Annotated in this window: 56 protein-coding genes (1 of these 56 only partly in view); 30 read left to right on the plus strand and 26 right to left on the minus strand. The window is 72.2% G+C overall.

Features of this window, described 5'->3' with window-relative positions; genetic code table 11:
* Positions 1 to 225: 225 nt before the first annotated feature.
* Positions 226 to 564: a CU044_2847 family protein gene (locus QMG73_RS35555; protein WP_281903215.1), complete on the minus strand. Its 339-nt coding sequence runs from the start codon at positions 562 to 564 to the stop codon at positions 226 to 228.
* 14 nt (positions 565 to 578) lie between these two features.
* Between QMG73_RS35555 and QMG73_RS35560 the strand changes: the two genes are divergently transcribed.
* From QMG73_RS35560 to QMG73_RS35575, 4 genes are all read left to right on the plus strand, one after another.
* Positions 579 to 5,108 (plus strand): serine protease, encoded by a 4,530-nt coding sequence (locus QMG73_RS35560; RefSeq protein ID WP_281903217.1) that lies wholly within the window; start codon positions 579 to 581, stop codon positions 5,106 to 5,108.
* Positions 5,109 to 5,134: 26 nt separating this feature from the next.
* Positions 5,135 to 5,887 (plus strand): SIR2 family NAD-dependent protein deacylase, encoded by a 753-nt coding sequence (locus QMG73_RS35565; RefSeq protein ID WP_281903219.1) that lies wholly within the window; start codon positions 5,135 to 5,137, stop codon positions 5,885 to 5,887.
* An 8-nt stretch (positions 5,888 to 5,895) separates the two neighbouring features.
* The gene (locus QMG73_RS35570) at positions 5,896 to 6,567 is read left to right on the plus strand and encodes a SanA/YdcF family protein (RefSeq protein WP_281903222.1); all 672 of its coding nucleotides are present in this window, start codon (positions 5,896 to 5,898) and stop codon (positions 6,565 to 6,567) included.
* Positions 6,568 to 6,634: 67 nt separating this feature from the next.
* Positions 6,635 to 7,471, plus strand: a complete 837-nt coding sequence (locus QMG73_RS35575) for an alpha/beta fold hydrolase (protein ID WP_281903223.1) — start codon at positions 6,635 to 6,637, stop codon at positions 7,469 to 7,471.
* Between the two features lie 8 nt (positions 7,472 to 7,479).
* Here QMG73_RS35575 and QMG73_RS35580 read toward each other — a convergent pair whose 3' ends face one another.
* The 4 genes from QMG73_RS35580 to QMG73_RS35595 all read right to left on the minus strand — a co-directional run bounded on the left by QMG73_RS35580 (position 7,480) and on the right by QMG73_RS35595 (position 11,503).
* Entirely contained in the window at positions 7,480 to 9,264 is a 1,785-nt protein-coding gene (locus QMG73_RS35580) for an AfsR/SARP family transcriptional regulator (RefSeq protein ID WP_281903224.1), read from the minus strand.
* 83 nt (positions 9,265 to 9,347) lie between these two features.
* A complete protein-coding gene (locus QMG73_RS35585; RefSeq protein WP_281903226.1) occupies positions 9,348 to 9,887 on the minus strand; it encodes a hypothetical protein in 540 nt (179 codons plus the stop codon).
* Between the two features lie 48 nt (positions 9,888 to 9,935).
* The gene (locus QMG73_RS35590) at positions 9,936 to 10,463 is read right to left on the minus strand and encodes a hypothetical protein (protein ID WP_281903228.1); all 528 of its coding nucleotides are present in this window, start codon (positions 10,461 to 10,463) and stop codon (positions 9,936 to 9,938) included.
* A complete protein-coding gene (locus QMG73_RS35595; RefSeq protein WP_281903231.1) occupies positions 10,460 to 11,503 on the minus strand; it encodes a helix-turn-helix transcriptional regulator in 1,044 nt (347 codons plus the stop codon). Before QMG73_RS35595 ends, QMG73_RS35590 begins: the two co-directional genes overlap by 4 nt.
* A 264-nt stretch (positions 11,504 to 11,767) precedes the next feature.
* Here QMG73_RS35595 and QMG73_RS35600 point away from each other — a divergent pair, with 264 nt between their 5' ends.
* From QMG73_RS35600 to QMG73_RS35615, 4 genes are all read left to right on the plus strand, one after another.
* Positions 11,768 to 12,703 carry a TIGR04222 domain-containing membrane protein gene (locus QMG73_RS35600; protein ID WP_281903234.1) on the plus strand — a complete coding sequence of 312 codons (936 nt, stop codon included), beginning with the start codon at positions 11,768 to 11,770 and terminating at the stop codon, positions 12,701 to 12,703.
* 183 nt (positions 12,704 to 12,886) lie between these two features.
* On the plus strand, positions 12,887 to 14,776 hold the full coding sequence (locus QMG73_RS35605) for a S41 family peptidase (RefSeq protein WP_281903237.1): 1,890 nt from the start codon (positions 12,887 to 12,889) through the stop codon (positions 14,774 to 14,776).
* Between the two features lie 243 nt (positions 14,777 to 15,019).
* Positions 15,020 to 16,129 carry a maleylpyruvate isomerase N-terminal domain-containing protein gene (locus tag QMG73_RS35610; protein WP_281903240.1) on the plus strand — a complete coding sequence of 370 codons (1,110 nt, stop codon included), beginning with the start codon at positions 15,020 to 15,022 and terminating at the stop codon, positions 16,127 to 16,129.
* A complete protein-coding gene (locus tag QMG73_RS35615) occupies positions 16,122 to 16,715 on the plus strand; it encodes an RNA polymerase sigma factor (protein ID WP_281903242.1) in 594 nt (197 codons plus the stop codon). Before QMG73_RS35610 ends, QMG73_RS35615 begins: the two co-directional genes overlap by 8 nt.
* A gap of 55 nt (positions 16,716 to 16,770) precedes the next feature.
* On the opposite strand, the gene QMG73_RS35620 is transcribed toward QMG73_RS35615, so the two are convergent.
* From QMG73_RS35620 to trpB, 4 genes are read right to left on the minus strand one after another with little or no spacing between them, the layout of a single operon-like run.
* On the minus strand, positions 16,771 to 17,796 hold the full coding sequence (locus QMG73_RS35620) for a TerC family protein (protein ID WP_407676900.1): 1,026 nt from the start codon (positions 17,794 to 17,796) through the stop codon (positions 16,771 to 16,773).
* Positions 17,797 to 17,799: 3 nt separating this feature from the next.
* A complete protein-coding gene (locus tag QMG73_RS35625) occupies positions 17,800 to 18,561 on the minus strand; it encodes a GntR family transcriptional regulator (RefSeq protein ID WP_281903246.1) in 762 nt (253 codons plus the stop codon).
* On the minus strand, positions 18,562 to 19,323 hold the full coding sequence (gene trpA, locus QMG73_RS35630) for a tryptophan synthase subunit alpha (protein WP_281903248.1): 762 nt from the start codon (positions 19,321 to 19,323) through the stop codon (positions 18,562 to 18,564).
* Positions 19,323 to 20,525, minus strand: a complete 1,203-nt coding sequence (gene trpB, locus QMG73_RS35635; protein ID WP_407676901.1) for a tryptophan synthase subunit beta — start codon at positions 20,523 to 20,525, stop codon at positions 19,323 to 19,325. Before trpB ends, trpA begins: the two co-directional genes overlap by 1 nt.
* A gap of 118 nt (positions 20,526 to 20,643) precedes the next feature.
* Here trpB and QMG73_RS35640 point away from each other — a divergent pair, with 118 nt between their 5' ends.
* Together QMG73_RS35640 and QMG73_RS35645 are read left to right on the plus strand one after the other, a co-directional pair.
* Positions 20,644 to 21,099, plus strand: coding sequence for a cellulose binding domain-containing protein (locus QMG73_RS35640; protein ID WP_281903250.1), 456 nt, complete (start codon positions 20,644 to 20,646; stop codon positions 21,097 to 21,099).
* Positions 21,100 to 21,171: 72 nt separating this feature from the next.
* Positions 21,172 to 21,618: a hypothetical protein gene (locus tag QMG73_RS35645; RefSeq protein WP_281903253.1), complete on the plus strand. Its 447-nt coding sequence runs from the start codon at positions 21,172 to 21,174 to the stop codon at positions 21,616 to 21,618.
* Positions 21,619 to 21,630: 12 nt separating this feature from the next.
* On the opposite strand, the gene QMG73_RS35650 is transcribed toward QMG73_RS35645, so the two are convergent.
* Positions 21,631 to 22,410 (minus strand): methyltransferase domain-containing protein, encoded by a 780-nt coding sequence (locus tag QMG73_RS35650; RefSeq protein ID WP_281903331.1) that lies wholly within the window; start codon positions 22,408 to 22,410, stop codon positions 21,631 to 21,633.
* A gap of 92 nt (positions 22,411 to 22,502) precedes the next feature.
* On the opposite strand from QMG73_RS35650, the gene QMG73_RS35655 reads away from it, so the two are divergent.
* From QMG73_RS35655 to QMG73_RS35665, 3 genes are all read left to right on the plus strand, one after another.
* On the plus strand, positions 22,503 to 23,036 hold the full coding sequence (locus tag QMG73_RS35655) for a SigE family RNA polymerase sigma factor (RefSeq protein ID WP_281903254.1): 534 nt from the start codon (positions 22,503 to 22,505) through the stop codon (positions 23,034 to 23,036).
* Positions 23,033 to 24,097 (plus strand): TolB-like translocation protein, encoded by a 1,065-nt coding sequence (locus QMG73_RS35660; RefSeq protein WP_281903256.1) that lies wholly within the window; start codon positions 23,033 to 23,035, stop codon positions 24,095 to 24,097. Before QMG73_RS35655 ends, QMG73_RS35660 begins: the two co-directional genes overlap by 4 nt.
* 97 nt (positions 24,098 to 24,194) lie before the next feature.
* Complete coding sequence (locus QMG73_RS35665; RefSeq protein WP_281903258.1) at positions 24,195 to 24,899, plus strand: ester cyclase; 705 nt, start codon at positions 24,195 to 24,197, stop codon at positions 24,897 to 24,899.
* A gap of 293 nt (positions 24,900 to 25,192) precedes the next feature.
* Here QMG73_RS35665 and QMG73_RS35670 read toward each other — a convergent pair whose 3' ends face one another.
* A complete protein-coding gene (locus QMG73_RS35670; RefSeq protein WP_281903260.1) occupies positions 25,193 to 26,887 on the minus strand; it encodes a tetratricopeptide repeat-containing diguanylate cyclase in 1,695 nt (564 codons plus the stop codon).
* Between the two features lie 133 nt (positions 26,888 to 27,020).
* On the opposite strand from QMG73_RS35670, the gene QMG73_RS35675 reads away from it, so the two are divergent.
* Both QMG73_RS35675 and QMG73_RS35680 read left to right on the plus strand, forming a co-directional pair.
* On the plus strand, positions 27,021 to 27,998 hold the full coding sequence (locus QMG73_RS35675; RefSeq protein ID WP_281903261.1) for a glutamate ABC transporter substrate-binding protein: 978 nt from the start codon (positions 27,021 to 27,023) through the stop codon (positions 27,996 to 27,998).
* 57 nt (positions 27,999 to 28,055) lie between these two features.
* A complete protein-coding gene (locus QMG73_RS35680; RefSeq protein ID WP_281903263.1) occupies positions 28,056 to 28,238 on the plus strand; it encodes a DUF4236 domain-containing protein in 183 nt (60 codons plus the stop codon).
* Positions 28,239 to 28,318: 80 nt separating this feature from the next.
* Here the strand turns inward: QMG73_RS35680 and QMG73_RS35685 are convergent, their stop codons facing one another.
* Together QMG73_RS35685 and QMG73_RS35690 are read right to left on the minus strand one after the other, a co-directional pair.
* Positions 28,319 to 29,920, minus strand: a complete 1,602-nt coding sequence (locus QMG73_RS35685; RefSeq protein ID WP_281903265.1) for a glycoside hydrolase family 13 protein — start codon at positions 29,918 to 29,920, stop codon at positions 28,319 to 28,321.
* 1 nt (position 29,921) lies between these two features.
* Entirely contained in the window at positions 29,922 to 31,571 is a 1,650-nt protein-coding gene (locus QMG73_RS35690; RefSeq protein WP_281903266.1) for a sugar ABC transporter substrate-binding protein, read from the minus strand.
* Between the two features lie 71 nt (positions 31,572 to 31,642).
* Between QMG73_RS35690 and QMG73_RS35695 the strand changes: the two genes are divergently transcribed.
* The 3 genes from QMG73_RS35695 to QMG73_RS35705 all read left to right on the plus strand — a co-directional run bounded on the left by QMG73_RS35695 (position 31,643) and on the right by QMG73_RS35705 (position 34,363).
* Positions 31,643 to 32,290 (plus strand): lysoplasmalogenase family protein, encoded by a 648-nt coding sequence (locus QMG73_RS35695; RefSeq protein ID WP_281903267.1) that lies wholly within the window; start codon positions 31,643 to 31,645, stop codon positions 32,288 to 32,290.
* A gap of 106 nt (positions 32,291 to 32,396) precedes the next feature.
* Complete coding sequence (locus QMG73_RS35700; RefSeq protein WP_281903270.1) at positions 32,397 to 32,867, plus strand: DUF6220 domain-containing protein; 471 nt, start codon at positions 32,397 to 32,399, stop codon at positions 32,865 to 32,867.
* A complete protein-coding gene (locus QMG73_RS35705; protein ID WP_281903272.1) occupies positions 32,867 to 34,363 on the plus strand; it encodes a multicopper oxidase family protein in 1,497 nt (498 codons plus the stop codon). Before QMG73_RS35700 ends, QMG73_RS35705 begins: the two co-directional genes overlap by 1 nt.
* Here QMG73_RS35705 and QMG73_RS35710 read toward each other — a convergent pair whose 3' ends face one another.
* From QMG73_RS35710 to QMG73_RS35725, 4 genes are all read right to left on the minus strand, one after another.
* Complete coding sequence (locus QMG73_RS35710) at positions 34,364 to 36,778, minus strand: FtsX-like permease family protein (RefSeq protein ID WP_281903273.1); 2,415 nt, start codon at positions 36,776 to 36,778, stop codon at positions 34,364 to 34,366.
* Positions 36,778 to 37,455: an ABC transporter ATP-binding protein gene (locus QMG73_RS35715; RefSeq protein WP_281903274.1), complete on the minus strand. Its 678-nt coding sequence runs from the start codon at positions 37,453 to 37,455 to the stop codon at positions 36,778 to 36,780. The genes QMG73_RS35710 and QMG73_RS35715 overlap by 1 nt, the downstream gene beginning before the upstream one ends.
* Positions 37,452 to 37,973: a PadR family transcriptional regulator gene (locus QMG73_RS35720; RefSeq protein ID WP_281903275.1), complete on the minus strand. Its 522-nt coding sequence runs from the start codon at positions 37,971 to 37,973 to the stop codon at positions 37,452 to 37,454. Before QMG73_RS35720 ends, QMG73_RS35715 begins: the two co-directional genes overlap by 4 nt.
* A gap of 69 nt (positions 37,974 to 38,042) precedes the next feature.
* Entirely contained in the window at positions 38,043 to 38,504 is a 462-nt protein-coding gene (locus QMG73_RS35725; protein ID WP_281903277.1) for a DUF5709 domain-containing protein, read from the minus strand.
* 74 nt (positions 38,505 to 38,578) lie between these two features.
* Between QMG73_RS35725 and QMG73_RS35730 the strand changes: the two genes are divergently transcribed.
* The 3 genes from QMG73_RS35730 to QMG73_RS35740 are packed head-to-tail and all read left to right on the plus strand — an operon-like array spanning position 38,579 to position 40,982.
* Positions 38,579 to 39,304: an ABC transporter ATP-binding protein gene (locus tag QMG73_RS35730; protein ID WP_281903279.1), complete on the plus strand. Its 726-nt coding sequence runs from the start codon at positions 38,579 to 38,581 to the stop codon at positions 39,302 to 39,304.
* Positions 39,301 to 39,993 (plus strand): hypothetical protein, encoded by a 693-nt coding sequence (locus QMG73_RS35735; protein WP_281903281.1) that lies wholly within the window; start codon positions 39,301 to 39,303, stop codon positions 39,991 to 39,993. Before QMG73_RS35730 ends, QMG73_RS35735 begins: the two co-directional genes overlap by 4 nt.
* A 56-nt stretch (positions 39,994 to 40,049) precedes the next feature.
* Positions 40,050 to 40,982, plus strand: coding sequence for a GTP cyclohydrolase, FolE2/MptA family (locus QMG73_RS35740; protein ID WP_281903283.1), 933 nt, complete (start codon positions 40,050 to 40,052; stop codon positions 40,980 to 40,982).
* A gap of 3 nt (positions 40,983 to 40,985) precedes the next feature.
* Here the strand turns inward: QMG73_RS35740 and QMG73_RS35745 are convergent, their stop codons facing one another.
* Both QMG73_RS35745 and QMG73_RS35750 read right to left on the minus strand, forming a co-directional pair.
* On the minus strand, positions 40,986 to 41,756 hold the full coding sequence (locus tag QMG73_RS35745) for a sulfite exporter TauE/SafE family protein (RefSeq protein WP_281903285.1): 771 nt from the start codon (positions 41,754 to 41,756) through the stop codon (positions 40,986 to 40,988).
* Complete coding sequence (locus QMG73_RS35750) at positions 41,753 to 42,295, minus strand: TetR/AcrR family transcriptional regulator (protein WP_281903287.1); 543 nt, start codon at positions 42,293 to 42,295, stop codon at positions 41,753 to 41,755. The genes QMG73_RS35745 and QMG73_RS35750 overlap by 4 nt, the downstream gene beginning before the upstream one ends.
* Before the next feature lie 63 nt (positions 42,296 to 42,358).
* Here QMG73_RS35750 and QMG73_RS35755 point away from each other — a divergent pair, with 63 nt between their 5' ends.
* The 3 genes from QMG73_RS35755 (at position 42,359) to QMG73_RS35765 (ending at position 45,223) form a co-directional block, all read left to right on the plus strand.
* A complete protein-coding gene (locus tag QMG73_RS35755) occupies positions 42,359 to 43,555 on the plus strand; it encodes an FAD-dependent monooxygenase (protein WP_281903289.1) in 1,197 nt (398 codons plus the stop codon).
* A gap of 282 nt (positions 43,556 to 43,837) precedes the next feature.
* Complete coding sequence (locus QMG73_RS35760) at positions 43,838 to 44,170, plus strand: hypothetical protein (RefSeq protein ID WP_281903290.1); 333 nt, start codon at positions 43,838 to 43,840, stop codon at positions 44,168 to 44,170.
* A gap of 48 nt (positions 44,171 to 44,218) precedes the next feature.
* A complete protein-coding gene (locus tag QMG73_RS35765; RefSeq protein ID WP_281903291.1) occupies positions 44,219 to 45,223 on the plus strand; it encodes an NAD(P)-dependent alcohol dehydrogenase in 1,005 nt (334 codons plus the stop codon).
* Here the strand turns inward: QMG73_RS35765 and QMG73_RS35770 are convergent.
* From QMG73_RS35770 to QMG73_RS35790, 5 genes are all read right to left on the minus strand, one after another.
* Positions 45,213 to 45,773, minus strand: coding sequence for a GNAT family N-acetyltransferase (locus tag QMG73_RS35770; protein ID WP_281903293.1), 561 nt, complete (start codon positions 45,771 to 45,773; stop codon positions 45,213 to 45,215). The genes QMG73_RS35765 and QMG73_RS35770 overlap by 11 nt on opposite strands.
* A gap of 10 nt (positions 45,774 to 45,783) precedes the next feature.
* Positions 45,784 to 46,329, minus strand: coding sequence for a hypothetical protein (locus QMG73_RS35775; protein WP_281903295.1), 546 nt, complete (start codon positions 46,327 to 46,329; stop codon positions 45,784 to 45,786).
* Between the two features lie 86 nt (positions 46,330 to 46,415).
* Positions 46,416 to 47,684, minus strand: coding sequence for a vanadium-dependent haloperoxidase (locus QMG73_RS35780; protein WP_281903296.1), 1,269 nt, complete (start codon positions 47,682 to 47,684; stop codon positions 46,416 to 46,418).
* Positions 47,685 to 47,788: 104 nt separating this feature from the next.
* Positions 47,789 to 48,571, minus strand: a complete 783-nt coding sequence (locus tag QMG73_RS35785; protein WP_281903298.1) for an alpha/beta fold hydrolase — start codon at positions 48,569 to 48,571, stop codon at positions 47,789 to 47,791.
* Between the two features lie 86 nt (positions 48,572 to 48,657).
* Positions 48,658 to 48,942, minus strand: coding sequence for a hypothetical protein (locus tag QMG73_RS35790; RefSeq protein ID WP_281903300.1), 285 nt, complete (start codon positions 48,940 to 48,942; stop codon positions 48,658 to 48,660).
* Between the two features lie 118 nt (positions 48,943 to 49,060).
* On the opposite strand from QMG73_RS35790, the gene QMG73_RS35795 reads away from it, so the two are divergent.
* Positions 49,061 to 49,738, plus strand: coding sequence for a hypothetical protein (locus QMG73_RS35795; RefSeq protein ID WP_281903301.1), 678 nt, complete (start codon positions 49,061 to 49,063; stop codon positions 49,736 to 49,738).
* Positions 49,739 to 49,826: 88 nt separating this feature from the next.
* On the plus strand, positions 49,827 to 50,705 hold the full coding sequence (locus tag QMG73_RS35800; protein WP_281903302.1) for a PhzF family phenazine biosynthesis protein: 879 nt from the start codon (positions 49,827 to 49,829) through the stop codon (positions 50,703 to 50,705).
* Here the strand turns inward: QMG73_RS35800 and QMG73_RS35805 are convergent.
* A complete protein-coding gene (locus QMG73_RS35805) occupies positions 50,699 to 52,363 on the minus strand; it encodes a pectinesterase family protein (RefSeq protein WP_281903304.1) in 1,665 nt (554 codons plus the stop codon). The two genes, QMG73_RS35800 and QMG73_RS35805, sit on opposite strands and share 7 nt — an antisense overlap.
* Before the next feature lie 65 nt (positions 52,364 to 52,428).
* On the minus strand, positions 52,429 to 52,737 hold the full coding sequence (locus tag QMG73_RS35810) for a DUF1905 domain-containing protein (RefSeq protein ID WP_281903306.1): 309 nt from the start codon (positions 52,735 to 52,737) through the stop codon (positions 52,429 to 52,431).
* 118 nt (positions 52,738 to 52,855) lie between these two features.
* Here QMG73_RS35810 and QMG73_RS35815 point away from each other — a divergent pair, with 118 nt between their 5' ends.
* The 4 genes from QMG73_RS35815 to QMG73_RS35830 all read left to right on the plus strand — a co-directional run.
* On the plus strand, positions 52,856 to 53,353 hold the full coding sequence (locus tag QMG73_RS35815) for a hypothetical protein (protein ID WP_281903307.1): 498 nt from the start codon (positions 52,856 to 52,858) through the stop codon (positions 53,351 to 53,353).
* Positions 53,354 to 53,466: 113 nt separating this feature from the next.
* Positions 53,467 to 53,772 carry a hypothetical protein gene (locus QMG73_RS35820; RefSeq protein ID WP_281903309.1) on the plus strand — a complete coding sequence of 102 codons (306 nt, stop codon included), beginning with the start codon at positions 53,467 to 53,469 and terminating at the stop codon, positions 53,770 to 53,772.
* Positions 53,773 to 53,843: 71 nt separating this feature from the next.
* Positions 53,844 to 55,046, plus strand: coding sequence for a serine hydrolase domain-containing protein (locus tag QMG73_RS35825; protein WP_281903311.1), 1,203 nt, complete (start codon positions 53,844 to 53,846; stop codon positions 55,044 to 55,046).
* A gap of 404 nt (positions 55,047 to 55,450) precedes the next feature.
* Positions 55,451 to 56,013: the 5' portion of a glycerophosphodiester phosphodiesterase gene (locus QMG73_RS35830; RefSeq protein ID WP_281903313.1), read on the plus strand. The gene runs 427 nt beyond the window's last position; only the first 563 of its 990 coding nucleotides appear in the window; its start codon is at positions 55,451 to 55,453; its stop codon lies beyond the right edge, outside the window.

Here is a 56,013-nt window from a genome sequence, read left to right on the forward strand (position 1 = left end):
GCAGCGCGGCGCGTGCAGCGCGGCGCGTGCAGCGCGGCGCGTGCAGCGCGGCGCGTGCAGCGCGGCGCGTGCAGCGCGGCGCGTGCAGCGCGGCGCGTGGGGTGGGTAGACGCGACGCGTGGGGCGCGGGGCGTGGGTGGTGGGCGCGGAGGGTGAGGCTGCGGGAGCGACGGTATGGAGCGCGGCGGGCGTCGCGGTAGCTCAATAGCTCCTGGAACAGATCGGTCAGGGGCGTTCCCACTCGAGCTTGACCACGACGGACGCCTCGCCCGTCGCCTTGGCCAGGATCGTCGTCAGGCCCGTCGTCTCGACGCCCAGCTTGAGCCCGAACTCGACGCCGTAGCGGCGCGGCGGGTCGGGCAGCGCCTCGGCCAGCGACTCGGACAGGAACTGGCTGATCCGCGTGATGTCGCCGCGGATGTCGTCGAAACGCAGGCGCCGCCGGCTCGCGTCGCCGCCGGAGGATGTCGTGGTCACCTCGGCGAGGATCGCGGTGCCGTCGGGTAGTTCAATGGGGACGGTCCTGGTGTGCTGAGGCGAAGTATGCGGCACCTGGTCGGGCATGCCAGGACTATCGCATGTCCGACCTGGACGGAGAAGGGCGGTCGATGGCACTGCAGGCGTCTTCGATGGCCGATGTCGTCCGTGACTCCACCGTGTCGCTGTGGGACGGCGAGGATTTTCTCGGCAGCGGGTTCTTCATCGAGCCGCACCTGATCGTCACCTGCGCGCACGTCGTGTGGGACTGTGCCGACCGGGTCGGTGTGCGGTGGCGCGAGCACCGGTTCGCCGGCGATGTCGTGGTCCGCGAGCCGGCGGCCCGCGGCGACGGGAGGTTCTACCCGCATCCGGACATCGCGTTCGTCCGGGCGCCGGCCGCGCCGGACCATCCGGTCGCGCGGTTGGCCGGTGACCTCACGATCCCTCCCGAACTGTCCGCGTACGGGTTCAGCGCGGAAACGCCGGACGCCGGTGTCGCGCGGGACACGGCCGGCCTGGAAGTCGTCGGGCGCAGCGGCCAGTTCCTGCGGCTCAAGGGCGACGAGATCGTCGACGGCATGAGCGGGGCGCCGGCGCTCGACGTGCGCACCGGCCTCGTGTACGGGGTCATCAAGGGCTCCCGCGACTACGGTGGCCCGCGCGGCGGGTGGATCGTGCAGGCGACCGACGTGGCGCTGGTGCGGGCCAGCCACGCCCGGGTGCTCGGGCCGCGCGTCGAGCCGGTGGCGCCCCGCATCCGGCCCGGACGGGGCAGCCCGCTGCACGACCTGCTCGTCGCGCAGTGCCGCGCGGCCGAACGGCTGCCGTACCGGCTGGTCGACGGCCCGGCTCCCCCGCTGTCCACCGTCTACGTGCGGCAGCGGGCCGCACCCCGGTACGCCGCGCCGGGGCGGGACGCGCCCGTGCGCTCGGTCGCCGACGTGCTGCGCCGCCACCGGCACACGCTGGTCGTCGGCGGCCCGGGCGCGGGCAAGTCGGCGCTGGTGCAGCACATCGTCGCGGAGACCGCCGGCTGGTGGCTCGACCCGCATGGCGAGACGCCCGCGCCGTACGGGCCGGCGCTGGCACTGCGGGTACCGGCGGCCGCGATGCTGGGCCGCCAGCCGTGGCTGGAGTTGCTCGCGGGCGCGGTCGAACGGGACCTGTCCGACTACCTCGACCGCGGCGTCGACCCCGAGACCCTCGACCCGGCCGCGATGCCGGGAGTCGAGTGGCTGCTGCTGGTGGACGGGCTCGACGAGGTGTACGACCGCGACCAGCGGCAGCGGCTGATCGACGTACTGGGAAACCGGGTGGCCGAGTACGGCTCGTCGTGGCGGTTCCTGGTGACGACCCGCCCCCTGTTCGGCCAGGAGCTGGCGGGGCTCGGGGCGCACCTGCCCGACCCGTCGGCGGGGTCGCGGTTCGGCGACTACGAGCTGCGCCTGTTCGACCGGCCGGGGCTGCGGCGCTTCGCGCGGGCGTGGTTCACGGCGCGTACGCCGCGCGGCTGGCAGCGCAACGCGGCCGCTTACCTCGACGAGATCGACGTGCGCCGGCTGGATCCGCTGGTGCGGGTGCCACTGCTCGCGACGATCGCCGCTGTGGTGTTCGAGGACCGTCCACAAGGGCCGCTGCCGATGAGCCGCACCGGCCTGTACGAGCGGTTCGTCACCAACCTCGTCTACGCCCGCCAGCGCCGCGAGAATCTGCGTCGCGTCCTCACCGACCAGCTTTCCGTGTACGGGCCGAGCGCCGGCCGCCTCGTCGACGTGCTGTTCGACGGCACCGAGCGGCTGCTGGAAGACGTGGCCCATCACCGGCTGGAGGCGGACGAGCGGGTCACCACCATCGCCCTCGCCGAGGACTGGCTCCGCCGCCAGGACGCGGCTGTCGCCGGAGTACCGGAGCTGTCCCGGCACCTGCGCACGATGCTGCAGGGCACCGGCCTGCTGACCGTCGCGGGCGACGACCTGCGCTTCATCCACCGGGGCTTCGCGGAGTACCTGGCCGCCGGTTACAGCGTCCGCACCGGCTGGAGCGCACGCGACTGGCTGCGGCGGGTGCGTCGGGACGGCATCACGAACCTCGACATGTTCCGCCTCATCCGGTGGGCCGACGCGGGCAACGACGCGGAACCCGTGCTGCGCCGGCTGCTGCGGGTCCGGCTGGCCCGCCGCCCGCCGTTCGTCCGGCGCCCGAACCTGCTGGAGTTCTGCGCGGTCCTGCGGGACGGCCTGCCGCTGCCCGAGGGGGCGGCGGCGCGGCTGGCCACGGCCGGCTTCGCCGCGGTACGGCGGTTGCGGGTCGTCGACGAGTCGGCGCTGCCCGCCCTGACGTACGCCCTACGGTCGCTGCACGCGCGGTCGACAGGGTCGGAGCACCTCCTCCGGCTGGCCCGCGACGGGCGCGCCGCGCCGGTCAAGCGCATCGCCGCCGCCCGGGCCCTGATCCTCACCGGGATCGAGGGCGATCACCGGGCGGCTGTCGGCGCCCTCGACGCGCTCCTCACCAGCAGCGGTCCCGACGACGCCGGCGGGCTGTGGGCCGCGTACACGATCGCGTCCGTGGGCGACGCCGGCGCGCGCCAGCGGGCCACCGACCACCTCACCTGGGCGGTGGCGGCCGCCCGCGACGCGGAGAGCCGGGTGCGGGCCGCGGTTTTCCTGACCGAGCTCGGCCACGGCAGCACCGTCGACCGTCAACTGCTCATCCAGGCGGTCAACCCGACCCGCACCCCGGCCCAGGGCCTGGAGTCCGTCGAGGCGCTGCGGCTGGTCGGCCCCGCCGGCCGCGGGGCACCGGTCACGGAACGCATCGCGGACGTACGCCAGCATCTGCGCGCCACGGCGCTGTCGCTCGTCGCGGTGCCCGAGAGGGCCACCCCGGAGGCGCTCGTCGTCGACGACCTCACCGGGCTCTCCGAAGGGGCGGCGCGGTTGGCCGCCCACGACCCGACGGCGGCCGGCCGCATCCTCGCCGCTGCCCTCGCCGAGGGCGGCATCACCGCCGGGGACGGCATCTACCTCGCCGAAATCCTCCGCGACGATCACCACGACGCGACCGCCGACATGATCGCTGGCGCCGTCGCGTCGCGGGCGCCGGCAACGTCGGTCCTATCCACGCCGGAACTGGCCGTACGTGCGGCGGACAGCACCGAAATCCCCAACGATCGACTGGTGGCGATCAGTTACCTCCGGGACGAGGAGCCCGACGCGGCGGGCTGGCTGGAGATGGCCTGGCACGCCGACCCGGTGGTGCCGCTGCTCGCGAAGGTCGCGGAGGCGCTCGCGCTCGCCCGCGAGCACGGCCGCTACGACCTTGCCTTCGACCGCCTGCACGGATACGCGCGCGACCAGGGCCTGCGACGCCGCCAGCGCCTCGTCGCGTGGCTCGGCTCGGTCGCCCTCGAACTCGACGAGCTCACCTTCCGGCTCGGCCTGCCCACCGGTCCGGTGTGGAGGGACAACGCCGCGGAGCAGGAGCTGCTGACCGAGCGCTATCGCTGGCTGCGCGCGGGTGGCAGTACCGAGGAGGCGCTCGCGCGGGCCGCGGAGGCCGCGGCGTCGGCGGACGTGGCGGAGGCGATCCGCGGCGCACTGTCCCCTGTGGATGAAACACCGGCGCCGGCGCCGGGCGCCGACCTCGCCGCCGCGCGCGCCGCGATGACCGCCCGCGCCGAGTCGCTTCGCATCGTCGTACCGGCCGGGCAGGCCAATCCAGATTGGACAGACAGCGGCCTGGCTGCCAGCATCGGCGAGGCCGCGGCGGCGAAAGCAGACGCGGTACTCGTCGAGGTGCTGGCCGATGACCGGGTCGCCACCCGGGAGGAGCAGCGACTCGCCCGCGCGAGCGCCACCCGCTCCTGTCCCTGGTTCGCCCGGCTGGTCCGCGAGGTGTACGACCACGAGGGCCCCGAACGCGCCGCCCGGCTGGCCCTCGCCGTCGCACTGCGGGACGTGGCCGACCAGTACCCGAAACGCCGCCGGATCCGGCTCCCGTCCAGCCAGTCCTGGCACGCGATGCGGGTCGCCGTGCGGCGGACGGCGTGGAGCTTCGGGCTGGCCATGCTCGCGCTCTACGCCGCGACCTTCGTCGGCGCCGCCGTCCCGCTGCTCGACGATCCCGGCGTGCTTACCGCGGCGGGCGTCGCCCGGATCGCCGAGGTACAGGCCCAGATCGCGCTGCCGGCCCTGGTCGTGATGGGTTGCCTGATCCTGCTACCGCGCCGCCTCTCCACCACCGCACGCCGTGCCCGGCTTTCCATCTGGGCGGCCGGCGCGCTCGCCGCGTATCTGAGCGATGTGGACGGTGGTGTGCTGCGCCCGCCGCCGTGGCCCGGTGTCGAGGATTTCCTGCGCGGCACCGGTGAGCTGCTGGTGGGGTTCCTGCCCGCCGGGCCCCAGCCGGCGCTGGTGCTCGCGGCGGCCGGCCTCGCCACCGCCATCGCGACCGCGCACCTGCCGTTCCGGCTCCCGGCGGCACGGCGCCGCTCGCCGCTGCGCGCCGCCGTCAAGACGGCGGCGATCGCCGCCACGGCGTGGTGGTCGCTCTCCCTGACCCTCGGCGACCTGAGCGCGGCGGCGAACGCGATCCTCGACGCCATCGCCGCCACCGGCCTGCCCTGATCGCGCGGGCCTGGCAAGATGGCCGGGTGGGAGATACCGCAGCGTCACTGCTCCGCGACGCCCGCAAGGTGGTGGTGTTCACCGGTGCCGGCATCTCGGCGGAGAGTGGCGTGCCGACGTTCCGCGACGCTCTCACGGGGCTGTGGGCGCGCTTCGACGCCGAGACGCTGGCGACGCCACGCGCCTTCCGCGACGATCCCGCCCTGGTGTGGGGCTGGTACGAGTGGCGGCGCGGCCAGGTCCGGCGGACCCGGCCGAACGCCGGGCACGAGGCGGTCGCGGCGATCGAGGCCCGCGCGCCGCACTGCACGCTGGTCACGCAGAACGTCGACGACCTGCACGAGCGGGCCGGCTCGGCCGCGCCGGTGCACCTGCACGGCAGCCTCTTCGCGCCGCGCTGCTCGTTCTGCGGCCTACCGGCGTCCTTTGTAGACGATCTGCCGGCTGACGGCAGCCACAAGGTAGAGCCGCCGATGTGCGAGCGGTGCGGGTCGGCGGTACGGCCGGGTGTGGTGTGGTTCGGTGAGGCACTGCCGGAGGTGGCGCTGGCGGCCGCGGTCGAGGCGGCGTCAGCGTGCGACCTGCTGCTGAGCGTCGGCACGTCGGCCATGGTGTACCCGGCGGCCGAGATTCCCCAGGTCGCGGCCCGCCTCGGCGCCACCGTGATCCAGGTGAACCCGCGGGAGACGCCGCTGGACGCGATCGCCGACGTCAACCTGCGCGGTCCCGCCGCGACGGTGCTGCCCGAGCTGGTTCGCGCCGCCTGGGGGCCCGAGTGAAGCCCAGCGTGGCGAAGAGGTCGAAGTGGCGCCGGCGGCTGCTCTGGCTCGCCATCGTGGCGGCCGCGGCGACGCTCGCCGCCAGCTCGCCGTGGCTGTGGACGGAGATCTCCGCGTACGACCACGTCTACGGCGAGTCCGACGCGCCCACCGCCGAGGTCGCCATCGTCCTGGGCACCGAGGTGCTGCCCGACGGCCAACCCAGCACACGCCTCGCGGGCCGGCTGCAGACCGCGGCCGAGCTGGTACACAGTGGACGGGCGCGGGTCATCCTCGTGTCCGGTGACGGTGGCGGCGTTTCCGGCGACGAACCCGCGGCGATGACCCGGTACCTGACCGGTCTCGGGATCGACGCGCGGCGCGTCGTGTCCGACCCGTACGGCCTCGACACCTACGACAGTTGCGTGCGCGCCCGCGACGTGTACGGCGTCGACCGGGCCCTGATCGTCACGCAGTCCTACCACCTGTCGCGCGCCGTGACGCTCTGCCGCCACCTCGACGTCGACGCCGACGGCGTGGCCGCCCGCTGCGACGGCTGCGGCACCGCCCTGCTCGCGGAGAAGGCTGTGCGCGACTACCTCGCCTGCGGCAAGGCGGCCTGGGACGCGGTGCGGGGCCGGCCGCCGGCCGTCGACTCCCCCGAAAGCTCGGCGGTGACCGACGCCCTCAAGCTCAGCTAGCGACCACACCGTACGCCGTCCGCGAACACAGCCCGGGAGCGGCCGTTCACCGCCTAGGTTTGGGCCCATGCGAAAGGTGATCACCAACGAGGGCCGGGTTCTCGCCGTCGAGGAGTGGGGCGTACCGGACGGCACGCCGGTGTTCTACGCGCACGGCACGCCAATGAGCCGGCTGGCGCGGTACCCGGACGGCCGGTTGTTCGACGACCTCGGCGTGCGGCTGATCACGTACGACCGGCCCGGGTTCGGCGCGTCCGACCCGCACCCCGGACGGCGGGTGGTCGACGCCGCCGGCGACATCGCCGCGATCGCTGACGCATGTGGCGTGGACCGGTTTCCCCTCTTCGGGGTGTCCGGCGGCGGGCCGCACGCGCTCGCATTCGCAGCCCAGTACCCCGACCGTGTCACCCGGGTCGCCACGCTGGCGTGCCCCGCGCCGGCCGACGCCGACGGCCTGGACTGGACCGCCGGCATGATGCCCGGCAACCGGGAGAGCGCCGCGGCGGCCAAGCTCGGCCGGGAGGCGCTGGCGTCCCACATCGCGACCGCCGGCTCGGGCAGCCTCGCCACCCTGCTCCCCGCGGCCGAGCAGGCGGTGCTCGCCCGGCCGGAGGTGAGCGGCATGCTCGCGGCCGCGTACGCCGAGGCGATCCGCCCGGGGCTCGACGGCTGGATCGACGACGAGCTGGCGCTCTACGCGCTGCCGTGGGGTTTCGACCCGGCCACCGTGGCGGCGCCGGCACGGGTGTGGCACGGCGACCTCGACACCGTCATACCGGTTGCGCACGCGGTGTGGCTCGCCGGCCGGATGCCCACCGCGACCCTGATCCGCGGCGCCGAGTCGGCACACGCCGGCCACTTCGACGCCACCCCCGACATCCTCCGCTGGCTCCTTCGCGGTTAGGGGCTGTCCTAGACGCCGTGCTCCTCGGCCTGTTCGCGGGCGTAGATGCGCAGCAGGTCGTTGAGGGCGTACCGGCCCGGCGTGGTCTCCACCATCAGGTGCATGTCGGTCAGCTCGGTGAAGCGCTGGCGCGCGTGGCGCACCGGCATGCCCGCCAGGCTGGCGGCGGTCAGCAGCGACACCTCGGGCCCGGGTTGGAGGCCCGCCAGCCGGAACAGGCGGGTGGCCTCGCGGCTCACCGCCCGGTACGAGCGGGAGAAGGCGGCGCGCACGCTCGACGCCTCGTCGCCGTCGTCGAGCAGGTCGAGCCGGCTGCGCGGGTCGCGCAGCCCGGAGGTCAGCGCGGCGACGGGCGGCTCCGGGCCGGTCGCCAGTCGGGCCGCCGCGATCGCCAGCGCCAGCGGCAGGCCGGCGCACCACCGGACGATCTCGTCGACCGCGACGAGATCGTGGCGGATGCCGAGCAGCCGTATCCGGTTCTGCAGCAACTCGCGCGCCTCCGGGGCGGGCATCAACCCGAGCGGCACCGGCTGCGCGCCGCCGGAGACCACCAGGCCGTTCAGGCGGTTCCGGCTCGTGACGACAACGAAGCCACCGGGACCGGAGGTGAGCAGCGGCCGTACCTGTTCGGCGCTGCGGGCGTTGTCGAGCACGACGAGCAGTCGCTTGCCCGCCGTAAGCGACCGGTACATCGCCGCCCGATCGTCCACATCGGCCGGTATGTTGCGGAGGGCGACGCCGAGCCCGACCAGGAACCCCTGGATCGCCTGGTGCGGCGTGACGGGCTCCGCGTGCGAGTCGAAGCCGCGCAGGTCACAGTACAGCTGGCCGTCGGGAAAGTCGGCCGCTGTCCGCTGCGCCCACCGGAGCACCAGCGTGGTCTTTCCCACGCCGGCGATACCGGTCACGACGGCGACGCCCGATCCCCGCTCCACCCGCCGGTTGACAAGCAACTTGTCCAATGTGTCCAGTGTGGTGCGACGGCCGGCGAAGCCCGGCAGTTCGGGTGGCAGTTGCCGGGGCACGACGGGAAACGGGATATGCCACTGTGGACCGTTCGTCGGCTTTCCCGCAAGCAGGCGGGCATAGAGCGCCCGCAGTTCGAGGCTCGGGTCGATGCCGAGCTCCTCGGCGATCCGCGCGCGCACGGTCTCGTACCGGCGCAGGGCCTCCGCCGGGCGACCGCGGCCGTCCAGCAGCTTCATCAGCCGCACCCACAACGACTCCCGCAGCGGGTACTGGCCGGTGAGCGCCTCCAGCTCCGCGATGAGGGGTTCCGCCGCCACGCCACCGCGGATGTCGATGTCGATGCGGCGCTCCCGCGCGGCCAGGTACCGCTCCAGCAGCCGGGGGCGCTCCGCCTCCCGCAGCCAGCTCGACTCCTCACCGTCGAACGGTTCGCCCCGCCACAGCGTCAGCGCCTGCACGAGCAGGTCTCGCTCGGCCGCCGGGTCGGGCGCGCACGTGGCGGCGTCGAGCAGCCGCTCGAACCGCAGGGCGTCGACGTCGTCCGGGTCGGCGTGCAGCAGCCACCCAGCCCGGACGGTCTCGATGCTCCGCCCACCAACCGCCTGGCGCAGCCGCGCCGCGTACGTCTGGAGGCTGCGACGCGGATCGGCGGGCAGCTCGTCGGCCCACACGATCCGCGTCAGCTGGTCGACCGACACGGCCCGGCCCGCCGACATGGCAAGCCCGACCAGCAGTGTGCGCAACCGGCCGGTGGTCAGTCGCACCGGCCGGCCGTCGACCCCTACGCGCAACGGCCCCAGAACATTCAACGTCAATGTCGACACGCAGGAATCGAAACATGTTGCCGTTCCCTTGTCTGCGATCGTCAAGATCATGATCGGATTCCGTTGCTGTTTCCCGCAAGCCGCTACCAGCAGTGCCCGCACGCCGGACTGGGATCACTGTCGGCATCGGGAACGATGAGGTCGACCCACTGCTTCCTGACGTACGGATCGTCCGTGGGCAGCGGGGTCACGACCATCGGTGATCCCGACTGGGTCGTCGATGGCTTCTGATATCGCACGACCTTGACGCAAGCCAGGCGCACCGAGGCGTCGGTGACAACGCACAGCGCGAAGGTCCCGGCTCCGGCGTGGGTGTCCTTCGCGACAGAGAACGCGGTTGGCGCTGTCGCCGCGTACGACCGCATCGTGCTCTGGTACATCCCGGCGGATTCGGCGCCTTCGTAGTAGTGGGCGATGCCGAAACTGGCGCCCTTACCGGTGTCGGCGCAGTCGACCCGGCCCTGCAGCCCGAGACCGCTGTCGGCGACAACCGTGGTGTCGATGGCGCCCGAGAAGCACTCAGCCGTCACCCACTTGATGTCGGCAAGCGCTGGAGTGGCGGTCACCGCCATCGTCGCGGCGGCGATCAGCGCCACCGCCCCCCGTAGACCCCAACGACTCATCGCTCTCCTCATCTCTCGCTACCTAATCCCTCGCTACCAAATCCCTCGTTACCAGCAGTGACCGCAGACGGGGCGCTCCGACCCGTCCCACGGAACGACGCGGACCGGCCGGTCCACCATCGGGTCGTCCGTCTTGATGGGGAACGCGTAGAGCTTGCGGTCCCAGTCCTCGCGCGTGAGCCGGACACATCCGATGCGGACGTCGTAGTCGGTCACCACGCACAGGGCGAAGTCCACCGGGCCGTACTCGACGTATTTCGAGATGGAGAACGGCGATGGCGCGGTGTACGCGTACGCGCGCATGTAAGGCTCGTACACGAGGCCGTTGTAGGTCCGGCTGTCGTACCGGGCGAACCCGAACCTGGCCTTGCCCGACGCCCCGCAGTCGAGGCTGCCGCTCAGCGCGACCTGGGCGAGGTCGTAGGTTTCCTGCACCACCTGCGTCTCGTCGAGCGTCCCGGTGAGACACTCGACGCGCTCCCAGACCGGCTCCTCGGCCACGGCCGGAGTCGCGGTCACCGCGACCGCCGCCGCGGTGGCGAGCGCTACGACGGCTTTCACAAACCAGCGGTTCATGCGTCCCGCCCTTCAATCTCATCTACTGTGGACAGTCCTGGCGGTATCGCCGCGTGCAGCGCACCGAGGGCGAGACCGAGCTGGAACCGGTTCTCCACACCGAGCCGGTCCATCAACGCCCGCAACGCGTAGGTCACCGAGCGGGTCGACATGCCGAGGCGTTCGGCGGCGCTGGCGTCGGTGTGCCCCTCGGCCAGTAATGTGACCAGCGCCTTCTCCCGTGGGGTAAGCACGAGCCGGGGTACTCCGTTCTTGCGTGGGTCTATCGCGCCACTCCAGTGGCGGAGGAACAATGCGACGAGCGAGGCGACCGCGGCCGGGTCGACGACCTCCCACGTGCCGCGACTCAGGTCGAGCGGATCGACCGCCAGCAAGGCCACCCGCCGGTCGAAGATCATTAGTTTGTGCGGCAGCTCGGCCGTCTCCCGGTACTCGCCGCCGAGGCGGGCGAAATCGGCCGTGTGCTGCGTCGACCGGTCACCGTCCGCGGGCGGGCGGCCCAGCGACAGCAGGCGTACGCCGCGCCTCAGTGCGGCGGCGTCGAGCGGAGACGCGACGGCGCGCGTCTCGGCGCTGATGATCCGCTCCGGGTTCATCGCCATCTGCTCGGCGCGCTCGGTCGGCGCGAGCTCGGCGACCCGGCGCCGGGTGCTGTCGCGGTCGGGAAGGCGGCGCGCCGCGAAGGGCGGGTAGGAAGGCCCGGCCGCGCGGTTGGTGGGCGCCACGCCGGAGCGCCGCAGCGCACGCCGCCGCAGCGACATGACCGCGTCGTCCACCGCCACCGCCCGCCATGTTGCCGCCTCCAGACCGTATGCCGGCTCCCGGGCCACCTGGACGAGCGCGGCTTCCATCAGCTCGTCCAGCGCCACCCGCACTCTTCGCACCACCAGGCCGAGGTCTGCCGCCACCTCGCCGGCCCGCCGCGGGCCGAACGTCGCCAGACACCGGTACACCAGATCGGCGTCGGCGGTGACGCCCCAGCGCACCAGCGACGGCACGGACTTACCTACGGCCAGCACCCCCGTACTGCTGCCTGCCACGCACGACCTCCCCCATCACGGCCGGACCTGGAATGCAGCGATCCAAACACAGCCGCGGAGCGAAGTCTCCCTTCCGCAAGATCATCGGCGACTTCTTTGCGGTATTACGCAATGCCCGCGCTCACCCGCCGCCCAGCCAAGCCGCGGTCGGATGGGCGCTACGCGGGTATTCCAGCAGGTGACGTCTTCAGATCGGCTTCACCGCGATACGGCTGGCAGGGGCGGTCGAGGCGGGCGCGTGACACGCTCCTCCACACTGGGCGCATGACTGGCAGTCTTCTCGCCGCGGACGCCGACACCTGGGGCATCTCCGGGCCGACCTTCCTCACCGCGTTCGTCGCGGTCGCCGCCGGCCTGGTGGCCGTCGCGCTCCTGTACCGCCGCACCCTCTACATCGGCGCGGACGAGGGCGTCACGCTCGCCGGCGACCTCACCGCCGAGCAGGTCGCCTACCTGCAGGGCGGCGACAAGCTCGCGATGTGGGCCGCCGTGGGGCGCCTGCGGTCGGTTGAGTCGATCACGGTGACCGCCCGGGGCAAGCTGGCCACCACCGGGACCCCGCCGCCGTCCCCCACGCCGCTGGAGTGGGCCGTGCACCAGGCCGCCTCCCAGGGTGCGCGCCCGCGCGAGCTGCCCGTCCAGCCCGAGGTGGCGAGCGCGCTGCACCGGCTCCGCGATGAGCTGGAGCGGACCGGCCTCGCGCTACCCGAAGAGGCGCGCACCCGCGCCCGGGTGGTGCCGGTGGTGATGCTCGGCCTGCTGGCCCTCGGTGTCGTCCGCCTGTTCGCCGGGCTGGCGAACGACCGCCCCGTACTGCTGCTCGTGGCGGTGCTCGCGGTCCTCACACCGGTCACGCTGGTGCTGCTGCGGGTACCGCGCACGGGCAAGGCCGCCGCGGCGGCCCTCGAGCACCTCCGCGTCCGCCACAAGCACCTGGCGCCGATCAACCAGCCCGCCTACGCCACGTACGGCGCCGCCGCGCTCGCGATGGGCGTGGCGCTCTACGGCACCGCCACGCTCTGGCACGCCGACCCGGCGTTCGCGCAGGAGGCCGAGATCGAGGAGCAGTACGCCGCCGCCGGCGGCGGCTACTACCCCGGCGGCGCCACCGCTGGCGGCGATGGCGGCGGCAGCAGCGGTGGCGACGGCGGAGGCGGTGGATGCGGCGGCGGAGGCTGCGGAGGCGGCTGCGGCGGCTAGCCCCCGTGAGCGCTAGCCCTCATGATCAGGGCGTCCCTCAAGTCGCCCTAACGCCTTCAGGGACGCCCTGATCACGGAGGGGCACCGGCAGAAGCAGGTCCGACCGGTATCACAGCCGCCCAGCGGCGCTCTGTCCTTAGACGAGCGCCGACATTGGGCGGTCGGTGACAACGGAGGTGTGCCATGCCGGCTGATGAGGACAAGCGGCTCAGCCGCGAGGCGGCCGCGGCGGCGCCGCTGCTGACCGACTTCCGGGCCCAACTCGACCAGCGGTCACTGTCGGACAAGGAGCGCGAGGTGGTGGCCCGGCAGGCCGCCCGGCTCGTCGACGACGTGTACGTGCACCAGTGGCAGAAGCGTGCCATGTACGGGATCGACCCCAGCCAGCGGCTGCGGCTGCTGCGACGGCGGCTCGGGCAGCTGTCCGAGGCGGAGTTCCACAACGAGCTCCAGCGGATCTTCACGGACCTGCGCGACCTGCACACCCTCTACGTGCTGCCGCGCCCGTACGTGGGCAAGCTCGCCACCGTCGGCATGCTGATCGAGCAGTGCTGGGACGGCGGCGAGCCCCGCTGGCTTGTCTCGCACGTGCGGCCCGACCTGGTCGGCGACCCGAAGCTGGTACGCGGCGCCGAGATCACCCACTGGAACGGGGCGCCGATCGCGGTCGCCGTCGCCCGCAACGCCGAGAAGGAGGGCGGCAGCAACCCGCCCGCGCGGCTGGCCCGCGGCCGGGAGCGGATGACGCAGCGGTCCCTGGCCGTCTCGCAGGTGCCCGACGAGGACTGGGTCGACGTGCGGTACTCGGTCGGCGGCGAGATCCACGAGACCCGCATCCCGTGGCGGATCGTCAGCGTCAACGACGAGATCACCCCGACCGACGGCGAGGCGGTGGCGACGGTGGACGCCGGTGCCGAGGCCGCGCCCACGACCGGCGTCGCCGCGAACGTGCTCGCCATGGACCTGCGCACCGAGGTGGTCCGGCAGGTGAAGAGGGCGCTGTTCGCGCCGCCCGACATCGAGGCCGCCGAGCCCACCCTGATCCCCAACCACCGGCCCGACGGCGAGCTGAAGGCGCGCACGATCACGACGGCGCACGGCACGTTCGGGCACCTGCGGCTGTACACGTTCCACATGGAGGACCAGGACTACAACGGGTTCCTCGCCGAGATCCGCCGGCTGCTCGCGCTCATGCCGCGCGACGGGCTCATCCTCGACGTGCGCGGCAACGGCGGCGGCTACGTGTACGCGGCGGAGGCGCTGATGCAGTACTTCACGCCGAGGATCGTGCGCCCGGAGCCGTTCCAGTTCGTCAACACCGAGGCCACCGCCGCGCTGTCCACCGCGGTGGAGTGGCTGGCGCCGTGGAACGCGTCGATCGGTGAGGCCATCGAGACCGGCGCGCAGTACTCCACCGCGATCCCGTTCTTCACCGAAGACGAGGTCAACGACGTGGGGCAGCTCTACCACGGCCCGGTGGTACTGGTGACCGACGCGCTCTGCTACAGCGCCACCGACATCTTCGCCGCCGGCTTCCAGGACAACGAGATCGGCCCGGTACTGGGCGTCGAGGGCAACACCGGCGCCGGCGGCGCGACCGTGTGGGAGCACTCCGACCTGGTCAACCGCTGGCCGGGCGGTCCGTTCACGGCGCTGCCGAGGGGCGCGCGGCTGCGGGTGTCGCTGCTGCGCACGCTGCGGGTCGGCGCCCACGCCGGGCAGCCGCTCGAAGACCTGGGCGTACTGCCCAACGAGCTGCACCAGCTCACCCGGCGCGACCTGCTGGAGGGCAACGCCGACCTGTTCGACGCGGCCGGGGCGCTGCTGGCCAAGCGCACCCCGCGCCAGCTCGACGTCGAGGCGCGACCGATGGGTTCGCTGATCGAGCTGGCGGTCACCACCGCCAACCTGTCCAGCCTGGACTGCTATGTGGACGGTCGGCCGGTCAAGTCGGTCGCGGTTCCCGACGGGCGGCGCACGGTCACGGTGCCCGCCGGCGAGCACGTCCGCCTGGAGGGCTTCGACGGCACCACGCTCGCGGCGGCGCGCACCCTCCGCTTCGCCATGGCCTGACCCCCACCCGTGATCAGGGCGTCCCTCAAGTCGTTAGAGCGACTTGAGGGACGCCCTGATCACTACGGGGTCGTCATCCGTCGCGGCGCGTCGTGCGAACCCGTCACAGTGAGCGAGTGAGCTGTCGCCTCAAGGCGCCGCGCGATCGAGCGAACTTTCAGACACTGAGCGGGGCAGGACGCTTCGACGCATTGACATATGCTCGTGAGGTCCGCCCGGCCACCGTGCCGCTGGAGGGTCGAGATGACCAACGATCCACACCCCGAAGACCTGCTCGGGGCGTACGCGGTGGACGCCTGCGCCGCCACCGAGGTGGCCACCGTCGCCGAACACACCGCCGACTGCCCGCAGTGCGCGGCGGAAGGCACCCGGCTCGCCGAGGCCGCGCACTGGCTGGGGGTGCTGACCGCTCGACGGCCGCCCGCCGCCCTGCGCACCCGGGTGCTCGAAGCCGCACGCGCGGCACGCCCGGCCCGCGAGCCCGAGGTCGGGCGGCTGCTCGATCCGTACGCCCGGCAGGTGGCCGCCTTCGATCGGCTGCTCGCGGGGCTGGAGCCCGGCCAGTGGCGGCTCGCCACCGCCAAGTACGACAACGTGGGCGAGCTGGTCACCCATCTGACAGCCAGCGACGGCCTGGTGGCCGACGACCTCGGGGTCCCGGCCCGGTCCACATCGGAGCCGCAGGTCCGACGGCGCTGGCGGGCCCAGGCCGACGCCCTGCTGCGCGAGGTCGCCAGCGGCGGCCCGCGCCTGCTGGAGCGGCAGGTGCGGCTGGTCGGCAAGGCGCCGATGCGGCGGCCGCTGCGCGAGGCGCTCGTGCAGCGCACCTTCGAGACCTGGATCCACGCCGACGACCTGCGCACCTCGCTGCGCCTGCCCACCGAGCCACCCCGGCCCGACCAGTTGGCCGGCATCGCCGGTTTCGCGCTCGCGCTGCTGCCGGGCGCGATCGACGCCGCCGGGCGCGGCCGGGCGGGTCAGGTGCGGCTCGTCCTGACCGGCCCCGGCGGCACGGAGCACCTGGTCGAGCTGTCGGCCCTGGGGCCGGCGGCGCCTGGACTGCCCACCCACCTCCCCGACCACGGCCCGACGGAGTCGCCGCGCGGCGCGAAGGAAGGCGCCGCCTCTGAGGCCTCAGGGCCCGCGCTCGCGGAGCGAGTGCCAGTTGGCAGAGCGGTGGGCGATTCCGGGCCACCGGAGGGTGCCGTGGCGGAGGTCGTCGTGCCTCTGGTGAGGTTCTGCCGGCTGCTGGCCGGCCGGGTCAGCGTGCTGGAGTCGGGCGCCGAGATTCGTGGCGATGCGGGCGCCGCCACCGACTTCCTCGAGGTCGCCGCGACGTTGGGGTGTGACTGAGGTGCTCGGGGGCGTCGACGACAACGACGTACGGCTGCGCGACGCGCTCACCGGAGGCTGCGAAGAGGCCCTGGCCGAGGTCTACGACACCCACTCGCCGACGGTCTTCGGGCTCGCGCTGCGCCTGACCGGTGACCGCGGCGCGGCCGAAGACATCGCCCAGGAGGTGTTCGTCGAGCTGTGGATGCGCCCGGAGCGATACGATCCGCGGCGCACCCGGCTCCGCAGCTGGCTCTGCATGATCACCCGACGTCGCGCCATCGACTGGCTGCGGCGCCGCCGCACGCAGGAGCACTACGCTCCGGTACTGGCCGAGCCGGCCGCCGCGGCGGGAATCGAAGACGACGTGCTGACCGCCAGCCTGGCCGCCCAGGTGCGCACGGCCGTCGACGAACTGCCCTCCCAGCACCGCCAGGCGATCCTGCTGGCGTACTACCAGGGGCTGACCTACCAGCAGGTGGCGCGCGCCCTCAACATCCCCGAGGGCACGGCGAAGTCCCGCTTACGCAGCGGCTTACGCAGGCTGGCCGACGCGTTGGCGGCGGCCGGCTTCGACGACCTGGCGGTGGCGAAACACACCGACTAACGCCCGTGATCAGGGCGTCCCTCACGTCGCCCTAACGACTTGAGGGACGCCCTGATCACGAAGGAGCTTGGCGGTTGGCGGGCTCGTCGGAGCTGGCGCGCAGGGAGCCGGCGTGGGCGCGGGCGGTCGGGTCGCGGCGGACCTTGACGAGGCTCGCCACGGTGGTCACGGTGAGCACGACGCCGATGACGATCAGGGAGACGTTGGTGCTGACCTCGGGCACCGAGTCGCTGATGTCCTTGTGCGCCCAGTGCAGCACCAGCTTGACGCCGATGAACGCGAGGATCAGCGCCAGCCCCGTCGACAGGTACACCAGGCGGTCCAGCAGGCCGCTGACCAGGAAGTACAGGGCACGCAGGCCGAGCAGGGCGAAGGCGTTGGCGGTGAAGACGAGGTATGGCTCCTCGGTCACCCCGAAGACCGCCGGGATCGAGTCGAGCGCGAAGAGCAGGTCGGTGCTGCCGATCGCGATCAGCACCACGAACAGCGGGGTGACCGCGCGCCGCCCGTCGAGCCGGGTCACGAGCTTGCCGCCCTCGTACCCCTCGGTGATCGGCAGGAACCGGCGGGTGGCCCGGATCATCACGTTGTCGCCGACGTCGGGGTCCTGGTCGCGGTGCCGGAAGAGCTGGATCGCCGTGATGATCAGCAGGGCGCCGAAGACCAGGAACATGAACGTGAACAGGTTCAGCAGCGCGGCGCCCACCGCGATGAAGATCGCCCGCATGACCAGCGCCAGGATGATGCCGAACGTGAGCACCTTGTGCTGGTGCTCGGCCGGCACCGCGAACGTCGTCATGATGATCACGAAGACGAAGAGGTTGTCGACGGACAGGCTCTTCTCGACCAGGTAGCCGGCGAAGTACTGGGTGCCGAACTCGCCACCGTGCTGGGCGTACACCACCAGGCCGAAGGCGATCGCCACCGCGATGTAGAACACCGACCAGGCGACGGCCTCTTTGAAGCCGACCGCGTGCGGGCGGACCGCCGCGAGGACCAGGTCGACGGCCAGCAACGCCAGAATGAGCACAATGGTGATCAGCCACGCTGCCAGGCCGACATCCACGTCCCGATCATACATAGATCAGCGGGAAGTGAGTCCTGACCAGGCAACGGACAGGCCGGTGGCCTGGCGGTCGGTGCGGATCTCCAGCATGCTGCCGAGGATCGTGGCGCGGTCGGCGACCACGGCTCCGCCGTCCAGCGCGTACGTGATCCGGTCGCTGACGAACACCGGGGTGCCCGCCGGCTCGCCCAGGTGCCGCGCGGCCGCCTCGTCGAGGGCCTCCGGCCGCACGGTCTCCGCCGCCCGGGCCACCGCCACGCCCGCGTCGGCGAGCGCCCCGTACAGCGAGACCGCCTCGAAGTCGCGCTCGCGGATCGCGGCGGCGTGCGGAGCCGGTACCCAGGACACCTGATGCACGGCGGGCCGGCCGGCGAACGCGCGGAGCCTTTCCAGACGCAACGCCGTGTCTCCTGACCGGACGCGCAGTTGGGCAGCGACCCGCGCCGGGAGCTTGCGCACCGACCGCCCGAGCACCGTGGTGCGCACCTCGTGCCCCTGGTCGCGCAGGTCGTCGGCCAGGCTGCGCAGGGAGCCGAGCCGGTACGCCAGGTGTGGCGGCGACACGAACGTGCCCTTGCCGGGCTGCTGGACGATGAGCCGGTCGTCGCTGAGCTGCCGCAGTGCCTGCCGCAGCGTCATGAGCGTGACCCCGTACGCGGCGCTGAGCTCGCGCTGTGCGGGCAGCGCCTCACCGGGGGCGTACTCCCCCGACCGGATCTTCGCGGCGAGGTCGGCGGCGATGGCCCGGTACCTCGCCTCGGTGGGCCCTTCGCGGGTCACTCACGCTCCCTGGTCGATGGCTCGCCGCATTGTAGCCAGGTAGCCGCCCACCTCCTCCGGTCCCGCGCCGTCGAGGACGCGCCGCACGAGGGCCGCCCCGACGATCACACCGTCGGCCGCCCGGCTGGCCCGCGCGGCGTGCTCGGGCGTCGTGATGCCGAAACCGTGCAGGACGGGGCGGTCGGTAACCGCTTTCAGCCGCTCGACCAGGGCCGCCGACGCGGCATCCACTTCGCGCCGCTCACCGGTCGTGCCCATCAGCGAGACCGCGTACACGAAGCCGCGGCTGCGCTCGGCGATCTGGGCGAGCCGCGGTGCCGGGGTGACCACCGACGCGAGCAGCGCCAGCTCGATGCCGGCCGCCTCGGCCGCGGCGATCAGCTCGCCGGCCTCGTCCAGCGGCAGGTCGGGCACGATCAGTCCGGCGAACCCGGCGTCCCGCAGCGCGGCGCAGAACCGCTCGGGCCCGTCGTGCGCGACGAGGTTGTAGTAGGTGCTCGCCACGAGCGGCACACCGAAATCCAGCCCCGTCACGTCGGCGAGGATCCCGCGCGCGGTGGTGCCGCGCGCGAGTGCGGCGTCGCTCGCCTCCTGGATCGTCGGCCCGTCGAGCGTCGGGTCGGAGAACGGCAACCCCACCTCGATCGCGTCCGCGCCGGCCGCGACGAACGCCCGCAGGTACTCGACCCAGTCGTCCGTCAGACCGCCCGTGGTGTACGGCATCAGAAGCTTGCGCCCCGCGGCGCGAAACCCGGCTTCCATCACAGCAGTTCCATCAGGGTCGAGATGTCCTTGTCACCGCGGCCGGAGAGGGTGAGCAGCACGCTCGCGCCGGGTGGCAGCTCGCCGCTGGCGGCCGCGCGGATCACCCACGCGACCGCGTGCGCCGACTCCAGTGCCGGGACGATTCCCTCGGTACGGGCCAGCCGCACCGCCGCCTCGACGACCTCGCCGTCTTCGACCGTGACGTACCGGGCGCGGCCCAGGTCGCGAAGGTGTGCGTGCTCGGGGCCGACGCCCGGGTAGTCCAGGCCGGGTGCGATCGAGTGCGCCTCGGTGACCTGCCCGTCGCCGTCCTGCAGGAACGAAGACCGGAACCCGTGCAGCACGCCCTCACGCCCGCGCGCGGCACCGGCACCCCCGGCGGCCTCGACGCCGACCAGGCGCGCCGGCGTGCCGACGAACCCGGCGAACGTGCCGGCCGCGTTCGAACCGCCGCCGACGCAGGCGACCACGAAGTCGGGCACACCGGCGGGCAGCTCCGCCGCGCACTGCCCGCGCGCCTCGTCGCCGATGACCCGCTGGAGCTCGCGGACCATGTACGGGTACGGGTGCGGGCCGATCACCGAGCCGACGCAGTAGTACGCCTCGTCGACCACGCCGACCCAGTGCCGCATCGCCTGGCTGGTGGCGTCCTTGAGCGTGCGGCTGCCGCTGCGCACGGGCACCACCTCGGCACCGAGCACCCGCATCCGGAACACGTTCGGCGCCTGCCGCTCCATGTCCTTCTCGCCCATGAACACGGTCGCTTCGAGGCCCAGCAGCGCGGCGGCGGTGGCGGTGGCGACGCCGTGCATCCCGGCGCCGGTCTCGGCGATCAGCCGGGTGCGCCCCATGCGGCTGGCCAGCAGCGCCTGACCGAGCACATTGTTGATCTTGTGGGAGCCGGTGTGCGCCAGGTCTTCCCGCTTGAGCAGCAGGTCGATACCCAGCTCGGCCGAGAGCCGCCACGCCGGGGTCAGCGGCGTCGGCCGCCCGACGTGCAGGGCCAGCAGGTTGGCGAGGCTCCGCCGGAACCCCGCGTCGGCCCACGCCTCCTGGAACGCGGCAGCCACCTCGTCGCACGCCGCGACCAGCGGCTCCGGCACGTACCGCCCACCGTGGTCACCGAAGCGACCGCGCGGGCCCGGGTCGGCCATCACGCCACCCCGCGCCCGGGGTAGCACCTCTGTTATAGAACTCATGCAAGAGTTCTATAACAGTTGACGGCTCATCGCAACACCGATGCGCGCCTTGATGCAGGTTCGATGAACGCCACTGCGCATGCTGAGCGCATCGCACGCCCGCCTCAGAGGAGTCGCCATGACAGAACGACCGACACGGCCTCGCCGCACCCGCCGGCTCGCGCTCGGGGTCACCGCGGTACTGCTCGCGCTGTTCGCGGTACCGGTTGCCGCCACCAACGCGTACGCGGTGACAAGGTGCGATGCCACCTACCGCGTGGTGGCGTTCTGGCCGCCACCGCCCACCAACACCGCCGGTTTCCAGGCCGAGATCACGGTGACCAACAGCGGCTCGGTCAAGACCACCGGCTGGCGGATCGAGCTGACCATGCCGGTCGGCTTCATCACGGTCACCTCGTACTGGAACGCGACGAAGGTGCCGCCCAGGCCGGCCGACTTCGAGAACATGTCACACAACGGCGTGCTCAACCCGGGAGGCTCGACGAGCTTCGGATTCATCGCCGTCAACGTCGCCGGGTCGAAGCGAACGCCCAACCAGTTCTTCTGCACCGCCTACAGCCTCGAAAACACCTGACCGGTCTTTCGGCGCCCCGCACCGCGTTGACGGCGGCTGCGACGATGGGCCGAGGCGGACGGGGAGGACACTGTGGACGACGGCGACGGACTCGGCTGCCTCGGCATCATCGCCAGCCTGTCCGCGCTCGTCTTCATCGCGGTGTCCTTTCCCACCTGGCGCCGCGGGTTGGTGAGCCTCGGTCTGGGCGATACCGCTTCGTGGTGGCTGGGGATCATCGGCGCCATCATCTTCGCCGCACTGACCATCGGCTTCCTGCGGCTGGCACACCTCCAGCTCGCCGGTGAGGTCGGCGGCGCGCTCATGCTGGCGGTCTGGCTGGGGTACGGCCTGATCGCTCTCGGATACGGGCTCGTGTTCCGGGCCGGCCATCCACCCGCGTGGCTCCTCGACCCGCCCCTACTCGTGGAGCTGCTCCTCGACCACCCGCCACGCTGGATGCTGATCACCGAAAGGGTGATCGAAGGCGTCATCGGGTCGTTCCTCTGCCTGGCGACCATCGGGCGCCGGCTGCGATAGGAAACAGGCCCGCTACCGCGGCTTGGTGGCGCGGAAGATGTAGCGGTTGAGGCTGAAGAAGTAGTCGGGGCCGAGCGCGCGCAGGTCTTCGGCCCAGCCGTCGACGTCCGCGTCGCTCCACCCGTCGCGGCCGGTCACGAACCGCGCGATGACCGAGATCTCCCGACCGCTGAAGGTGGTGGGCTCGTAGCCGACGTTGAGCAGCGGCAACACCCGTGGAGGTGCGACCTCGAACCCGGCCCGGCGCAGCTCCCGGCCCAGCGTGCGGGGCACGAACGGATCCACCAGGTGCTGTTCCCAGGTCAGCAGGATCCGGCGCATCCGGTCGGGATCGCCGCTGTGCCACACGATCGAGTCCCAGTCGGTGTCCAGGACCAGAAGCCGCCCGCCGGGCCGGAGCACCCGCGCCGCCTCCGCCAGTGCCGCCGGGATGTCCACAATGTACTCCAGCACCTGCGTGCACACGACCGCGTCGAAAGACCCGTCCGGATACGGCACCGCGTCCGCGCCACCGAGGCGGTACTCCACCGGGGCGCTACCGGACGGCATCGCACGAGCCCGGGCGAGGGCGAGCATGCTGTCGCTGACGTCGATCCCGCAGACCCGCCCGGTCGGGCCGACCTCCTGGGCCATCTCGGTGGCCAACAGGCCCGGGCCGCTGCCGACGTCCAGCACCGCCTCGCCCGCCGCCAACCCGAGCAGCCGCGACACCTCCCGGCGCTGCTGGACGACGTCGGCCGTCAGGTAGACCGCCTCGACCTCGCGGGCCGCCTCGGCATCGAACTCCAGCATCCCGGACACGCGTGTCCCCCCTTTCTGGGCACTCTATTCGCAGACCCCAACCTTTTGGGTACCGGTGGCGTTTACCCGGGCGAGGAGGTGCGATGGAGCGGTACGAGGGGCTGCACGAGTTCGTGCTCACCCGTGGCCCGGCGCTGTCCCGCACGGCGTACCTGCTGACCGGGGACCACCAGCTCGCCGAGGACCTGCTGCAACAGGCGCTGGCCAAGACGGCCACACACTGGCGGCGCGTCCTTTCCGGCGGCAACCCCGAAGGGTACGTGCGCCGCGTCATGGTCAACGAACGCACCTCGTGGTGGCGGCGACGCCGCTACGTCGAGGTCGCGGGCCCGGCCGCCGACGAGGTGCTCGCCGCGGGCCCGGCGCGAGGCACGGGAGACGAGGCCGAGGCAGCGGTACGCCGGATCAGCCTCCGCCGAGCCCTGGCGGCCTTGCCCGCGCGCCAGCGAGCCGTGATCGTACTGCGATTCTTCGAGGATCTCACCGAAGCACAGGCCGCCGACGCCATGGGCACCTCGGTCGGCACCGTGAAGTCACAGACTCACGCCGCGCTCCAGCGCCTGCGTGAACTCGCCCCCGACCTGCTCGCCGACTTCCGCGCGGAGGTGACACCATGACCAGCCCCCGACTGTCGCGAGCGCTGGAGGACCTGGCCGCCGAGGCCGGCTCGTACGCCTCCGTCGACGCCGTACTCGCCGAAACGGGCCGGCGCCGCCGCCGGCGTACCGTCATCGCGGCCGCCGCCGCGGTCCTCGCCGTCGCGCTCGGAGGCGGAGTGGTCGCGGCGCTGCCGAAGAAGTCGTCGCCCGTGCCCATGCCGCTGCCAGTGGCGGCCTGGCCCGTGCCCGAGTCCGACGCGCAGACCCTGCCCTCGACGGGCGCTGTCGGCCGCGCGGCGTACGCGTACACCACCCTCGGCGGCAGCTACCTCGTCACCAGGGACGCGCGCCTTTACATCCTGCCCAACCCCGGCCTGCTCTCCCCCGATGGGCGCTGGCTGGCGTACGGCCTCGCGCCCGACCGCTACCTCGTGCGTGACCTGACAGGTGACACCGTCTGGCCTGTCACCGGCGGCATGGGTGGCCTCGAATGGTCCGCCGACAGCCGCTGGCTGCTGCTGACCGACGGCACCGAACCACGCCAGAAGTGGTACCTGCGCCTCGACACCCGCGACGGCGCACAGCACACCTCCGACGTGCCGTACGGTTTCGCCGACGGTGTCCTGCCCAGCGGCGAGATCGTCTACGTCTCCGACCCGTTCATGCGCCCGGCCGGAGCCGACCCGGTGGTGACCCGCTACGACCCGGCGACCGGTGCCAAGACCGATATCACGCTCGACGTACCCGAGGGCGTGAACGTCGTCGAGCCCAACGAGCAGCGGCTCACCGTGCTACTCGGCCCCGGCAACAGCATCCTGATCGGCGTCTACGACGCCGGCGGGCTGTCCGCCCTGCTCGAGTACCAGCTGAGCGACCCCAAGTACGTGACCCGGCACGACGTGAGAGCGCCGCGGGGCGGCGAAACGCTCCTCATCGCCTACAACGCCACCGACGGGCTCGTGGTGGGCTTCTGCGACGACACCCGCACCATGGTCGCGCTGGTCGACCCCGGCCGGTTCGAAACCGTGCTCACGCTGCCCGGCAGGGCATCGGTCAGCCTCGCCTCATCCGACCGCTGACCGGCGGTTACCGGCTTCGATAATGCCTTCGCGCTGGTCAGGGCGCTCCTACGCTGGGCTGAGGTTGCCACGGGGGCCCCGAGATGAGGTGAGGGTCATGACCTTCGTTCAGATCATCGACTGCAAGACCGACAGAGTCGACGACATGAATCGACTCCTGGACAAATGGGTCGAGCAGACCCACGGGAAGCGAACCGCGACCCACGCGACGGTGGCCACGGATCGGGCCGACAAGCACCACGTGATCGAGATCGTGGAGTTTCCCTCGTACGAGGAGGCGATGCGCCAGTCGAACCTGCCGGAGACCAACCGCATCTTCGAGGAGATGGTGGCGCTCTGCGACATGCCGCCGACGTTCACCGACCTCGACGTGGTGCGCGACGAGCAGCTCAACAAGATGGTGTGCCGCCGTTTCTTCGACGTCATCTCCACGGGCGAGTTCGACGCGCTGGAGCAGGTGCTCGACAGCGGCTACCGCGAGTTCGACCCGAACAACGAGGAGCAGAACACCAGCATCGACATGGCTCGCGCGGAGGTGCAGATGTACCACGCCGCGTTCTCCGACTTCCGGTTCACGCTGGACGACCAGATCGCCGAGGGCGACAAGGTATGCAACCGGTGGACCTGGACGGGCACGCACACCGGCGAGTTCATCGGGATCGCGCCCACCAAGCGGAAGGTCACGATGACCGGTACGACAATTCACCGGCTCGAGAACGGCATGATCCAAGAGGCGTGGTGGAGCTACGACTTCCTGGGCGCCCTCCGCCAGATCGGCGCCGTGGACATGCCACAGGGCTAGGGTCCGGCCCGCGGTACCCGAGGACGCCGACACGCCCGCCGCCGGCGCCGAACCGCGGGAGCGCGGCCACCCGCAGACCACAATCGGCGCGGACGGCCGGGCCAGCCGGTGGCCGGACCGACGGGCATCGCCGGGCGGTCGAGCCGACGCGCGCCTGACAGCACGGGCCTCCGCGATCAAGGCCATCCGCATGGATCAAGGGCAAAAACACGCGAAAAAGAGATCCAACCACGTGCATTTGCCCTTGATCGGCGGGCAAGGGGCGGGCGCTGTACGTGGGGACGCGAGCGCGGCTACGCGGTCGGGTCCGGTACGACGAACGCGAACGTGCGCTGTACCGGCTCGACGCGGTTGCGGCCGTGGCGCTTGGCGCGGTAGAGCTGCGCGTCTGCCGCGTCGAGCACCTGGGTGGCGGTGCTGCCGGGCGCCAGCCGGGCCACGCCCAGGCTGATCGTCACGGCCAGCCCCGGCCGCAACGCGCCCCAGTCATACGTCTGGACGGCGGCGCGCAGCCGCTCGCAGATGTCGCGCGCCGCCGGCAGGTCGGTGTCGGGGAACGCCAGGCAGAACTCCTCGCCGCCCATCCGCGTCACCAGGTCATCGGGGCGGGAACCGCCGCGCAGGATGCCGGCGAGCCGCTTGAGCACCTCGTCGCCGACGGGGTGTCCAAAGTGGTCGTTGATGCCCTTGAACCGGTCGACGTCGCCGACAGCCACGCACAGTGGACGGTTGCCGGCGGTCGCCGCACCGACCAGGCGGGCCAGCTCCTCGTCTTGGTATCGCCTGTTCCACAGGCCGGTGAGCTGGTCTTCGCGGGCCTCCGCCTGCCAGGCCAGCTTCTCCTGCTCCAGCTCCTCCCGGCGTACCCGGTGCAGCGCGGCCTCCAGGCGGGCGCGCTCGGCCTCCAGGCGGGCGTTGTCGAGCTCGAACCGGTTGGTCAGCAGCCGGGCGCGGGTCTCCGCCATCGCCGAGTACACGCTGCGCTCGGCCTCGTGGTAGGTGCGGTAGTGGCGCAGCGCGGTGGCCGCGTCGCCACGCGCCTCGTACGCCGACGCGAGCTGCTGGTGCACCACCATGATGGTGGTCTTCTCGTTGGGCTCGGAGGCCATCTCCAGTACGGTGCCGAGGATCGCGATCGCCTCGGCGGTGCGCCCCTGCTCAAGGTGGACGGTCGCGATGCCCTGCAGCGCGGCCAGCTCCAGCGACTTGTATCCGTTTTCGGCACCCAACTTCCCGGAGACCTTCAGCATCTCGGTCGCCTCGTCGTACTCGCCCGCGAGGGTGAGCAGGGTGCCGAAGTTGCCCAGGCACATCGACTCGCGGTACGGGTGCTGGGCGGAGCGGGCCAGCACGAGCGCGTCCTTGGCGTACGACAGGCCGTCGCCGAGCGCGTTTTCCGCGGCAGTGGGATCGCCGGCCGCGCGCAGCTCCTTGACCAGGCCGACCGCGTTGTCACTGAGGTTGTTGAGGATGCAGAAGACCGACTCGTCGTCGAGGTCGGTGCGAGCCAGGTCGAGCGCCCGGGTCAGGAAAGCCTTGCCCTGGCGGTAGTCGCCGAGAAAGCCGTGCACCCCGCCGATCCGGTTGAACACCCAGAACAGCAGCTCGGGCTCCTCGACCCGCTCGGCGATGTCGAGGCCGGTCGACAGCGCGCGCAACGCCTCGTCGTACAGGCCGAGCTTGGTGTAGGCCAGCGCCTGCACGGTCTGCACCTTGCACAGTGCCCGGTCGTCGCCCCCGCCGCTGAGCAGCTGGGCGGCCAGCTCGGTGGAGCGGACGGCCTGCTCGTGGTCGCCGAGGCGCACCGAGTGCACGGCGTGCACCCGCAACGCCGCCGCGTGCAACTGATCGTCACGCACCGCGGCGGCCAGGTCGGCCGCCTGCCGGGCCAGAGCCGCGCCGGCGCGGTAGTCACCCTGGTTACGGGCGATCTCGGCCCGGTCGACGAGCTCCGCGGCTCGCTGCTGGAGGTCAGCGTCGACGGTCACCGCTACACCCTCCCCGGCGCGCGGCTGGCCCGCGTCGGTGAGAGGTGCCAGCGCGGGTCGCACTCACTGTTGATAGCACACACAAGCTCTCTACGGCGTCGGGACGGTGGTCTGGTGTTGCCATGATGCCAGCATGACGCGTGTCAGTACCGCTGCCGCTGTCGTGTTGGCGGCCGTGCTCGTCGCTGGATGCGGAACCACCACGGGCCTACCGGCCGACCACGGCGCGGCCGGCGCCGAGCCGCGGCCGGTCGGCGTCCACGATCCCGCGCCGCTGGTCAGCGCGGCGCCGGCGGCCGACGAGGGCTGCGACCGGCGCGCGAGCCTGCGACCGCGCGGCGCCCTGCCGGCGCCGGGGCGCATGCCCGCGGGCTCCACCATGGACGCGATCCGGAAGAAGGGCCGGCTTGTCGTCGGGATCGACCAGGACGCGTACCTTTTCAGCTACCGAAATCCGGACGGTCAGCTGGTCGGGTTCGAGGTCGACGTCGCGCGGCGGATCGCGGCGGCCATCTTCGGCAGCGCGGACGCGGTGACGTTCCGGGCCATCTCGACCGCGCAGCGGATACCGGTGCTGCGGAGCGGCGAGGTCGACATGGTCATCCGCACGATGACGATGAACTGCGAGCGCTGGAAGCAGGTGGCGTTCTCCACGGAGTACCTGTCGTCGGGCCAGCGGCTGCTGGTGCGCGACGGCTCCGGTATCAACGGCCTCGCCGACCTGGGCGGCCGCAAGGTGTGCGCCACCAACGGCAGCAGCAGCATCCCCAACCTGCAGAAGGCCGCGTCCAAACCCTTGGCGGTGGCCGCCGACCTGCTGGTCGACTGCCTGGTACTGCTGCAGCAGAACCAGGTGGACGCGGTGTCCAGCATCGACACGCTGCTCGCCACGCTGGCCGTACAGGATCCGAACACGCGCATCGTGGGCGAACGCGTCACCGACGACCCGGCCGGCATCGCGATGCCGCAGGGCCGCGACGACCTGGTCCGCTTCGTCAACGGGGTACTCGACCAGATGCGCGCCGACGGCTCCTGGACAGCCAGCTACCGATACTGGTTCGGCGCGGTGGGCACGGTCCCGCCACCACCCGTCCCCCGCTACCGCGACTGACCCGCTCCACATCGGAGCGCGGGTTTCGCGGACGGTGACGTCGGGCAATCTGCGGGTATGCCTCTGATCTTCCGCAAGCGCAAGAAGTTCGGTCCGCTGATCCTGAACTTCACCGAGAACGGCTTCTCCTCGTGGAGCATCAAGGTCGGCCGCTGGTCGTGGAACTCACGCGCCCGCGCCCACCGCGTCGACCTGCCCGGCCCGCTGTCCTGGCGCCAGCGCCGCCGCTCCCGCGACTGACCTCCACAGACGATCACGCCGCCGCGCGGCGTGATCAGGGCGTCCCTGAAGTCGCCCTAACGACTTGAGGGACGCCCTGATCACGGGGAGGGCGTGTACCAGGTGGCGGTTTCGGGGGCGAGGGGTTCTCCCGGGTCGCTTGACAGCGCGATGGCGCCGGGGATCGGCGCTGGGTCGGGGCCTAGGTTGAGCGCGCACGCCATGTTGGCGCCGCGTGCGAAGGCGAGCACGCCCGGCGGCGCCGGGAGCCAGTGGAACGGCTCGTCCACAAAGGACTTGCGAAGGCGCAGCGCGGCCGCGTACAGGGACCAGGTCGACGTCGGGTCGGTGCGCTGGCGGGCCACGGACAGGCTGGCCCACGACGCCGGCTGCGGCAGCCACGGCCGGCTGCCGTCCGGTCCGAAGCCATACGGCGGCGCGTCGCCGGACCATGGGATCGGCACGCGGCAGCCGTCGCGGCCCAGCAGCGCCCCGCCGGAGCGGCGCCAGATCGGGTCCTCGCGGGCCGAGGGTGGCAGGTCGAGCACCTCGGGCAGGCCGAGTTCGTCGCCCTGGTACACGTAGGCGGAGCCGGGCAGCGCGAGGCTGACCAGCGCCAACGCCCGCGCCCGCCGCAGCCCGACCGCCGCGTCCGCCGCATAAGCCGCCGACAAAAGACCGCGCTCGGGCGTCGGCGACTCCACAGGGCGGTCGGCCATGCCCGCCGGCAGGGGGCCCGCCGCTAGCCGGGTCGCCACGCGGGCCTCGTCGTGGTTGCCGATGACCCAGGTGGGCAGCGCACCCACGGCGCCCATCGCGGCCAGCGACCTGTCTATCGCCTCGCGCAGGCCGGTCTCGGACCACGGCGCCCACAGGAAGTCGAAGTTGAACGCCTGGTGCAGTTCGTCCGGCCGCACGTACAGCGCCGTGCGCGCCACGTCGCGCAGCCGCGCCTCGGCCACCGCGACCCGTGGCGGGTCGTACCCGTCGAGCAGGCGCCGCCAGCGCCGGTAGATCTCGTGTACGCCGTCCTGGTCGAAGTACGGCCGGCGGCCGGAGGAGCCCGGGTCGGTGGCGTCGGGCAGGCCGGGCGGCTTGACCAGGCCGTGTGCCACGTCGACGCGGATGCCGTCGACGCCGCGGTCGAGCCAGAATCGCAGCACGCTGTCGAACTCGTCGCGCACGCGCGGGTCATCCCAGTTCAGGTCGGGCTGCTCGGGCGCGAACAGGTGCAGGTACCAGCCGCCGTCGTCCAGCCGGGTCCACGCCGGCCCGCCGAACACCGAACGCCAGTTATTCGGCAGCCCGCCATCCCGGCCGGGGCGGAAGATGTACCGGTCGCGCGCGCCGGGCACTCCCGCGAGCGCCTCCTGAAACCAGGCGTGCCGGTCGGAGGTGTGGTTCGGCACCACGTCGACGATCACGCGCAGGCCGCGGGCGTGCGCGCCGGCCACCAGCGCGTCCATGTCGCCGAGCGTGCCGAACATCGGGTCCACGGCCCGGTAGTCGGCCACGTCGTAGCCGCCGTCGGCCATCGGCGACGCGTAGAACGGGGTCAGCCACACCGCGTCGACGCCCAGCTCGGCCAGGTAGTCGAGCCGCCCGCGTACACCTGCCAGATCGCCGACGCCGTCACCGTCCGCGTCGGCGAAGCTGCGCACGTACACCTGGTAGACGACCGCGGACCGCGCCCAGTCGCCCACCTCAGACTCCCGCCCGCGGTGCCGGCGCGGAGCGCCGCGCACCCAGCGCCGACCGCAACCCCTGCGCGAGCTGCCGGACGGTCGCCGCGGTGTCCGCGCCCGCGATCAGGTCGGCCTCCGCGCGCCCCAGCAGCCGCCACACGTCCGGCATTTCTGGTACCGATGGCATGAGGTCGCCGTTGCGGCACTCCGCGGCGAAGGCGGCGACCCGCGGATCGGTGTCGACGACCTGCTCCAGCGCGAGCCGCAGCGCCGGCGGCCGGGGCTGCGCCTCGTACAGTGCCAGCGCCACCTCGGTGCGCGTCAGGTAGTGCACGGCCAGGTCCTGGGCGATGGTCTTGTTGGGACCGTGCCGGGTCAGGAAGAACCCGTGCACCGACGAAAACGCGCGCACCGCCGGGAAACCCTCGAACGGCGGCACCGGCCCGACCGCGAAGGGCAGCCCGGCCCGCGCGAGGTCGGCCAGGACCCGGGAGGCGCAGATGAGGTACGGCGTGCGCCCGGCCGCGAACAGTTCGGTGGCCCGCTCGCGGTCGATCTCGCGGCGCAGCACCCCGGTGCCGCGCGCGCCGAGGTCGCGGAAGCGGTCGAACGCGGCCACCGTCTCCGGCGCGTCGACGGCGACCGCGCTCGGGTCGAGGACCCCGCCGCGGTTGCGGTCGAAGAGCCGGCCGCCGGCGGCGACCAGGATCGGGTACATGTAGTACGCGTCGCCGTCCGGCCCGACCTGCATGGCGAGCACCTCGTCGGCGCGCCCCTCCGCTCGCAGCGCCTGCCCGGTGGCCAGCAACTCCTCGAACGTGGCCGGCTGCTCCGGCGCCAGCCCGGTGTGCCGCAGCAGCACCGCCGTGTCGAGCGCGTAGGGCACGCCGTACAGCTCGCCCTGGTGCGTCATCGCGGCGACCGCCTCGGGCAGGAAGCCCTCCCGCCGCCGCTGCGACATGACCAGCGGCTCGACGGCACCGGCCCGCACCAGCCGGCCGAGCCAGTCGTGCGGCCCTACGAGGATGTCCGGAGCCTCCTGGCCGCCCAGCAGATCGTCGCGCAGGGCCTCGATCCGGCCGGTGCGGAAGCGCACCTTCACGCCGTGCGTGGCGAGGAACTCCGACGCGAACCCGCGCAGCGCCCGCGCCCGCCGCTCGTCGGCCCAGATCACCACCTCGGGCCGCAGCTCCGACAGGCGCCCCTGCTGGTCCCGTATCCAGCGGGCGCCCGCCGAGTCGGTGAACGTGATCTCCACGCGGTAGTCGGCGCCGGCGCCGCCGCCGTCGGTCAGCCCCGTCGGGCGGAACATCGGCTCGCCGGCCGGCGGGATCACCGGCAGATCGACGCGTTCGTGGACATCGGGGTCGTGCACGTCGAGCACGGTGAGGCTGGCCTGGTAGACCGGGGTCTCCGAGGCGTTGCGCACGAAGGCACCCCAGGCGCCGGCCTCGTGCCCCCACCACGCGGAGACCAGGGCCGCCTGGGTGCGCCGCAGGTACGCCTCCTGCTCCTTGCGCTGCTCGGCGTTGACGCGGTCGCGTTCGGACTCGATCCGGTACACCCGCTGGGCGGCCAGCGCGGCGAGCGCGGCGAACAGCAGCGCGCCCACCGTCGCGATCGACGACAGCCAGGTGGGAATGTCACCCCAGTCCACCCCTTGGTCCACGGTCGGCAACCTACCTCAGGCGGGGGCGGTCGTTCCGGCACGCGCGGCGGCGCGGGGCGAGACGATGGGGTGTGCTGTCGCATTCTCGGCGGGCTGCCGCACTGTACGCGGCCGTGGGGGCGGTCGACGTGCTGGCGGCTGGCGCGCGCGGGGAACGGGTGCGCTGGGTCGCGAAGCCGCTGCTCATGCCGCTGCTGGCCCTGTACGCGATCGCGGCGTGCCGGGAACGCGGGCGGCGGGTCAGCCGGCGGCTGCTGGTGGCGCTCGCCCTCGCCTGGGCGGGCGACGTGGCGCTGCGCTTCCGGGGCACCGCCGCGCTGGCCGCCGGAGCCGCGCTGTTCTTCGCCGCGTACGCGATCTACGCCGCCGAGTTCACGCGGCGCGGTGGGAGGCGGATCGGGTGGGTCGCGCCGGCCGGTTACGGGACGCTGACCGGGTTCGTGCTCGCGCGACTGTGGCCCGGGCTACGCGCCACCGGGCTGGCGGTGCCGCTGTCCGCGTACTCGATGCTGCTGACCGCGATGGCGGCCGCGGCGACGACGCAGGGCGCGCGGGTCGGTGCCGGCGCGGGTCTGCTCCTGGTCTCGGACGCCCTGCTGATCTCGGACCGGCTGGGGGCGGACCTAGCCGGCACGCGGGCCGGCGGGCCCGCATGGGTGATGGCCACCTACCTGTTGGGTCAGGGGCTGGTGGTAAGTGGGTGGCCCGGTCCCCCGTAAGGCCTAATCCTACTAAATCCAGTCTTGTCGGACGGCCACGCTGGGTCGATGCTGAGATCACGGGTCGTATTCCCTGGCCAGGGGGTGCGCGAGAGGGGGACAGCCGATGAGAACCGCTTACCGTGTGCTGGCGTACATCATCGCGGCCGAGGTGGTCATCCAGGCGATGGCCATGGTCTACGCGGTCGCCGGGCTCGGCAAATGGATCGAAGACGGCGGGGTGCTCGACAAGGCCGTCATGGACAGCGACACGACGCCGTTCGACGAGGTGGTCGGATTCGCCATCCACGGCATCAACGGGATGATGGTGATTCCGCTGCTGGCCCTCGTGTTCCTGATCGTCTCGTTCTTCGCCCGGATCCGGGGCGGGGTGAAGTGGGCGGGGCTGGTGCTCCTGCTCGTCGTGCTGCAGATCGTGCTGGGCATCAGCGGCCACTCGGTGCCGTTCCTCGGCGCGTTGCACGGCCTGAACGCGCTGCTGCTGTTCAGCGCCGCCGTGTACGCCGCGCGCCGCGAACGCACGATCACCGGTACCCCGACCGCGGTGGGCGAGCACCGGGTGCCGACGACGGCCTGATGCGCCGCTCTGCTAACTGGCGCTCGCTCCGCGAGCGCGGGCACCCGGGCCGAAGGGTGCGGCTGCGGCTGGTGGTGGCGTGCGTCGCCACCGCCGCCGTGGCCGGCCCGCTTCTCTGGTACTGGCAGGCGAGCCGGCTGCCGTCGACGTACGCGGTGACGGACCACGGGTACGCCGACGCCGGCGGCGCCACACACAATCAAGCCGCGCACGCACACGTGGGCCACAGTGGACGGTCGGTCGACGCGTTGACCGCCGATCCCGCGCGCCCGCCCGACGTGGCGCTGACGCTGACCGCGCGGCAGGAACGGTTCGCGCTGGCGTCGGGCCGGAAAGTGCGCGGGTACACGCTCAACGGCCAGTCCCCCGGCCCGGTCATCCGCGCCACGGCCGGCCAGCTCGTCCAGGTGACCCTGATCAACGAGTCAGTCCCCGACGGGGTCGCCCTGCACTGGCACGGCGTCGACGTGCCCAACGCCGCCGACGGCGTCGCCGGGGTCACCCAGGACGCGGTCGGCCTCGGTCGCACCCACACGTACCGGTTCGTGGTCGACCCGGGCACCTACTGGTACCACTCGCACCAGGTGTCACACGCGCAGGTGGTCGGCGGCATGCTGGGCGCGCTCGTCGTCAGCCCCGACCCCGCCGACACCCTCGCGCTCGTGCACGTCTACGACGGGATCCGCACGGTCAACGGGCAGGAGGGTGACGTGCGGGTGCCGGCCGCGCCCGGCCAGCGGGTGCGGGTCAGGATCGTCAACACCGACAACGGCAGGATGTCCGCGTGGGTCTCCGGCGCGCCGTTCACGCTTGTCGCGATCGACGGCACCGACGTGCACGGGCCGACCGAGGTGCGCGACGTGGCGGTACCGGTCACCGCCGGCGCCCGTGCGGACCTTTCGATCAGCATGCCGGCGGACGGCGGCGGGGTGCGGGTACACCTGGGCGGCTCGGCGGCGCTGCTGCTGGGCGCGGGCGCACCGGCGGTCCCCAAGCCGGCCGCCGAGCTCGACCCGCTCGGATACGGCACGCCGGCCGCGCTGGCGTTCGACCCGGAGCGGGCGGACCGGCGGTTCGAGTACGACATCGGCCGGCGCCCCGGGTTCCTCGACGGCAAGCCGGGACTGTGGTGGAGCATCAACGGCCACCTGTACCCGGACGTGCCCATGTTCACGGTGGCCGAGGGCGACGTGGTGCGGATGCGGATCGCCAACCACAGCGGCGAGGCACACCCGATGCACCTGCACGGCCACCACGCGCTCGTGCTGTCTCGCGACGGCAGATCCGCGACGGGCAGCCCGTGGTGGGTCGACTCCCTCGACGTGGGAAACGGCGAGTCGTACGACATCGCGTTCGTCGCCGACAACCCGGGCATCTGGATGGACCACTGCCACAACCTGCCGCACGCGGGTGAGGGCCTGACCGCCCACCTGATGTACGAGGGTGTGACCACACCGTACACAGTGGGCGGTCGGGCCGGCAACGAACCCGAGTGACTACTCGGTGCGCAGCGCGTCTGGACGGGTGGCCGCCCGCACGAACGGCAGCACGGCGGCGGTCGCCAGGAGGCTGGCCACGACAGCGGCGGCGCCGATGGCGGCGTACCCGGCCCACGGCAGGCGCACGACCGCCAGCGCCTGGGCGGTCACCCGCACGTACAGCCACGAGGTGGCCGCCGTGACCAGGATGGCCAGCCCGATGTTGAGCAGCAGCGGCACCCCGGTGTGCAGCAGTACCCCTCGGCGCAGCAGGCGTGCCGGTGTGCCCATCGCGGTCAGCGCGGCGTGCACCCGGTACCGTTCGCGGACCGCGTCGGCGGTGGTGACAGCGAGGGACAGGCCGCCGGTGAGCACCACGGCGAGCGCGGCGATGAGCGCCGCCTGCCGGTAACCGTCCGATTCGGACCGTGCCAGCTCGGCGGACTCCCCCGGTGTCGTTGGCGGCAGGGCCATCGCGGTCGCGCCGAGGCTGGTGCGTACCGCCTCGACGGTGTCCGCACGGCCGTCGGTGGCGACCAGCAACGTCGGGAACCACTGGCCCGGCTCGTCCCACCCGGCCAGCATCGCGGGCGGCACCAGCAGGTCACCCCGGACGGTGAAGCCGAACGACACGTCCCGCGTCAGCCCGTCCGGCAGCGTGACGGTGTCGATGCCGCGTGGTACCGGTACGGCGCGCCCCTTGCCGTCCGGCGCCAGCCTGCCGGCACCGGCCAGCGCGTGAGCTTCGAACTCGCTTGTGGACAGCCGTTGCACGGTACCGGGCCGGCATCCGGGCACCGGTGTGCCCAGCAGCGTGCCGAGCGCCCCGCAGTCCGCGACGACCGCCCGGACACCCTGGTCGACGGAGGGGTTGTCGAGGTCCATCTCGTCCGGCACCGGCACGCCTGGCCGGCGCAGCGTCACGTCGCGAAACGGGACCGCGCCGGTGACACCGGGTACCGCGCGCGCACCCGCCACCGCGCCGTCCACATCGGAGTCGGCGGCGAGCGTGACGACCACGGTGGACCCGGGCAGTACGCCGATCAGGTGCCCGTTGCCCTCGTTCTGGCTGGACGTGAGCAGCGGCAGGAACGCCATCAGCCACCCGACGACGACCACCACCAGCGCGGTGCCGGTGACCGTGCGCGCCGCGCCGGCCGGGTCGGTCAGCAGCCGCCGGCCGGCGAACTGGCTCGCCAGTCCGGGGCCCCAGCGCGCCAGCAGCGCACCGGCCAATCTGGACAGTGCCGCGCCGCTGATCGCGAGGCCCACCAGGCACGCCGCTCCACCGCCGAACAGCAGCGCCTTGGCGTGGAAGGCACCGGTGGCGAGGGCGCCACGGTCGGCGTACACGATGGACAGTGCGAGAAGCCCGGCGGCCAGCGGTGCCAGGCGCAGCAGCCCGGCACCGGACCGGGCGACCTGGCGCCGCGCGGCCAGTGGCGTCGACAGCGCGCGGCGCAGCGACAGCACGCCGGCCGCCGTGGTCAGCACCGGCACGCCGAGCAGTACCGCGAGCGTGACTCCCAGCGGCGGCGCGACGTCGCCCGCGTACAGGCCGTCCTGGATGGGGATCGCGGCCGCGACCGGCGCGCGGAGCAGGTAGAACAGCGCGAGCCCGGCCGCGGCGCCCAGCACGCCCACGATGGCACCTTCGACGGCGCCGAGCCGGCGCAGCTGGCGCGGCGTGGCACCCACGAGGCGCATGGCGCTGGCCCGCCGTTCCCGGGCGGCCGCCGACAGCCGCGTCGACGTGCCCACCAGGACCAGCAGCGGCGTGATCAGGCCGACGGCGGCCAGGCCGAGCACCAGCGGCATCGCCTCGGCGGGGCTGGAGGACTGCCGCATGCCGGTGCCGTCCACATAGGCGCTCTGCCCGGCGAACAGGCCGCCGGCCGGCTTCGCGAAGTCGGGCGCCCACTCCCCGGTCGCGCCGACGCCGTCGAGCGCGCCGGCGCTGACGCCCGCTATCGCGTACAGCTCGTCGGGACCGACCAGTCCCTCGCGGTCGACCGTGCCGGCGACCTTGCCGGGCAGCCGGGGCGCGAGCTCCGCGCCGCGCGGGCCGTCGAGCGCGGCCGCCAGGGCCGGGGACACGAAGACCTCACCCTGACCCGGCGTCCGCGGCACACCGGGTGGCGCCACCGCCGTCGACCCCGCCTTCGCCACCAGCAGCACGCGTACCTGATGGCCGCGCCACACGCCGACCGACAGCCGTGCCCGTACCCCCTCGGTGCGCGCCTCCCCTCCACCCACGGGCTCGACGCCACGGCCGGTGGTCTTGCCGATCCGCTCCGCCGCCGCGGGCAGCGCACCGGCCATGCCGAGCATCAGCGCGACCGCGGCCGCGACCCCGCCGACCATCATCAGCAGCCGCACCCGGCTCCCGCTCAGGGTCAGCCGCACCCCGAGCGCCACATCGAACGCCCCCATCAGATAGCCACCGGTGAGGTGACGCGGCCGTCGCGCAGGACGATCTCGCGGTCGGCGTACGCGGCGATCCTGATCTCGTGGGTGACCAGCACGACGGACGCGCCCTGCGCGCGGGCCGCGCCCATCAGCTCCTCCATGACCAGCTCGCCGTTGAAGCTGTCGAGCGCGCCGGTCGGCTCGTCGGCGAACACCACCCGCGGGCCGGCCACGAGCGCCCGCGCGACCGCGACCCGCTGTCCCTGGCCGCCGGACATCTCGCCGGGGCGCTTGGCGGCGACGTCGAGCACGCCGAGCCGCTCCAGCCACTCGCGGGCCTTGGCCTCGGCGCCGCGCCGCTTGGCACCGGCCAGTCGCAACGGCAGGGCGACGTTTTCCACCGCGGTCAGCTCCGGCACCAGCGAGCCGAACTGGAACACGAACCCGAACTCGTCGCGCCGCAGCCGGCTGCGCGCCTCCTCGGAGAGGGCGTCGAGGCGGGCGCCACGGTAGACGACCTCGCCACTGTCGGGGCGCAGGATGCCCGCCAGGCAGTGCAGCAGCGTCGACTTGCCCGAACCGGACGAGCCGACCAGGGCCACCATCTCCCCGGCGCGCACCTCGATGCCGACGCCGTCCAGGGCCTTGGTCTGGCCGAACGCCAGGTGCAGGCCGGTCGCGCGCAGCAGTGGCTCACTCATGAGAGCTCCTTGGCCAGCTTGTCGAGTCTGGCCGCGGTGTGCTCGAGCCAGCGCAGGTCGGCTTCCAGGTGGAAGATGGTGAAGTCACAGCTCAGTACGGTCGTGAGGTCGGCACCGGATTTGCGCCGCAGCAGCTCGCGCATCGCCGCGGTGTGCGCGGTGCGCTGGGCATCGAGGATCCGGTCGGCCGGGCGCCCCGACCGCAGCGCCAGGATCACCTTCGTGAAGATCACTGACTGTAGATAGGCCGTGTGCGCCTCGGGCTCGGCGAGCCAGCGCTCCAGCCGGGTCACCCCGTCGGGCGTGAGCGCGTACGTGGTGCGCTCCGGCCCGCCGACCTGCTCCACGGACACGACGTGGATGTCGCCGTCTCGGGCCAGCCGACCGAGCGTGGCGTACACCTGGGCCGGCTTGACCGGTCGCCGCTCGCCGAACTGGGCGTCATACTCCCGGCGCAGATCGTAACCGTGCCGCGGGGCAGGTTCGAGCAGGCCAAGTAGGGTCTCCGCGATCGTCACGGAGACAGTAGTAACTGAGTTACTAGTGGCCTGTCAACCAGCGGCACCTACCGCGTCAACCAGCGGCACCTACCGCAGAGGGCCGTCTCCCTGGCCGAACGGATCGTCGACCACGTGCACGGCGGCCTCCTCGGCGCTGGCGCCCCCCGCGTCGATGCCGGCGTCCCACGCCACCGACGCGGCCTCCTTGTCTTCACCGAAGCCCTGGTCGTCGGCGACGAGCCGGCCGGCCCGCGCGTCCCGCTCGTACCCGCGCCGCGTCAACTCGTCTTCGTCGTCCGCGTCATCGGCGTACGGGTCGACGTCGGGCTCCTCCTCGGCGAGCAGCTGCTCCAGCGACTCACCGGCGCGCGCCTCGGCCGGCGTGGTGCCGAAGCGGTTCGCTCCCGCCCAACGGTCGCCCGGCGCGATGCCGGTGTCCAGCGGGTCCGCGACCCGGTCGTCGTCGAGCGTGTCGGAGGTGTCCAGCACCCCGTCGTCCTCGACCACGTTCCACGTGTCGAACCCGTCAGCCCGTTCGTCCTGGCTCATCCCCCCACCATATGCCGCCTCCCGCCCGATGATCGCCATCCCAACCGCCAGCTGCCGCGTGGCACCATCGAGCGGTGCGACTCGACGATGTGTGGCTCCGGTACCGGCGCGGGGAACCGTGGGTGTTACGCGGTGCCAGCATCGAGTTACGGCCCGGTGAGGCGGCTACCGTGGTGGGGCGCAACGGCGTCGGCAAGTCGACGCTGCTCAGGCTCGCGGCCGGGCTGTTGCGCGCGCAGCGGGGCGCGGTCCGTGACCGGCCGGCGCGGGTCGGGTACGTGCCGGAGCGGTTCCCCGCCGATCAGCCGTTCACGGCTCGCCGGTACCTCATCGGGATGGCGCGGATCCGCGGCCTCGCGGCGGCCGACGCGGGCCGCGTGGTGGCGAGCTGGGCCGAGCGCCTGCACTGCGCGGGGCTGTTGGATACCGCGATGGCCGAGCTGTCAAAGGGTTCGGCGCAGAAGGTGGGTTTGATCCAGGCGGTGCTGTGCCGCCCCGACCTGCTGGTGCTCGACGAGCCGTGGGAAGGGCTGGACGCGGCCACGCGCGCCGAGGTGCCGCTGATCGTGGCGGAGACCGTCGCGGCGGGTGGGCGCGCGCTGATCAGCGACCACCTCGGCAGCGCCGGCGAACTGCCCGGCGTGCGGCGGTGGGAGCTGGTCGACGGGGCGCTCGTCGAGGCGGCCGACGAGCGGCTGGAGTGCGTGATCGAGGTGGCGGTGGCGACGTCCGACGTGCCGACCGCCGTCGCCAGCTTGCGCGCCGCCGGCCATCGAGTGTTGGGGGTACGGGAGAAATGAGCGCGCTGGTCCGGATGCGGCTGACCGGGTTCGTGCGCACCGGGCGGGCGCTGGCGCCGCTGCTGACCGCCCTCGTGGTGTTCGGCGTCATCTACGGTGGCGGGCGGGCGCAGGCCGGTGAGGCGTACGGGTTCTCGGCGGCGGTGATGTTTCCGGTGCTGGCGTGGCAGACCCAGATCCTGCTCAACGTCGAGCCCGATGTCCAACGTCAACTGTCCATTGTGGCTGCCGGTGGCCGCGGGCGGGAGCTGGCCGCCGGGCTGATCGCGGCGCTGGTGCCGGCGCTGGCCCTGATCGGTATGGCGCTCGCGGTGCCGTGGCTGATCGGCGGCATCACCGGCCCGGAGGAGCCCGGCGACGCGTCGCTGGCCTCGGGCGTGACCGCCGGTGTGTGGGCGCATCTGCTGCTGGCGCCGCCGGCGCTGCTGCTGGGCGCGCTCGCGAGCCGGGCGGTCGTCGGCAACGCGGCGCGCGGGCTGGCGGTGCTGGCCGGCGGCACGGTGCTGGCGTTCGTGCTGGGCACCAAGGGCTCGCCGGTGCCGTGGCTGGTGCCGCCGCTGCTGCCGACGGCGCGTGCGACGGTCAACGGTCTGGACGCGCCCGCGCTCGGCGTACAGACCGCTGTCGCCTTCGCGTGGACGCTCGCCGCGCTCGCCGGCTACGCCGCGCTCCGCCGCCGCAACACCTAGTCCACAAAGGATGGTGGTGAAAGCGTTTTGAAAGCGCTCGCCGCTACCGTGGTCCCATGCTCACGTCATCCGCGGCGGGCGCGCTGGCGGCCCCGTTCGACGAATCGTTCTACGACGTGCCGAACCAGCAGCCGGCGGTGCCGATAGCGCTGCCCGTCGTGTCGGTGCGCAACCAGCAGGTCCTGCTCCACGTGACCGACGAGCTCCTCGCGGGCAGCCTGCCGCTGCTCTGTGACGTGGATGTGCGGGTATCGCTGAGCGAGGAGCAGCGCGGCATCCACATGTCGCGGATCCAGAGCGCGCTGCAGGACGGTGCCGCGGCGTCGTTGAGCGACCACGCCGCCGCGATCGCCGGGCGGGTACGGGAGAGCCAGCGGCAGGAGCGGGTCGAGGTGCGGCTGGCGGCTCGGGCGCCGCTCGTGACGCACACCCGGGTCAGCGGCCTGCCGTCCCCGGACACCGTGGAGATCTCGGCCGTCGCGGTAGCCGGCCGTGCGCCACGGACCACCCAGGCCGTCGCCGCCACCAACATGACTGCCTGTCCGTGCATGCAGGGATACAGCCTGACCGACCTGATCAGGGAGACGGGGCTGAGCCCGCAGGACGGCGTCGCGCTGCTCACGCGCGTGCCGATCGCCACGCACAGCCAGCGCGGCCGGGTTCAGCTGAGCGTCAGCGCAGCCGATCCGGTCCTCCTGCCCGGCTACCACCGGCTCCATGAGGTGCTCGCCGCACGCACCACGCTCACCCAGGAGCTGCTGAAACGGCCGGACGAGTACGACCTCGTGCGCCGCGCGCACTTCCGGCCGCAGTTCGTGGAAGACGTGGTCCGGTCCGTCGCGAGCGGAGTGCGGATGCTCGACATCGATGGCGACCGCCTTGGCGACCTGGTGGTCGAGATCGTCGCCGAGAGCTACGAGTCGATCCACGGCCACGACATTCTCGCCCGGGTCGAAGCCCCCGCGGCCGACCTCGTACACCTCGGGTAGTTCCTAAACCAGCAGGTTCACGATCGCCGCCAGGCCCACCACCACGATCACGCCGCGTAGCACTGTTGGGGGGAGTCTGCGACCCCAGAGGCCGCCCGCGAAGCCGCCTACCACTGAGCCGGCGGCTATCAGGAGCGCCGGCTGCCACGCGATGTCGCCCACGATGATGAACAGCACCGCCGCGACCGCGTTGACCAGGCCGGTGAGCAGGTTCTTGATGCCGTTGAGCCACTGGAGGTCGGTGGAGAGCAGCACGCCGAACAGGCCGATCATCAGCACGCCCTGTGCCGCGCCGAAGTACCCGCCGTAGGTGCCGGCCGCGAACACGCCGAGTAGCAGCAGCGGCCCGACCGGCCGGTGTTCGCCCTTCCCGAGGCCGGCCAGGCGGCGGGCCAGCCAGGGTTGGGCCACCACGAGGATCAGCGCGAGCGCGATCAATACCGGCACGATCGCGTCGAACGCGGCCGACGGCAGCCAGAGCAGGAGCAGCGCGCCGGTGATCGCGCCGAGCGTGGCCGCGATGGCGAGCGTGAGCAGCAGCCGCCCGTACCCGGCCAGCTCCCGGCGATAGGTGTAGGCGCCGGAGAGGGAGCCGGGCACCAGGCCGACGGTGTTGGAGACGTTCGCCACAACCGGCGGGTACCCGAGCGCCAGCAGCACCGGAAAGGTGATGAGTGTGCCCGAGCCGACCACGGCGTTGATCGCGCCGGCGGCCGCCCCCGCGCCGAGCACGGCTAAGGCTTCGAGTGGGCTCAGGTCGACTTCCAAGATCACGTTGCGATGGTACGCATCGCGGCCAGCAGTTCGTCACTGGATGGGACGGCGTCCGGGTCGACCATCCACACGGCGGCCAGCCCGGCCAGCAGTACCTGGTAGAAGGCGCCGATCCGCACCGCCTCGGCTTCGCCGGCCGTGGGATGCAGGCCGCGCAGCAGATCGGCGAGGCCGATCCGGGCCTGGCGGTTGGCCTCGGCGAACGCGTCCCGCAGCTCGGGCGCCCGCTCCAGATGGGCCAACAGCTCGAACTGTATCGCCCACAGTGGACGGCTAGCACTGAACGACTCGATGACGCGCCGCCAGGCGGTCTCGAAGTCGGTACTGGTGGACAGCGTCTCGGCCAGCTCGTCGCCCCACTCCTCGATGGCCTGCTGGAGCGCCTCGTTGAGCAGCGCCTCCTTGGTGCCGAAGTGGTATCCGATCGCCGCCAGGCTCACCCCGGACGCCGCCGTGATGTCGCGGGCCGTGGTGCGCGCGTAGCCCTTGTCGAACAGGCAGCGCTTCGCCCCCGCCAGCAGGTCCTCCCGATTTCCCATGAACGCATCCTACTCAAACAAATGTCTTGCACAACTGTCTAAGACGATCGTACAGTCAGTGACATGACGAACTCGAAGGTCCTCATCTCCGGCGCCGGCATAGCGGGCACCGCGCTGGCTTACTGGCTGCGCCGCCACGGCGCTCGACCCACGGTCGTGGAGCGCGCCCCCGCGCTGCGTGACGGCGGCTACAAGGTGGACATCCGCGGCGCGGCGCTCGACGTCGTCGACCGCATGGGCCTGCTCGACGAGGTCCGCGCCCTGCGCACCGGCGTGCGCGGCGGCTCGATCGTCGACGCGTCCGGGCGGCGGGTGGCCAGCATGGACGGCGACACGTTCGGCGGGCGCGCACACGGCGACGCCGAGCTGCTGCGTGGCGACCTGAACCGGCTCCTCCACGAGCACTCCCCATGCGAGTACCGGTTCGGCGACGCGATCGCGGCGCTGACCGATACGGCCGGCGGCGTCGAGGTGCGGTTCGAGAGCGGCGCCACCGAGACGTACGACCTGGTGGTGGGCGCCGACGGGGTGCACTCCCGCACTCGGGGGCTCGCGTTCGGGGATGGTGGCGTGCACGACCTCGGGTACTACGTCTCGATCTTCTCGGTCCCCAACCACCTCGGCCTGGACCGCTGGGAGCTCACCTACGTCGGCCCAGGGCGGACCGCGCTGGTCTACAGCACGGCTCGGGACGCCAGCGCCAAGGCGATGTTCCTGTTCGCGTCCCCGCCGCTCCAATACGACACCGGCGATCGCGCCGCACAGCAGCGGCTGCTCGCCGACGCGTACCAGGGCGAGGGTTGGGAAGTACCGGCGCTGCTGGCCGCCGCGGACGCCGCGCCGGATTTCTACTTCGACTCGCTCAGTCAGGTGCGTCTCGACCGCTGGTCCGCCGGCCGCGTCGCGCTGCTCGGCGACGCCGCCTACTGCGCGTCGCCGGCGTCCGGCCAGGGCACGAGCCTCGCGCTCGTCGGCGCCTACGTGCTCGCGGGCGAGCTGGCCGCGGCCGGCGGCGACCACCGTGCCGGCTTCGCGGCGTACGAGCGCGAGATGCGGCCGTTCGTGGCGCGCAACCAGGCGCTGGGCCCGGCGAACGTCAAGCGGATGGTGATGCGCACCAAGGGCCAGGTGCGCATGTCGATGGCCATGCTGGGGCTGGTCGGCCGGCTGCCCGGCAAGGAGCGCCTGATGGCGAAGATGGTCGCGCCCATCCACCGCGCCGCCACCGCGATCACCCTCAAGCGGTACCAGGGGCTGTAACGGCGAAGCGGGCTCGTGGCTATACATGGCGTGACCGATACTCAAGCCTTGGACGCGGAGCGGGTGGGCGACATCGGCCGCGACAGGCCCTGCTCGACGAGCTCAAGTCCCGGGTGACGGCCGAGCCGGTACCCGAAAGCGCGCCGCCGGCTGACGCGGCCCCGGCTCGCCTTCGGCGGCGCCCTGGTAGCCGTCGCAGCCGCCACCGCGACGGTCCTCGCGACCGGTGGTGGCGCGGGCCCCGCCTATGCCATCACCACCGAGAAGGATGGCACGCTCGCGGTGGCCGTCAACCGCGTCGACGACCCCAGCGACGCGAACCGGCAACTCACCGCCACCGACGACCGGGTGAGGATCTTGCGGCCCTCCGCTCCCGAGGACTGCCCGGAGGCCGACCGCGGCACGCCCGCGGACTCGCCGCTTGCCGTGGCGGTCGTCAAGATGGACGGGGTGACCCGCAAGGGGGCGCGGATCGGCCTGCGACCGGAAGGCATCCCGGACGGCATCGTGATGGTGCTGGTGGTCTACACACTGTCGGGTAACGACGCGCCCGCCATCCGGCTCGCCGCTTACCAGGCGCCCGGCCCGAAGTGCGTCATAGCGCCCACGCGCTGATTTGCCCGCTTGCCGCCACCCCTTGCGACCGATCGCTAGGGTGGCGGCATGCGTGCGGTCGTACAGGACGGTTACGGTTCGCCGGACGCGCTGCGCGTCCGCGACATCCCGCGGCCAGCGCCGAAAGAGGGCGAGATTCTGGTACGCGTCCGCGCCGCCTCGCTGCACCCCGACGTGTGGCACGTGGTGACCGGCCTGCCGTTCGCGTTGCGCCTCATGGGTTCCGGTGTGCGCCGGCCGAAGCAGCCGGTTCCCGGCACCGACATGGCCGGCGAGGTCGCCGCGCTCGGGCCGGGCGCCACGCGGTTCCGGGTCGGTGACGAGGTGTACGGCGAGACCCTGCGCGGCTACGTGTGGCGCAACGGCGGCGCGTTCGCCGAGTACGTGGTGGTGCCGCAGGACGTGGTGGCTCCCAAGCCGGCCGGCGTGACATTCGAGGAAGCGGCGTCCGTGCTCAACGCCGGCATCATCACGCTCATCAACCTGCCGCCCGACCGTCCCTTTGCGACAGACCAGCGCGTACTCGTCAACGGGGCCGGCGGCGGCGTGGGTGTCGTCGCGGTGCAGATGGCCGCCGCCGCGGGCGCGCGAGTGACCGCCGTCGACACGGGTGCCAAGCTCGACCTGCTCACCTCGCTGGGCGCCGACCGGGTGGTGGACTATACAAAGGACGATCTGCCGGGCGGGCCCTACGACCTGATCTTCGACATCGTCGGCAACCACCGCTTCACCGCGCTGCGGCCGCTGCTCGCCCCGGACGGCCGGTACGTCCTCGTGGGCCACGACCAGTACGGGCGCGACGGGCGGCGGTGGCTCGGCAGCATCCCGCGGCTGCTCGGACTTGTCGCGCGCGGTGCGGTCAACCGCCAACTGCCTCGGCCCACAGTCAAGTTCCCGCCGAAGGGCGAGCTGACCGGCCGGCTCTCCGCACTCCTGGAGTCGGGCGCCCTCAAGCCGGTCGTCGACCGCGCCTACCCGCTAGACGAACTGCCCGAAGCCATGCGCCACCTGACCGGCGGCACGGCACGCGGCAGGATCGTCATCACGATCTGAGCCGGTACTCAGCGGCCAGCACGGCGTACACGAACTGGCTGCGCCAGGCGCCCTTGACCAGCTCGTTGTCGACGAAGTGCGCCTCCCTGCGCATGCCCAGCCGCTCCAGCAGCCGCGCGGAGGCACCGTTTTCGGCGTGGCAGCGCCCGACGATCCGGTGCAGTCCGAGCCCGTCGAACCCGAGCCGCAGCATCTCCCGAGCCGCCTCGGTGGCCAGCCCCTGGCCGTGGTGGTCGGGGTTGAAGACGTACCCCACCTCACCCTGCCGGCTGGTCGTGCTGTGCCACACCAGTTCGACCTGACCGACCACCCGATCGTCGTCGGCGCGCACCACGGCGAGACTCAGGCAGTCGCCCTCCCCCGCGAGCCGGTCCTCGCGCGCCATCTGCGCGACGGCCGCCTCGGTCTGCGCCAGCGTCCGCGGCTCCCAGCTCATGTACCGGGCGACCTCCGGCTGGCGCTGGTACGCCCAGACGTCGCCGACATCGGCCCGGGTGAACGGGCGCAACAGCAGGCGGGCGGTCCTGATCGGATAGGCCGGTCGCAGCATCATCAACACCCTAGGAACGAAGCCCGCGTACCAGGGCGGCCGACGAGTACACCAGGAGCAGTACCCCGGCGCCCAGGCCGGCCACGAAGCTGGCCGCCACGCCTGTGGTCAGGCCGACGACGGTCGCCACCACGGCCGCCGCGCACACCAGCGCGCCCAGCGGCACCAGCAGCGGGTCGCGCAGCACCGGTGCGAGCGGGAAGAAGTGCACGCCGACGACGAGACACACCCACGCGGCGACGTACTCCGCGGCACCGGCCACTCCCAGCACGATCCCGCCGAGCGCGATGGCGGCGAACTCGATGCCGACGATGATCCCGTACCGCCGGGACGCGGCCCGGTCCTGGCTGAGCGTGGTCGCGGTGCGGCTCCTGAACCCGACCACCGCTCCGGCGACCGCCACGGCCAGCCCGACGACTGAGCCGACGGTCAGGAACGGCTGCCACCCGTCAGGCGCCCCGCCACCGCTCCAGCCAAACCACGCCGCGGCGAAGAATCCCAGTACCAGAGCGGTTATCCCCAGGTCGCGCCTGGACTGCCCGCGAGCCTCAGCCATGCCCGCACCTCCCCATTGTGGATCAAGGGTAGTAGCAGGGCGGCGCCCCCTCGCGAGAGGGGACGCCGCCGCCAGCGGGCGCCCGGTCAGAGCGGCCGGAAGTGGTGGCCGATCATGTACGCGGTGACCTGCGCGCCGATCTTCGCGCCCTGCACGTCGGCGTGGCGGGTGTGGATGCCACCCCAGACGCGGGCGTTGACGACCTCGGTGAGCGCCTGCGAGAACTTCGTGAAGGACCGGGTCGTGTTCGACGCGGGGCTGAACGCGCTGAACGACATGTTGTCGGTCTTGAAGAAGTACGCGAGCGTGCCCATCGTGGCCGCCGTGTAGCAGGTGTGCCCGGAGGTGAAGTCCGGGAACGGCGGCGTGGTGAGCCACGGCGTCCAGGTCGGATCGGCGACCGTCGCCGGGTTGCCGTCGGTGTCGGCGAGCCGGATCGCGTGGTAGGGCCGCCAGTCGTTCCAGAAGTACTTCTCGTTGTAGCAGGCGACGAGCGCGTCCGCCTCGGCGAGGTTCGCCATGCCGAACATCCGCGCCGCCTGCATGTTGCTGAGATTCTTGTTGGTGGCGACCTGGCGCTTGATCTCCCACTCGGTCAGCCGCCGGTCGTGCCACCAGACCGCGGCACTGCTCTGGTCGGCGGTGCGGGTCGGGCTGCTGAACGCGCCGATCTGCTTGACCTCGTTGAAGTCCTTGGCGTACGCGGCGCTGGTCAGCGGGTTCGGCCCGCTGGTGCGGAACATCGACTGGCTCGGGATCATGAACGGCTTCATGAAGCCGACCCACCCGCCGTCGTTGCCGGTGGGCGGCACCGGCCGCCACTTGCCAGGCTGGTCGCTGACCGCGAACGTCTGCGGGCCGAACGCGCCGTCGTTCTGGCGGGACGCGATCATGGCAGCCGCGGTCTGGTTGCCGATCGCGATGCCGGCCTGCTTCTTCGGGTTGTTCGGGATCGTGGCGAGGTACTGGTCGTAGCGCGCCTGCAGGCTGCCCGACTGCCCGGGAAACAGGCTCAGCAGCACCCGGTGCGCCGACGCCGCCACCGCCGCCTCCACGGATTCGGTGCCGGTGGCCGCGGGCGCCACCAGATACGGCTGGTACGGCTTGCCCGAGATCGCGTTCACCGCGTCGTACACCGCGCCCTGCACCATCGCGAAGCTGCGTGACTGCACGTGCGGCCCCTGCTGCGCGACGTCCCAGATCGCGATCTGCGCGTACGAATTCCACGTTACGACGGCGTTGGGTGGCGCCGCGACGGCGGGCGCGGGCCCGATCGCGGCGGTGAGCGCGAGGGCGAGGACCGCCGCGACGGCGGCCCTCACCACCCCGCGACGAATCCGGGGTCGACTGGTCATGTCTCCTCCTAGCTGGCAGAGCGGCCATCCCAGAACCAGGACCCGCATCGTCAGACGAATCCACGCCCATGCCGACGCACTAACTGTCCGTCGAACAAAACGCGTTAAAGGAGGGCTCGGAGGTCGGCGGTGAAGCGGGGCAGTTCGGCCAGGTGGGGGAAGGCGCCCGGGCGGTTGTAGACCACGCAGCTCGATGTCGGTATCAGCTCGCGCAGCCACTCCGGGTACCCGGACCACGGGAGCTGCCCGAAGATGCTGAAGTGCGCGGCCTGTACCCGGCGCAGGATCGCGTCGACTTCCCACTGCACGTCGTCGGGCGGGCCGGCGAGCCAGTCCAGGTAGCCGGCGAGCAGGCTGTGGTCGTGCCGCGGCTCGGCGAGGCTCTGGTAGAGCGGCGGCACCTCGGCCAGGCCGAGCCCACCGAGGAAGCGGCGCACGTTCGCGCGGTGCGGCAGGCCGACGACGTTGCCGATCATGGGGCGGACGTCGAGGCTCTGACCGACGGTGACGATGGCGTGCACCGGGTAACGGGTGCCGAACCGGGTCGCCAGCAGCCCCGACGTCGAGTGGCCGACGATGACCGGCGCGCGCCGGCAGCCGATCTCGAACAGCAGGTACGCCAACTCGTCGACCATCACGTCGGGCCGGTACTGGCGGCGGGGTGGCGAGGCGCCGTGACCGGGCAGATCGACGGCGTAGACGGTGCAGTGGTCGGCCAGTTCGGCGGCGACCGGCCACCACATGGTGCGGTCGAACATGGGGCCGTGCAGCAGCACGATCGGACGGCCGCCGGTGCCCCAGCGGTCGTAGGCCCACTGTCCGGCCGGGCCGGACCAGGTGTGTTCGAAACGGCGGGGCGGAAGGCCGGCGGTGCTTGGCGTGATCATGACCGACCGCCCGAGACGGCAAAACAGCGCATGGCAGCTCCAGGTAAGCCAGATGGAAAGGACGAGGCGGGGACGGGAAGCCCCGCTCAGGTCCGCCACACCTGGAGCTCGGCGCGGGTGGCCGCGCGCGTCACCGAGTCGGGCAGCGGGTCGGCGGTGCCGCCGCCGCTGCCGCCGATCGCGGCGAACCGCGACGGCTCGACCGCTGCCACGCCGGCGCGCGCCAGGTCGGCGGGGCCGGTGTCGCGGGCGAGCTCGGCGCAGGACTGGTGCGCGCGCACGTCGCCGTGGGCGGCGGCCGGTGCCAGCAAAGCAACCGCCGGCGCGCTGAAGACCAGCGCGATCAGGACGGCGAGCAGCCAGCGGCGCACGCCGGCCAACATACCCCGCGAGCTGGCCGGATCACAGTGGGAAGATCGAAATACCGGCGTAACCGAGCCGAGACCCGCGCGCCGGAACGCACCGCGCCGTGCCACCCGTCCCATTCCCATGGCGAAACGGTGGTGGGTCGCGGCGGTGGTCGTCCTCGTCACGGCCGTCGGAACGACGGTGGCGGTGCTGACACGAGACAGCGGCGTGGCGTGCGGGTGCGACATCCGGCCCGACATCAGGCCGGCGGCCGAGCAGACCGCGCGGCGCTTCGACGACCTCGCCCGCGCCGGCGACGTCGAGGCCGCGTGGGCGATGCTGACCGACGGCGCACGCGCCCGGTACGGCAGCGTCGCGGGATTCCGCCCGGTAGCCGCACGGCTCAAGGCCGCCGGCGTCTGGCTGCAAGTCGCCGATGACATCAATTTTGGTACGCCCAGCGAAGCGGCCCTGGTCAAGCATGGCGGCTCGCCTCCCCGGGTACTGTCCACAATGGTCGTCCAGCTCTGGTACGGCCGCGGTGGTGGCGAGCGCGTCGACCCCGAGCCCGCCGCCCTCGACATCCGGGCTGTCCCGGACGGCGATGACGGGCTGCGCATCGACACCCCGCCAGGCGCCGTGAAGGCGGCCCAGTTCGCGTACCTCGACGCCACCGGCGCCTACGCGTACCCGTACCGCGAGCAGGAGTCGCCGACCATCGTGCGCTGGCCGGAGAGGTCCCCGCCGCCGGGCCCGGTCCTGCTGCTCGGCGCCGACCGCACCGCCAGCGGCTGGCGGGTCGGCGTGACCACCGTGTAGTGGCGCCGCGCGGGCCAATCGCGGGTAGGTGGACCTTTCTGCCGGCGGGGCGGCCGCACCCCGGTCGGCACCGGGTAGCGTCGCCGGCATGCCCAGCGCGCTGCCGTACGAGATCGTCGACGTGTTCACCGACCGGCCCTACGCCGGCAACCCGCTCGCGGTGGTGTTCGACGCCGACGGGCTCGGCGACGGCCAGCTGCAGGCGATCGCGCGGGAGTTCAACCTGTCCGAGACGGTGTTCGTGCTGCCGCCCACGGCGGCGGGCGCCACCTACCGGGCGCGCATCTTCACGCCCGCGCACGAACTGCCGTTCGCCGGTCACCCCAGCGTCGGGGTCGCGGCCACGCAACTGCGCCGGGGCCTGTTCCCGGCCGGCCAGGTCGTGCAGGAGTGCGGCGCGGGGCTGCTCCCCATCAACGTGTACGAGGACGGCCACGCCACCCTCACCGGTGGCGCGCCGACGATCGGGCCGGCACTCGACCCCGGTCCACTGCTGGCCGCGGCCGGCCTGTCCGATGTGGACTTCGCCGGGCCGGCGCCCCGGCTGGCCGGGTGCGGGCTCGAGTTCCCCTTCCTGGCGGTACACGCGGAGTCGGTCGCGAAAGCCGAGCTGGACGTCGCCGCGGCGCGCGCGCACGGCGTGCGCCAGGTCAGCGTCTTCGCCTGGGACGCCGCAACCAGCACCGCCCATACGCGGGTCTTCGTCCCCGGAGTCGGGGTTCCCGAAGATCCGGCGACCGGCTCGGCGGCGCTCGGGCTGGGCGTGTGGCTCGTCACGTCCGGCCTGCTGCCCGCCGATGCCGAGTCGTCATACACGGTCCGGCAGGGCGGCGAGATCCAGCGTCCGTCCACCCTGGACTGTATGGTGACCGCGCGCCGCGGCCAGGTGGTCAGCGCGACGGTCACCGGCCGGGTCGCCCCGGTCGCCCGGGGCGAGATCCTGGTGCCGCCCATCGAGTCTCAGTAGACGGGGTTCCAGCCGTCACTCCCGGCCAGGTAGCGCTGGGCGGTGTAGGTCGGCGCCTGCGCGTCAGGCAACTGCGGGCGGTCCGCTGTCACCGTGGCGCCGGCTCCGGTGTTCCGGTACTCGAAGAACCGCGCGTCCCGCCACGAGAAGCCGGACATGTCAGTCCACGGTGAACCCTTGATGTGCGCGCCGATCGTGGAGTCGCGGTAGAGCACCTGCGCGATCGCGTTCACGTCACCGCCCGGGTGCCACGGCCGTCCCAAGTGGACGCTCTGCGCCGCCACTCCTGACGCGGCGGTCAGCCTGCACTGGGTGAACAGGAACCCGTACGGGTTGGTGTTCGTCGTGGAGGCCGCCGTCAGGTACCCGTTGTTGCTGCTCGACCCGCGGTTGAGCGACCGGATCTCGCACCGGTCGAACACGGCGGTGCCCCGGCCGAAGATGAAGTCGACGTCGCCCTCGACGTAGCAGTTGCGGTAGTACGCGCGGTTGACCGTCGCGGTGTTGGGGCTGCTGGGCTGGAGCGTGTCCTGGTTGCCGAGGAAGCGCACGTTGTCGAAGACCAGCCGGTCGGCGCGGGTGGTGACCGCGACCGCCTGCTCGGCGCTGTAGTCGTGCGCCGCCTCGTCGAACGAGTTGGAGAACGTCAGGTTCCGGGCGATGAAGTCGTGCCCGTCGATGAAGACCGAGGAGCTGCCGGTGGTGCCGTACGTGCCGCTGCCGTCCGGCTTCGGCGTGCCGCTGGCGTTGTCGTACGTGATGACGACGTCGGCCGCGTTGCCGGTCGCGCCGACGAACGTCACGTACGGCTTGTTGGACGGGACCGTGACCATCTCCCGGTACGTGCCGGCCTTGATGGTGACGGTGTATCGCTGGGTGTTGCCCGCGGGAACGGCGTTCACCGCGGCCTGCACGGTGCTGTACTGGCCACTGCCGTCCTTCGCGACGACGATGTTCGGCCCGGTGGGCGGCGGTGCGCTGGTGGTCGGCGGTGGTGGCGCGCTCGTCGTGGGCGCCGGCCCGGCCGTGTCCGACACGGCCACGTCGTCGAACGACGCCGAGCCGTAGAACGTGGCGACGCCGGTGCCGCCGCTGGTGAACTGGGTGTCGGTGGCGGCGAGCGGGGTGCCGCCGTTGACGGAGCCGCTGATGCTGGTGCCAGACACCGACAGCGACAGCGCGTACCAGGTACCGGCGGAGACCGGCACGGAGGCCGAAGCGAGGGTGGTGGCTGAGCCACCGACCAGCTTTTTGAGCTCCACGGTGTTGTTGGATCGCAGGGCGAGGTAGTAGTAGCTGGTGTCGGACTGCGCGCGGGCGAGCACGGCGACGAACCGGTTGGAGCCGTTGAACGCGATCGGCTTGACGCGCGCCGTGACCGTGTAGTTCGTCCACGACACCGAACCCGCGCGGGCACGGGCGTCCGACGAGGTGCCCGACTGACGCAGCACAGTGGACCCGTCGGCGACCACCGACCATGTCCCGCCCGACGTGGTCCAGCCAGAGGAGTTGCCATCCTGGAAGTCGTCGGAGAACAGCGTCGCGGCGGACGCGCCACCCACCCCCACGACGCTGAGAGCGGCGACGGCGAGGAGGCCGGCCGCGGCGGCCGACAGCAGGCGCGCTCGGGAGGCGCGACGAGACGGGACAGTGGTCATCGGCGGCGGCCCCCAAGGTCACGGAAAGCGCTTTCCGTGGAAGGTACGCCCGCTACATGTTTATGTCAATCGATGCCTTGGAGGACTTCCACCGTCACCGTCGCGGTGTCGCCCTCGTCGATGGCCTCCGCCTTGCGCACGGCGCGCTTGATGGGCAGGACGTAGGTGCCCCGCGCGCTGTCGGGGAAGACCGACGTCAGCCACGTGGTGCCGCCGACCGTGACGCGCACCCGCACCGCGCCGAAACCGCGCGGCGCCCCACCGGCCACGTCACGGATCTCCTCGCTGGCCTCGGGCGGCAGGCTGACGAACGTCCAACTCTCGGACCGCCGGGCATCCCAGATCCACAACTCGGCGTCGAAAACGAAGGCCACCCGCTCAGCATCTCAAGATTTCCTCAAGCTTGGTCGCGCTTCGCATGTGTCGCGTGCCACCGGACCCACAGTGTTGCTAGGCAAGCCGCGATCGCGGCTCCACTGTGGAGGTGCCCTCATGCGGAAGACCCCGAGACGCCACCGGACAGCTAGGACGATCACCGCGGCGGTGGCGACCCCGCTGCTGACGGTGACCGCCCTGCTGGCCACGACCGGGCCGGCGGCCGCGGCGACCACGCGATGCTCCGACTACCAGTACCAGACGGCTCCCTCGGTCACGAACGTCGCGATGAAGACGTGCGTGGTCAAGAACGGCAGCGCGCGGTACGCGTACGTGCTCATCGAGCAGGCTCGGACCAGCGGCGGCAAGACCTGGGACCTCTTCAAGGTGCACGCGCGGCTGGAGCGCAACGACGCCAACATCGCCACCAAGTGGTGCGACTTCACCGACGACATGAACAAGTACCTCAGCCCGCGGCTCATCTGCTACACCGCGACGGTCACGTCCTCGTCGACCGGCGGCTGGACCGGTGACGGCGTCATCGTCTTCAACTTCAACCTGGACGGCCTCGGCGACAAGTCACGGGCGCTGACCGGGTCACCGAGCGTCAGCTGACCTGTCACCTCGGGCCTCTCCAAGGAGTTTTGTAGGAACTCTACAAGGGAGTCGGTCGATCGTTGCGGCGCGAGCCGGTACAGCCACCGGAACGCGCATGGTTCCCTGTCTCTATGAACCGCGACAGGGATCGAGAACAGCGGTTGTTGGAAGCCTACGAACACACCGGCAGGCGCCTGCTGATTCTCGGCGTCGGGCTGCTGGTCGTACTGGGTGTCGCGGTCGGCGCGTCCGCCTTCGCGACGGTCTACGCCATCCGGCACCCACCAGACCCGCCCCTGCTGGGCGCGATCGGCCCCGCCAGCCTCACCGGGTTGCTCTACGCCCTGAGCCCCGTACTCAGATCCATCGCCCGCATCCTCGAGGTCCGCAACCACAACCCCGCTCTCGACAAGGCGGACGCGGCGGCACACCCCTGAGACGACATCAGGGTCGGCAACGGGACTATCCCTGATGATGTTGGGCGCGCCGGTCGGCAGGCTTTCCAGTCATGCGAACGTCGACCCGCGCGCTTGTCGCGCTGACCTGCCTGGCCGCCGTCACCGGCACGATTCCGTCTGCCGCGGCCGCCGCACCACCCGGCGTCGCGCCAGAGACGCGGTGTACGACCGAACCCACCGCACCGACCACGCTGCCGCCGCTGTCCGGCGCGAAGCTGTCCGCCGCGATCGCCGGCCTGCCCGACGGCGAGATCTCCGGCGCGATCGTCCAGGTTCGTGGCTCAGCCGGCTGCTGGCAGGGTACGTCCGGCGTGGCCAACGTCCACACCGGACAGTCGGTGCCGCAGGACGGCCGGTTCCGGATAGGCTCGATGACGAAGATGTTCACCGCGGTGGTGGCCCTGCAACTCGTCGCCGAGGGCCGGCTCGACCTCGACCAATCCGTGCGGCACTACCTGCCAGACCTGCTGCCCGCCGGCTATCCGGCCATCACCGTCCGGCAGGTGCTCACGTACACCAGCGGAATCAACGGCACGGATGTGCCGCACAAGGACCCCGACTGGTTCCTCGTCCACCGCTACGACCACTGGGAGCCGGGCAGCCAGCTCGACCTCACCACGCCGCCGGCGTTCACCCCGGGCACCAAACAGCGGTACGGCAACGCCGACTACATCGTCGCCGGGCTCCTGATCGAAAAGGTCACCGGCCGCACCTGGGAACGCGAAGTCACCGACCGGATCATCCGCCCGTTGCGCCTGACCGGCACGACGGCACCCGCCGACGACCCGCGGATCCGCGGCCCGCACGCACACGGGTACGAGGCGCTGTCGTCCGCGAACGGCACCACCCGATGGGTCGACATCACCCAGGCGAACCCGTCGCTGCAATGGTCCGCGGCTGCGATCATCTCGACCGCCAGCGACCTCGACCGGTTCCTGGTAGCGGTGTTCACCGGGCAGTTGATGCCCGCGGCACAGCTGGACCTGATGTTCACCGTCCCGGACGTACCCACCTGGGACGCCGACGACAACCCAGCCAACGACGAGCCGGCGACGTTCGCGATCGGGCTCAACCGGCTGAAGATCGGCGGCCTGACCCTCTGGGGCAAGACCGGCGACCGCCCCGGCTACAACAACGGCATCGGCGCGACCCGCGACCTGTCCCGCCGCCTGACCTACTCCGTAAACACCCTCCACATGGGCGGCGAATTCCCCGCGGCAGTCCAACGCATAATCACCGCCACCTACCTCTAACCCACCCGCTCAAGCACCGCACGCCGCGCCCTCTTGCGCGCCGCGCGCTGCGCCCTCTTGCGCGCCGCGCGGCGCGGCCCCTTCCGCGCCGCGCCCCCTCCTCCGTCGATCAAGGGCGAATGCACGTGGTTGGATCTCTTTTCCGCGTGCGTTCGCCCTTGATCGATGGAGATCTCCTTGATCGACGCGCCGTCGAGTCCAGGTGGTCCGGCGCCAGGTCAAGCCCGACCACCGCGGCCGGCCGGGCGGCGCACCGTGCCTATTTGCCCCGGTCCGCGTCACCTGCGGACCGCATGCTCCCGCGGGCAACGCGCGGGCCGGCGGCTCGCAAGCGCTCGCCGAAACCCCCGGCCCACGCTGCCGGCTCCGCGTGCCAAGTGACTTGTCCGCACATACTGAGGTCTATGCGTACTACCTGGAGAGTGAGGCATCAGCGGATCGCCGCCGCCGCGATCGCGTCGTTGGCGGTGCTGGCGCTTGGCGGTCCGGCCCACGCCGGCGGGACCGACAACCGCTGGCTGGACAAGCGATTCCTGCACATCGCGCATCAGGGCGGCGAGAGCGAGGCGCCGTCGAACACCATGTACGCCTTCCGGCGCGCGGCGAAGATCGGCGCCGACATGCTCGAGCTGGACGTGCATTCGACCGCGGACGGCGTACTCGTCGCCAGCCACGACGCCACCGTCGACCGCACCACCAACGGCACCGGGCTGATCCGGTCGATGACGTACCGCGACCTGCGCAAGCTCGACGCGGCGTACAACTTCGTGCCCGGCCGGAACGCGGTGCCCGGCCTGCCGCCGGAGTCGTACCCCCTGCGAGGGATCCGCACCCGCGACAAACGGCCGCCGCGCGGGTACCAGGCCAGCGACTTCACGATCCCGTCACTGCGCGACGTGCTGTGCGCCTTCCCCAAGCTGCCGATCAGCATCGAGATCAAGGGAACCAGCGACGCCGACACGGAGTC

Origin of the sequence: Phytohabitans aurantiacus (assembly GCF_027923225.1) — a bacterium.
Lineage (GTDB): Bacteria > Actinomycetota > Actinomycetes > Mycobacteriales > Micromonosporaceae > Phytohabitans > Phytohabitans aurantiacus.

Coding starts and splice junctions, on each gene's coding strand:
- QMG73_RS35555 (WP_281903215.1), bottom strand. CDS start 564: ATGCCCGACCAGGTGCCGCATACTTCGCCTCAGCACACCAGGACCGTC.
- QMG73_RS35560 (WP_281903217.1), top strand. CDS start 579: ATGTCCGACCTGGACGGAGAAGGGCGGTCGATGGCACTGCAGGCGTCT.
- QMG73_RS35575 (WP_281903223.1), top strand. CDS start 6,635: ATGCGAAAGGTGATCACCAACGAGGGCCGGGTTCTCGCCGTCGAGGAG.
- QMG73_RS35585 (WP_281903226.1), bottom strand. CDS start 9,887: ATGAGTCGTTGGGGTCTACGGGGGGCGGTGGCGCTGATCGCCGCCGCG.
- QMG73_RS35590 (WP_281903228.1), bottom strand. CDS start 10,463: ATGAACCGCTGGTTTGTGAAAGCCGTCGTAGCGCTCGCCACCGCGGCG.
- QMG73_RS35600 (WP_281903234.1), top strand. CDS start 11,768: ATGACTGGCAGTCTTCTCGCCGCGGACGCCGACACCTGGGGCATCTCC.
- QMG73_RS35605 (WP_281903237.1), top strand. CDS start 12,887: ATGCCGGCTGATGAGGACAAGCGGCTCAGCCGCGAGGCGGCCGCGGCG.
- QMG73_RS35610 (WP_281903240.1), top strand. CDS start 15,020: ATGACCAACGATCCACACCCCGAAGACCTGCTCGGGGCGTACGCGGTG.
- QMG73_RS35620 (WP_407676900.1), bottom strand. CDS start 17,796: ATGTATGATCGGGACGTGGATGTCGGCCTGGCAGCGTGGCTGATCACC.
- trpA (WP_281903248.1), bottom strand. CDS start 19,323: ATGGAAGCCGGGTTTCGCGCCGCGGGGCGCAAGCTTCTGATGCCGTAC.
- trpB (WP_407676901.1), bottom strand. CDS start 20,525: ATGAGTTCTATAACAGAGGTGCTACCCCGGGCGCGGGGTGGCGTGATG.
- QMG73_RS35640 (WP_281903250.1), top strand. CDS start 20,644: ATGACAGAACGACCGACACGGCCTCGCCGCACCCGCCGGCTCGCGCTC.
- QMG73_RS35650 (WP_281903331.1), bottom strand. CDS start 22,410: ATGCTGGAGTTCGATGCCGAGGCGGCCCGCGAGGTCGAGGCGGTCTAC.
- QMG73_RS35655 (WP_281903254.1), top strand. CDS start 22,503: ATGGAGCGGTACGAGGGGCTGCACGAGTTCGTGCTCACCCGTGGCCCG.
- QMG73_RS35660 (WP_281903256.1), top strand. CDS start 23,033: ATGACCAGCCCCCGACTGTCGCGAGCGCTGGAGGACCTGGCCGCCGAG.
- QMG73_RS35665 (WP_281903258.1), top strand. CDS start 24,195: ATGACCTTCGTTCAGATCATCGACTGCAAGACCGACAGAGTCGACGAC.
- QMG73_RS35675 (WP_281903261.1), top strand. CDS start 27,021: ATGACGCGTGTCAGTACCGCTGCCGCTGTCGTGTTGGCGGCCGTGCTC.
- QMG73_RS35680 (WP_281903263.1), top strand. CDS start 28,056: ATGCCTCTGATCTTCCGCAAGCGCAAGAAGTTCGGTCCGCTGATCCTG.
- QMG73_RS35700 (WP_281903270.1), top strand. CDS start 32,397: ATGAGAACCGCTTACCGTGTGCTGGCGTACATCATCGCGGCCGAGGTG.
- QMG73_RS35705 (WP_281903272.1), top strand. CDS start 32,867: ATGCGCCGCTCTGCTAACTGGCGCTCGCTCCGCGAGCGCGGGCACCCG.
- QMG73_RS35710 (WP_281903273.1), bottom strand. CDS start 36,778: ATGGGGGCGTTCGATGTGGCGCTCGGGGTGCGGCTGACCCTGAGCGGG.
- QMG73_RS35715 (WP_281903274.1), bottom strand. CDS start 37,455: ATGAGTGAGCCACTGCTGCGCGCGACCGGCCTGCACCTGGCGTTCGGC.
- QMG73_RS35725 (WP_281903277.1), bottom strand. CDS start 38,504: ATGAGCCAGGACGAACGGGCTGACGGGTTCGACACGTGGAACGTGGTC.
- QMG73_RS35735 (WP_281903281.1), top strand. CDS start 39,301: ATGAGCGCGCTGGTCCGGATGCGGCTGACCGGGTTCGTGCGCACCGGG.
- QMG73_RS35740 (WP_281903283.1), top strand. CDS start 40,050: ATGCTCACGTCATCCGCGGCGGGCGCGCTGGCGGCCCCGTTCGACGAA.
- QMG73_RS35750 (WP_281903287.1), bottom strand. CDS start 42,295: ATGGGAAATCGGGAGGACCTGCTGGCGGGGGCGAAGCGCTGCCTGTTC.
- QMG73_RS35755 (WP_281903289.1), top strand. CDS start 42,359: ATGACGAACTCGAAGGTCCTCATCTCCGGCGCCGGCATAGCGGGCACC.
- QMG73_RS35765 (WP_281903291.1), top strand. CDS start 44,219: ATGCGTGCGGTCGTACAGGACGGTTACGGTTCGCCGGACGCGCTGCGC.
- QMG73_RS35770 (WP_281903293.1), bottom strand. CDS start 45,773: ATGCTGCGACCGGCCTATCCGATCAGGACCGCCCGCCTGCTGTTGCGC.
- QMG73_RS35775 (WP_281903295.1), bottom strand. CDS start 46,329: ATGGCTGAGGCTCGCGGGCAGTCCAGGCGCGACCTGGGGATAACCGCT.
- QMG73_RS35780 (WP_281903296.1), bottom strand. CDS start 47,684: ATGACCAGTCGACCCCGGATTCGTCGCGGGGTGGTGAGGGCCGCCGTC.
- QMG73_RS35785 (WP_281903298.1), bottom strand. CDS start 48,571: ATGATCACGCCAAGCACCGCCGGCCTTCCGCCCCGCCGTTTCGAACAC.
- QMG73_RS35795 (WP_281903301.1), top strand. CDS start 49,061: ATGGCGAAACGGTGGTGGGTCGCGGCGGTGGTCGTCCTCGTCACGGCC.
- QMG73_RS35800 (WP_281903302.1), top strand. CDS start 49,827: ATGCCCAGCGCGCTGCCGTACGAGATCGTCGACGTGTTCACCGACCGG.
- QMG73_RS35805 (WP_281903304.1), bottom strand. CDS start 52,363: ATGACCACTGTCCCGTCTCGTCGCGCCTCCCGAGCGCGCCTGCTGTCG.
- QMG73_RS35815 (WP_281903307.1), top strand. CDS start 52,856: ATGCGGAAGACCCCGAGACGCCACCGGACAGCTAGGACGATCACCGCG.
- QMG73_RS35820 (WP_281903309.1), top strand. CDS start 53,467: ATGAACCGCGACAGGGATCGAGAACAGCGGTTGTTGGAAGCCTACGAA.
- QMG73_RS35825 (WP_281903311.1), top strand. CDS start 53,844: ATGCGAACGTCGACCCGCGCGCTTGTCGCGCTGACCTGCCTGGCCGCC.